We start from the raw sequence: 57201 nt of genomic DNA, 5'->3' as shown, positions 1-57201 counted from the left end.
TGTAGATTTATTAAGACAAGAGTTAGAAATTAGACTAGGTGAGTTTGAAGAGCAATGGCACTTTGCGAGTCTTGAACGTATTTTTATCGAAAATAGAATTTATCGTGACATTGAAGAAGAGGAAACTTGGGATGGTGTTATTGAGGCTATTGATAAAGGATTACAACCACATATAAAACATCTAAAACGTGCAATTACAGTAGATGATATTACGCGTTTAACAGAAATTAGAATCAAGCGTATATCTAAATTTGATATTGATAAGGCGCAACAAAAAATTGACGCATTAGAAGCACAAATAGCTGAGGTTAAACATCATTTAGCAAATTTAATAGACTATGCAATAGCGTATTTTACAAGACTTAAAAAAGAGTATGGCGAAGGTCGTGAGCGTAAAACAGAATTGCGTGCGTTTGAAGATGTAGATGCTACTAAAGTAGTGATCAGAAACACCAAATTATATGTAAACAGAGAAGAAGGTTTTATTGGTACATCACTAAAACGCGACGAGTATGTTTGCGATTGTAGTGATATTGATGACATTATTGCTTTTACTGCAGATGGTAAAATGATGGTTACTAAAGTGGATAGTAAAACCTTTATAGGTAAAAATATTATACACGTAGCAGTCTTTAAAAAGAAAGACAAGCGTACCATTTATAATTTAATTTATCGTGATGGCACAAAAGGTCCAGCATACGTTAAGCGTTTTGCAGTGACGTCTATTACACGAGATAAAGATTATGATTTAACCAACGGAAACAAAGGGTCTAAAACCTGGTATTTTTCTGCTAATCCAAATGGAGAAGCTGAGGTAGTTTCTATTAGTTTACGTCAGGTTGGTAGTATTAAAAAGTTAAAATGGGATTTAGATTTTGCAGATATTTTAATTAAAGGTCGTGCGTCTAAAGGTAACGTGGTGACTAAACATGCTATTAAATCTGTAGAGTTAAAAGAAAAAGGAATTTCGACTTTAAAACCAAGAAAAATATGGTTTGACGACACTGTACAGCGTTTAAATGTTGACGGTAGAGGTGAGTTAGTTGGCGAGTTTAGAGGAGAAGATAAACTGCTTATTATAAATCAAAAAGGTGTTGCCAAAACGGTAACTCCAGAAGTAACACTTCATTTTGATGACGATATGATTGTCATGGAAAAATGGTTACCTAAAAAACCTATTTCTGCTATTTATTATGATGGCGAAAAGGAACGCTATTATGTTAAACGTTTTTTAATTGAAAATGAAAACAAAGAAGAGTCCTTTATTACAGATCATCCTAATTCGCAATTAGAAATTGTATCTACAGACTGGAAACCTGTTGCCGAAATTGTTTTTGCTAAAGAAAGAGGTAAAGATAGAAAGGATAACGAAGAAGTTAATTTGGAAGAATTTATAGCAATTAAAGGGATTTCTGCTTTAGGAAACCAACTAACTAAAGACAAAGTAAATGCCATTAATTTATTAGAGCCTATTCCTTATGAAGCACCAGAAGAAACTCCAGCACAAGAAATAGAAGTGAAGGAGGAGGAGAATATTTCTGAAAAAACTGAAAAACAATCAGAGTCTAAAACTGATGAAAAATCTAGAAAAGATGATGATAATCAGGATTATGGCTTAGATGATAAGGGTCAGGTGACTTTGTTTTAATTGTTTCCCCAAACAATAATACAATTTTTGCTTGAGCTATATGGTTCTTCGTTAATTAGTTGAGAATTTGGAATGATCCCTAAAAGTTGTTCTTTTGTATAGGAATTAAAGGATATAGGATTAATATTATTAAAAATCATATAACCCCTTTTAGAGTTTAGAATGACTTTATTTAAGTATACGTCTTGAATGTGACCTGGGAGTTCTGAAAAAGCATAATTACTAATAATTAAGTCATAGCTTTCTGTTTTTAATTCATTCATTGTTTTATATCTTGTAGAAGTATTTAAAGCGTATTTATCAAGATAAGTTTGTGTTAACATTAAAACTTTTTTAAGATCTACTAGGGTGTATTCTTCAGTTTTACTAATGCTATTAATTATTCTACATTGACCTCCATAACCAACACCAATTTCACAAATTTTAAAATCATTTAAATCTTTAAATAGTCTTAGCAAATCTTCGTAAACATTAATGTAACGTAAAGTTGATGGAGAAATTAAGCCTATATTTTCATAATTAAATCTCCTTGGATTTCCCCAAATATCATTTTGTTTAAAAAGTTCAATGTTTTTTTCTTGAATTAACGACTTGTTATTTCTTGCTATCTTTTCGATATATAAGTGGCCATCCTGCTCTGTGGCATGTTCCAAAATCCTATTGTAGGCATATTCTCTTTTAAAATTATTAAATAATTTAGAATCTAAACTTGCTTTAGCGCAAAAGTCAGGGTAGATTTGATTATCAGAGATGCTTGTTGAAATTTTAATTTCACCATACTTGTATAATCGTATTTTCTTATACAATTTTATAAATGATTTTGGCGCAATTTTTTTTAAAGTTTTTATCATTAAATTATATTTCTGATTGATCAATTATTTCTATTTGTCTTTGGGCACAATTTAAATTATAATTTGGAATTAAGCTGTTTTTATTTGAGTTAAAAATTCTGTTATTATATTTTTTAGAACGTTAACAATATCATAAAATTTAAAATATTAAAAACTGCTTTTAGAGTGTTTACGTAGATACTCATAAACCAATAAATATTTTAAAATTATGAAAACATCAAATTTAGCAAAAAACACAATGTTATCCCTTTTCGTTTCCGCAGCACTAGTATCTTGTAGTGATGACGATAACGACGCAATAGTAATTAACGATGGTGAACCTACTTCAGTTAAGTTATATACTTCTAATAATGCAGATGGTAATATTACAATTTATGATGTTACAGATCAATCTGCTGTAACGTCAAAAACATTAATTACAACTAGTATTGCTGCAGATGGAGTATACTATGATGCAACAAACGATTTTTTATTACAAGCCTCTAGAACAGATTTAGGATTAGAAGGTTATAATAATACAAGCAGTTTGGTTTCTGGCGCTACTTTAACAGTTGATGTGGATGGAACCAATGACATGCAAAGTCCAAGAGAAGTTGCTGTTAATGGTAATTTTATTGTGGTTGCAGATAATGCAGATGTGGATGGAGACCCATTAACTCCAGACGGAAGATTATACGTTTACACAAAAGATGGTAACACCATTACATTGCGTAACACTATTACAACGTCGTTTAAATTATGGGGAATAACGTTTGATAACAATAACCTATATGCTGTAGTGGATGCTACAAATGAGTTAGCAGTGTTTACGGACTTTTTATCTAACACAACAGATATGTCTTTAACAGCTTCTAAACGTATTGTTGTAGAAGGAATTGTTAGAACACATGGTTTAACTTTTGATGCTAATTCTGATGTTATGATATTAACAGATATTGCAGATGCTGCAAATGGTCAAGATGATGGAGGTTTTCATTACATCGAAAATTTTACATCAAAGTTTAATGCTGTAGCTAATGGTGGAACTCTAGAAGTATCACAACAAGTTAGAGTATCAGGAGCTTCAACATTATTAGGTAATCCTGTAGATGTTGCTTATGATGCGTCAACACAAACTGTTTACATTGCAGAAGCAGGTAATGGAGGCGGAAGAATTTTAGCTTTCAATAATTTTGAAGCTGGAGGAAACATTACTCCTTTTATTAATAATAGTTTAGCAGCTGCATCAGCAGTATATTTGTCTAAATAATTTAAACTTATTAAATAAAAAAAAGACCATCATTAGATGGTCTTTTTTTTATTCCTTTTTTTATTTCTTTTTAGAAATTTTTTGATTTAAAAACTCTATAAATAACGAAAAGGCTATAGCAAAATACAGGTAACCTTTAGGTATAGCTCCAACCGTTTTGTCAAAAAATGTGGTGTGCGATAGGTGACCAGCTTCGGTAATTAACATAAAGCCTATTAAGATTAAAAAAGATAATCCTAAAATTTGAATACTTGGATTGGCATCTATAAAACGTCTTATTTTATTAGCAAATACAATCATTATAATAATAGATATCACTACAGCAATAATCATTAATATTAAATTATGATTGTGGTTAGTAGATAATCCATTGGTCATACCAACTGCTGTTAAAATACTATCTATTGAAAAAATAAAATCTATAATTAAAATCTGAACAATAGCTTGTTGCAAGGATTTAATTGGTTTGCTTTTTACTTCATCTTCATCATGTGATGGTGTTTCTACTTTCTCTCTAATTTCCGAAGTAGATTTATATATTAAAAATAATCCTCCAAAAAATAAAATTAATGCTTGCCAACTTAATTCCAAATGCATCCAATTAAAATCTATTTTGTAAAAAGGCTCGGACAATCCTACTAAAAAGGATACAAAAAACAACAAGATTATACGTTGTACCATTGCTAGTAGTAGTCCAATGTTTGTTACTTTGTTTCGTTGGTCTTCTGGAAGTTTATTTGCAGCAATAGAAATGAAAACAATATTATCAATCCCTAATATTATTTCTAAGAAAGTTAAAGTTAATAATGCAAAAATAGCATCACTAGAAAGTAGAAAGTCTAACATGTTTTATTTTTTAATATAAGCTATACCTTTTTGCTTATTGGTCTCTCCAACATAAGAATATTCAAAAGTATAAGAAGTATCTGTAGTGACTAAAACTTTAAGATGTACATCTTTACGTTCAGCCATATTTTTAGGATTTATCGTTTTGTAAATGACTTCACAATCATTAACCCATCTTACTAATGTACTATCAACTTTACCTTCATATGTTTCTATTTGTAAACTATCTGTTCTAGTAAAGGTAGATTTATAAATTACATCTCCAACTTTAACTTCGCTATAAAATTGACCTGTTTTAAAGTCTTTGCAGTTTCGTTCCACTTTGTAGCAGCTAAAAAAGCTAGTTAAAATGATAAGGTATATTAGTTTTAATTTCATCGCATAAGGTTTACAACAAAATTAATTAAAAGTTTGATTATAATATCAAAAATTCAACCTTTCTATAATTCGCGTATTTGAAAATTTTATGTACCTAACTACAAATTCGCAAAATTTGAAAATGGCGACAAAAACTTGAAAAGGTGAACAAATTTAAATTTTTAAGAATTTATGACGTTTGCGTTCATTTTTTTTAAAATTCACAAAACAGAAATTTTATTCAAAAGAAAATGAAAAATAAAATAGAGGAGTCTTAATTAAGAATTTTCAAAATTTGAAAAACTTCCATCAGAATAAAAAATTACGATGCGTTCAATAATTTTTCCGTTAGTAGATTTTTGATTTAAATTTTGTAGTAAATCAGAATTTTTAGTTTCTACTGGATTTTCATTTTTTGTATTAGAAAATAAATCTTGATCTTCATTTTTAGAAATTGGTGCAATTGGTGTTTGTCTGTTTTTAGTTTCACTTTTTGGAAATTCACCCTTTCCATTCATCAACCAATACAATTCTACTTCCTCAAAAGAGGAGAGAACTTTCAATACAAATTCTAAACTTGGTTTGTTTCGACCTGATAATATATGTGATATGCTAGAGCGTTGCACACCAATTTTTTCGGCAAAAGAAGAGGCGTTCTCACCGTAATAATCCATGACTTTTTGAAGTCTTTTAGAAAAATCTGCATTGTTTATCATAACGATACAAATGTAAACATTTAATCTGAATACTTGATGTTACAAATGTAAATATTATAACTATTAAAGGTTAATTAACATAGGTATCGTGTAAATAATATTAAACTAAAACTTTAAATATAACACTTTAACTCTCTGAAAAATAGTATTTTAAAATAGTTTTGTAAGAATTAGAACTAATTGGTTCTTAGCGTTATAGTATTTGCCTTTTAAATCACCATAAATGTTTACATAAGTAAATTACAAATGTAAATTTTATTGGTTACAATTGTAAATAACTATTTGGTTACATTTGTAAACTAATAAAATGACTATGGATAATCAATTATTAAATACCTTATATACTACCTATAAAGCGACTACTTTGTTTGGACGTTATATTCAGTTAAAAGACATTACTCCGCTTATAAATAATCTACCTGAATTTTGTAAAGTAGAAGTTATTGGCCAATCTGTTTTGGGCGAAAGTATTTCTTCCATAACAATTGGTAATGGACCAATTAAAGTGTTAATGTGGTCACAGATGCACGGAAATGAATCTACGACTACAAAAGCGGTATTTGATATGATAAACACTTTTAGTGATGCTAGTATGCAGTTTCTTTTAGATGCGTGTACACTAAAAATCATACCTATGTTAAATCCTGATGGCTCTGCAGCTTATACTAGGCTAAACGCTAATGCTATCGATTTAAATAGGGATGCACAGGATTTATCCCAACCTGAAAGCGTTGTTTTAAACACTTGTTTTAAACGCTTTAAACCCGATTATTGCTTTAATCTTCATGGACAACGTACTATGTTTAGTGTTGGTGATACTAATAAACCTGCTACTTTATCTTTTTTATCTCCATCGCAGGATAAAAATAGAAGTGTTACTACAACTAGGCAAAAAGCTATGCATGTCATAAGTGCTATTAATATGGGTTTACAAGGTGATTTACCTAACCAAATTGGGAGGTATGACGACGGTTTTAATATTAATTGTGTTGGTGATGCGTTTCAAAGCTTAAATGCGCCTACAATCCTGTTTGAAGCAGGACATTATAAAAATGATTACAATAGGGGAGTGGTACGAGGTTTTGTTTATAAAGCGCTTTTACTAGCTTTAAATTACATAGTCAGTGAGGATAAACAGCGCTTTGATGTGACACATTATAATGCTATCCCAGAAAACGGAAAGCGATTTTACGACATAATGATCCGTAATGCACAATTTAAAGATCAGATATTAGATATTGGTATTAATTATCAGGAGCGATTGCTTAATAATACAGTAAAGTTTATGCCTAAAGTTGTTGCTATTACAGATTTATCTAAATTTTATGGTCATAAAGAAATAGATGCTAACCACAATAAGGTTCTAAATCACGATAATAAGTTGATATCTGTAGATTACGAAAACGATTTCGTTGTTATTAATAATGTGAAATTATCATTAAATCTTTAAAAATTTACAATTTTAATGTATAAAATTCATTAAAAATGTTTTAATTTTGTCTATTATTTAATAAAAACATAAAATGGCAAAGTTTAAACTAGACGAAATTGATCATCAGATTCTTGATATGTTGATAGAAAACACAAGAGTTCCTTTTACAGATATAGCTAAAAAATTATTAATTTCAGCTGGTACAGTTCACGTTAGAGTGAAAAAGATGGAAGATGCAGGAATAATTAAAGGATCGTCATTAACGCTTGATTATCGTAAATTAGGGTATTCATTTATAGCTTACGTAGGTGTATTTTTACAAAACACTTCTAAAACGTCTTTTGTTTTGGAGCGTATAAACGAAATTCCTTTTGTGACTGTAGCGCATGTTACTACAGGCAAATTTAATATCTTTTGTAAAATTAGAGCTAGAAACACTGAGCATGCAAAGGATGTAATCTTTATGTTAGATGACATAGAAGGTGTTTACAGAACAGAAACAATGATATCTTTAGAAGAAAGCATTAACGATAAAAAACGTTTAATGCACAGTATTTTTAACGAATTATAATTCATTAAAAACACTTAATAAAATTTAAAACGCTTCAATATTGAGGCGTTTTTTGTTTATTTATACTAAATTTTAAAACTATGACCATATCAGATTTAAACGACACGGAATATATTCCTTATTTTAAAAGGTATATTGATAATGCTAAAGGACTTAAGTTGTTGCCAGGATTGCAATCTAGTTTTGACGAAGCTATTCTTTTTTTCAGTCTATTGATGAAGATAAATTAAGTTATAGATATGCAGAAGGTAAGTGGACTATCAAAGAGATTATTTGTCATTTAATTGACACTGAACGTATATTTTGTTACAGAGCATTGCGTTTTGCTAGACAAGATAAAACAGTGTTGTCGGGCTTTGATGAAAATGAATATGTGGAGTATTCTGGTGCAGATGATAGGACTATTAATAGCTTGTTAGAAGAGTATAAAAGTGTTAGACAAGCTAGTATAGCGTTGTATAATAGCTTTAGTCAAACAACGTTGTTATCCAAAGGTGTAGCTGGCTCAGGACATGTATCTGTTAGAGCATTAGGCTTTTTAATAATTGGTCATGAAAAACATCATATACGTATTATTAAAGAGCGTTATTTATAGCTTTATTCCTCTTCATCAGATAAAATCAAATCGCTGTCAAGTTGTTTTTGGTTAAAATCTACAACAACATGACCTTCGCTATTTGTTTCTAAGTTAATTTCAGAATCAAAATTTGTCATCGTGTAATGTAATTTACAGCTAACCTTGACTAAATAGATAGTGTCTTTAGTTTGGACTTCAACAGCTTCAATAGTCTCATTGTGGTGATTGTCAAAGGTGATAATATCTTTATCGCCATAACCATCCGGAAACTTTTGAGTAAGTAAATTTAATACCTCAGGTGTTAATTTTTTATAATCTACAATAACTTTTCGCATACCAATATATTTTAAATTAAACTGGTTAGAATAGTTCTGTAACATAGCAATTAACTAAAATTACAAATTATTTTGATGCAAACGTGTTATTCGTTATAAAATTTAAAAGAATTGATTATCAAGTCATTATCTACTATGCAATTGATTTTTGGTTGACCGATAGCTTCTAATAACACAAAATTGATATTACCTTTTTCGTTTTTCTTATCAAACTTCATCAAATCAATAATAGCCTCGAGATCTTCTGTTGGAATTTCTACTTTGCCATATATCTTTATTAAACTGTTTTTAATGTTGGTAACCTTTTCTTCAGGAAAGTCAATTAGTTTTGAAGATAAGTAAACTTCTAAAATCATACCTATTGCTATGGCTTCTCCATGCAGTAAAGCTTTTGTCTCATGGTTTAAATAAAACGACTCAATTGCATGACCTAGCGTATGTCCAAAATTTAAAGATTTTCTAAGGTTTTGCTCGGTTGGATCTTGTTCTACAATTGCTTTTTTAATCAAAACAGAGTCATAAATTAGCTGGTCCAAGTCTTCAAGTGTTAATTTAGATAAGGCTGTTAATTTGTTGTAGTACAATTCATTGTGTATTAATCCGTGTTTAAGCATTTCTGCTAAACCAGAACGCATTTCTCTGCTTGATAAAGTAGAAAGGTAGCTAGTGTCGATTAATACCATATTAGGTGTTTTAATGATGCCTATTTGATTTTTTATGTGATCTAAGTCTACGCCATTTTTACCTCCAATTGAGGCATCAACCATAGATAAAAGTGTGGTCGGAATATTTACAAATTGTATACCTCTTTGATAAGTACACGCCACAAAACCACCTAAATCCGTAACAACACCTCCTCCTAAATTAATCATTAAAGATTTTCGGTCTGCGCTTAACTCGGATAACGTTTGCCAAACACCCAAACAAGTTTCGATGTTTTTGTGTTTTTCGCCAGCTTCAATTTCAATTATTTCAATAGTCAAATCTGTTGTTAATTCTGATAACAACTTAGGTAAACAAAGGGTTGACGTATTGCTGTCTACTAAAATAAAAATATTTGAAAACGTATTTTCAGAGATATAAGTATTTAATGCAGAGTAGCTATTTTGATTAAATTGTATGCTGTAATCTTGGGTTTTAATAGGAGTCATAAATGCGTAAAAACGTTAATGGGTAAAATTAATAGTTTTTTTAAAAAATAAGACTAATGAGTAGTATATTTGTGCTGTCAAAATTAAAATTATTATGTTGGACAACACTATTTTTGAAAACACTGAAGTTGCATTTAAGCTTAAAAGCAATACTGAGTTAGATCGTGCTTACTTTTTGTTTAAAATGATATCTAATCAACCCTTAGTTAGAATAGGTACAGCAGCTACAAATTTTGCTTTAAAAGCACATTTACCTGTAGAAGGCTTGATTAGAGCGACTGTTTTTGATCATTTTTGTGGTGGAATAAATGAACAAGACTGTTTACCAGTTATTGATAAAATGTATACTGCAGGTGTTTGTTCGGTTTTAGATTATTCTGTTGAAGGTAAAGCTATCGAAAATCAATTTGATTCTGCTAAAGAAAAAATAATGAAGCTTGTCGAGTTTAGCGACAAGAAAGACGCTATGCCAATTGTAGTCTTTAAACCAACAGGTTTAGGACGTTTATTTTTGTTTCAGAAAAAAGGAGAAAGAAAAGCTTTTACTGATGCTGAGCAGCAAGAATGGGATAGAGTAGTAGCTAGATATCACGCCATTTGTAAAATAGCAAAAGAAAGAGATGTTGAAGTTTTGATTGATGGCGAAGAAAGTTGGATGCAAGACGCTGCAGATGATTTAGCGGTAGAAATGATGAAGGTTTATAACACAGATAAACCTATTGTTTATAATACTTTACAAACGTATAGACATGATCGTTTAGCCTTTTTAAAAGTATCACATGAGCGTGCTAAATCTGAAGGTTATACTTTAGGTTATAAGATTGTTAGAGGTGCTTACATGGAGAAAGAGCGTGAACGTGCTAATGATAAAGGTTATGAATCACCGATTTGTAAAGACAAAATCACGACCGACAGAAACTTTAATGATTGCTTATTGTATATTTTAAATAATTTAAATACAATCTCAATATTTATTGGTACTCACAACGAAGAAAGCTCTTTACTAGCCTTAAAACTAATGACAGAATTAGGAATAAGTAAAGATGATAATCGTGTTTGGTTTGGTCAATTATATGGTATGAGTGATCATATTAGCTTTAATCTGGCTGCTCATGGTTATAATGTTGCAAAATACTTGCCTTTTGGACCAGTTAAAGACGTGATGCCATACTTAATTAGACGTGCAGAAGAAAATACTTCTGTTGCTGGACAAACAGGACGAGAACTTACTTTGTTAAAAAAGGAGCGTAAAAGACGAAAATCTAATTAATCTAAAACTTTTATAGTTTGCAAGGTTGCAATGCTATCACAGTTTTCTATATAAAATTCGTAGTTTTTACTGTCTTTAGTTTCACCATAAATAAAATACATACCACAAGGTTCTTTTCTAGGTTCACTTTTAGAAAAATCTACATCTCCTTTTTTTAGGATGTAACTTATTGCAGAGGTGTCAATAGCTTTTGTGTCTAAAAGCGCTTGACTGTCTGCAGAGAAGTGTAGTGTTTTTGTGCGTATATTCTTTAAGACTCTTCCTTCTGGACCATAATTATACTCGCAAGAGACACCTCTTCCGTTTAAGAAAAAAGCTAATAAAACTAAACCAATAGAGAATCCACCTAAATAGTAACCAATTCTGTGTAATATTTTCATTCTAATAAATTGAATTGCAAATTTAGAATATTAATAGGTTTATATCACTATGATTTAAGTCAAACCATTCGCCAACTGCACGACTTGTTAAAATTCCGTGATAAAAATACAATCCATTTTTTAAACCTTTATCAAATCTAATAGCGTGTTCTAAACCTCCATTATCTGCAATTTCTAGTAAATAAGGCGTAAAAATATTACTAATAGATGCCGAAGCGGTTCTAGAGTAGCGTGCTGGAATGTTTGGTACACAGTAGTGTATTACGCCATTTTTTATATAGGTTGGATTATTATGTGTTGTAATTTCGCTAGTTTCAAAACATCCACCCATGTCAATGCTAACATCTATTATTACAGCGCCTTTTTTCATGCTTTCTACCATGGTTTCAGACACAATAATTGGTGCTCTGTCTTTTCCTCTTACAGCTCCAATGACTACGTCACAGCGTTTTAGGGCTTTGCTTAAATATTTAGGCTGAATTGTGGATGTGTACAGTGTGCGTCCAAGATTGGCTTGTAAACAACGTAATTTGGTGATAGAATTGTCAAAAACCTTAACATTAGCACCAAGTCCAACTGCGCTTCTGGCAGCAAACTCGCCAACAGTTCCAGCACCTAGAATAACCACTTCTACAGGAGGAACACCACTAATATTTCCAAACATTAAACCATTACCATTACTAGAATTACTCAATAACTCTGCAGCAATCAGTACGGAAGCAGTTCCAGCAATTTCGCTTAAAGCTCTAACCGCAGGATATGCACCATCCGCATCACGAATAAATTCAAAAGCTAAAGCAGTGATTCGTTTTGCAGCTAGTTTTTCAAAATATTTTTTAGATTGTGTCTTAATCTGTAAAGCAGAGATTAAAGTGGTTTGAGGATTCATTAACTCTAATTCGTCTAAAGTAGGTGGTTCTACTTTTAAAATCATTGGACAAGAATACACTTTTGCAGTATCTTTTGTGACTTCAGCTCCAGCTTCGCTATAATCTTTATCGCTAAAATTAGAGCCTTTACCAGCTTCAGACTCAATTAAAACACGATGACCATTACTTACAATTGCTGATACAGCGTCAGGAGTAAGGCAAACACGTTTTTCTTGAAATGCTGTTTCTTTAGGAATACCTATAAATAAACTGCTTTTATGTTTAAAAATCTCTAAAGTTTCCTCTTGAGGTAATAATTCTGCTTTTGAAAATGGAGACAGTGGTTTAGACATTATTAATGTGGTTTTAAAACTGAAACAAATTACAAATTATTGTAATTAAAGCATTAAAAATAAAGTCTTATTTTTTCCCAAAAGGTTGTAGGCTTTTTAAAAAGCTCTTCCTCTTGTTCTTCTAAGGTTTTATCAGCCTTAGCATTGCTAAATAAATTTTGAATAAAACTATTAATAATATAGTAGGTTTTAAGCATTTTGAAGTAGGGTAGTATGGGGTTTTTTAGGGTAGTATTAAAAATATTGTTTAATCTTTCCCCAAAACGTTTTTGGTTTAAATGTTAATTCGTCTTCTAGGTCTTGTATGGTTTTGTCAACCGTATTTAATCTATTAAATATTCTAGCTCTAACTAAATAGATTGATGGAATAATTATTGCCATAAATGGCAGCATATGAATTAAATTAAATTCATCAAAATAATATGTGTTATTTAAGGCAAAATGTATTAATTGATAACTATACATCATAATTGGTACTAGTAATGCATGATACCACCAGTGTCGACAGGTAAAGAACCAAATAAATAGCAGTAGTAATGGAATTAACTTACCTGTTATTGTCCAAACAACAATTTGAACATTTTCGTAAACTGCACTATTAAATTTGTAAAAAAAAGTGTCCCAAACTTGTTGGTCTGGAACACTTTCATAAATGTAAAACAGATAAGGAGTTAAAGCAATGAATGTTGCTATAATCGAACCTGAAATTATTATTTTTCTATTAACCTGCTGGTGGGATTTTGATTTTTCTTCCGTCGATTTCTGTTGTTTGTTGTCCATTTAAATCAATAAGATTTGTTGCTTGTGCAGTGAATAATACACCACCAAAAATAGCTAATGCTATTACGTACTTTTTTGTTTTCATTTTGTTAGGGATTTAATTAATTATACCTCTAAAGTATATAAAATCTCTAATCAAAAATCGCCCAAATGTTAAAATTATGTTAAAATCAAGCTTTTTTTAATTTCTTGTTGTGGTTTAAACCACACTTGGTCAAAAATACACTATTTATTGAAAGAAAAAAGAGATTTTTTTAATCATTATTGGTTAGCGTGAGCTCGCGAGTCGTATTTTCTGACAATACAATCTGAATCGTGGTAAACTGGTCTTGTAGCAAGGGTTTTAGTAGATTTGGCCATTCTACAAAAATGTAATGATCTGAGTATATATAAGTTTCTATACCAAAATTGTATAACTCTTCCTCATCCTCAACACGATAAAGGTCAAAATGAAAGATGTTATCATTTAAACCTTTATACTCATTAACTAATGAAAACGTTGGGCTGCTAACTAGGTCGTCGCTACCTAATAAGCTTACAAGTGTTTTTATTAATGTTGTTTTGCCAACACCCATGTCACCTTCAAACAATATTATTTTAGAGGTTGCTGCTTCTAAGACTTGTTTTGCAACTGTTTCTACTTGTTTTATATTATATTGTATAGTCACTTTAAACTTTTTTTGCAAAAATATATTATTTAGGACTTAATACTACAAAAGGTATAATCATTTCTTCTAGAGATACACCACCATGTTGGTAAGTGTTTCTGTAGTAACTTACATAATGATTGTAGTTATTTGGGTAAGCAAAAAATAAATCGCTTTTTGCAAATATAAATGAGCTATTCATATTAATAGAAGGCAAGTGGATTGTTTTTGGATCTTTAGCAGCTAGAACATCTTTGTTTTCGTAGCTTAAACTACGACCTGTTTTGTAGCGTAAGTTTAAACTTGTGTCTCTGTCTCCAATAACTTTTGATGGGTTTTTAACATTAATGGTTCCGTGATCTGTTGTAATTATAAGTTTAAATCCCATGTGTTGGGCTTGCTGGATCATTTCTAATAAAGGTGAGTTTTTAAACCAACTTTGTGTTAAACTTCTATAAGCTTTATCATTAGAGGCTAATTCTTTGACGACATCCATTTCTGTTTTAGAGTGCGAAAGCATATCTACAAAGTTATAAACCACAACTGTTAAATCGTTTTCTTTAAGACCTTTAAAGTTATCTGCTAGTTTTTTTCCAGACGCAAGATTGGTAATCTTATAATATTCATGTTTAAGGTTAGTAAGTCCTAAACGCTTCATTTGGGCATTTAAAAAGTCAGCTTCATGTAAGTTTTTACCACCTTCATCTGTATCGTTTTTCCAATATTCTGGATGTAGTTTTTCCATGTCACTTGGCATCAACCCAGAGAAAATAGCATTTCTGGCGTATTGAGTGGCTGTAGGTAAGATGCTATAAAAGGCTTCTTCTTTTTGCTTTTTGTAATGGTTGTTTACAAAAGGTTCAAACGCTTTCCATTGGTCGTATCTTAAATTATCAACGACTACTAATAAGGTTGGTTGCTCTTTGCTTAGTTCTGGCGCAATTTTTTCTCTAAATAAGGTGTGTGATAATACAGGAGCATCAGTATTAGGCTCAAACCATGAAGGGTAATTTTTATCAATAAATTTTCCAAACTGTGTGTTAGCTTCGTTTTTTTGTGACTCTAAAATTTCAAACATACTAGGGTCTTCAATGTCTTCTAACTGAATTTCCCAATAAATTAGCTTTTTGTAAAGGTCTACCCATTCTTCATAACTATTTACCATGGACATGTCCATCGCAATTTTTCTAAATTCTTGCTGATAATTAGAGGTTGTCTTTTCGGACACCAATCTAGAATGGTCTAAGTTTTTCTTTAAACTAAGTAGTATTTGGTTAGGGTTTACAGGTTTTATTAGGTAGTCAGCAATTTTATTACCAATAGCTTCTTCCATAATATATTCTTCCTCACTTTTAGTAATCATCACTACAGGAAGTGTGTCTTGTTTTTCTTTAATTTCGTTTAAAGTTTCTAAACCACTTAATCCAGGCATGTTTTCGTCTAAAAAGACAATATCAAATTTTTTCTCATCTAAAATTTCTAAAGCTTCTGTTCCGCTATTACAAGTGGTTACTTTATAGTTTTTTTGTTCTAAAAAGATGATATGAGGCTTTAATAAATCTATTTCGTCATCAACCCAAAGAATATTTATATTGTTCATGTATATTTGTGTATATTAATTAAATAAAGGATTAAGCTTGAAAGCAAGTAACAAACTTAAAATACTAAACGATCCAATTTACGGATTTATTACTATACCAAATTCTATAATATTTGATTTAATAGAGCATAAATACTTCCAACGACTGCGACGGATCTCTCAAATGGGTTTGTCCTATTTAGTATATCCAGGTGCGCACCATACACGTTTTCATCACGCTATTGGTTGTATGCATTTAATGCAAAAAGCAGTACAAGTGCTTCGTTTTAAAGGGGTTGAAATTTCTGAAGACGAAGAAAAAGCGCTTTATATAGCTATTTTATTACACGATATTGGTCATGGACCATTTAGTCATGCAATGGAACATAGTATTGTAAGTGGTGTTTCTCATGAGGAAATATCGTTGTTATTTATGGAAGCTTTAAATATAGAATTTAACGACGATTTAACACTTGCTATTCAGATTTTTAAAGGAGACTATCACAGGACCTTTATGTTGCAATTAATCTCTAGTCAAATTGATATGGATCGCGCAGATTACTTAAAACGTGATAGTTTTTATACTGGTGTGTCCGAAGGCAATATTAATAGTGAGCGTTTAATAACAATGCTTAATGTTAAAGATGATCAATTAGTTATTGAAGATAAAGGTATATATAGTGTAGAAAAATTTTTAGTAGCTAGACGCTTAATGTATTGGCAAGTCTATTTACATAAAACAAGCTTAGTCGCAGAGCAGTTATTAATACGAGTGCTAAAACGTGCTAAAGAATTGGTAGCAAAAGGTGTGTATCTAGAAGCAAGTAAACCGTTATCCTTTTTTTACAAAATGAAATTACTATTGATAAGTTTGATGCAGATTGTCTAGAAACATTTGCTAAATTAGATGATTATGATATTGTTGCAGCAATGAAAAATTGGCAATATCATGATGACTTTGTTTTAAAAAATCTTTGCGAGATGATTATAAATAGACATCTTTTAAAAGTGAAAATAAAGAAAAAACCAATTTCAAAAGACGTTTTAATAGCACATAAAGCTAATTTGCAATCAAAATATAATATTACTGATGCAGATGCAGACTATTTTGTGTTTACAGGACAGATTAGTAATCAAGCATATTCAAGAAAAAAACAAAATATAAATATCTTACATAAAAATGGTAAAGTTGAGGATATAGTTAAGGCTTCAGACCAACTTAGCTTAAAAGCGTTGTCAAAACCAGTGACTAAATATTATATATGCTATCCAAAAGACCAACTTTAGCACATTTTTTCTATTTTTGTTGACAATGAAATTTACCGCAGAACAAATAGCAGGTATTTTAGATGGTGTCGTAGAAGGCAATCCTCAAGTAGAGGTATCTAAATTATCTAAAATAGAAGAAGGTGTAGAAGGCGCTTTGACCTTTTTGGCAAATCCAAAATACACACATTATATATATACTACAAAAGCATCAATTGCTATTGTAGCAAAAGACTTTGTACCTGAACAAAACGTTAGTTGTACCTTAATTAAGGTGGATGACGCGTATAAGTCATTTTCAAAATTATTAGAGTATTACAATCAAGTAAAGCTAAATAAGTTTGGGATTGAACAGCCAACATCCATATCTGATACAGCTAAAGTTGGAAAGGATATTTACATTGGTGCATTTACAGTAGTAGGTGACAACGTAAAAATTGGAGATAATGTAAAGATTTTTCCTAATTGTTATATAGGAGACAATGTTACAATCGACGATAATACAGTGTTGTTTTCTGGAGCAAAAATTTATTCAGACTGTGTGATTGGTAAAAACTGCGTAATTAATTCTGGAGCTATAATTGGAGCAGATGGATTTGGTTTTGTACCTGATGATCAAGGCGAGTATAGTAAAGTACCACAAATTGGAAACGTTATACTTGAAGATTTTGTTGACATTGGAGCAGCTACAACCATTGACAGAGCTACTTTAGGGTCTACAATAATTAGACGAGGTGTAAAATTAGATAACCAAATCCAAATAGCACACAACGTAGAAATTGGAAAAAACACAGTAATAGCTGCTCAAACAGGTATTGCAGGTTCAACCAAAATTGGCGAAAATTGCCAAATAGGAGGTCAAGTAGGTTTTGCAGGACATTTGACTATTGGAAACAATGTTAAAATACAAGCACAATCAGGAATAGGTAGAAATATTAAAGACAATGAGGTTTTACAAGGTTCGCCAGCATTTAGCTACGTGGATTGGAATAAATCTTATGTGTATTTTAAAAATCTTCCAAAATTAGCTAAAACAATAAACGAATTAGAAAAAAAGGAAATGGGAATAATTAGTACTGACATAAAGCAAAAAACAATACTTAAGGAAGTATCCCTTAAAGGTGTTGGCTTACATACAGGAAAAGAGGTAACATTAACCTTTAAACCTGCACCAGTAAATGCTGGATTTTCTTTTAAAAGAATAGATTTAGAAGGAAACCCTGTTATAGAGGCAGATGCAAACTATGTAACTAACACACAGCGTGGGACTTGTTTAGAAAAAAACGGAGTTACCATTCAAACGTGCGAACATGTATTAGCAGCTTTAGTAGGTTTAGATATAGATAATGCTATTTTAGAACTAGATAACTCAGAACCACCAATTATGGATGGATCTTCTAAGTTTTTTGTAGAAGCATTAGAAAAAGCAGGTATTGAAGAACAAGATGCCTTTAGAGAAGTGTATGAGGTAAGCGATGTTATCTCTTACACAGATGAAGAGTCTGGTAGCGAAATTTTAGTAATGCCAGCAAAAGAGTATCAAATTACAACAATGGTTGATTTTGGGACTAAAGTATTAGGGACACAAAATGCAACATTAAATAATATGTCCGATTTTAAAAAGGATATATCAGATTCTAGAACGTTTAGTTTTTTACATGAATTAGAATCATTATTAGAGCATGGATTAATTAAAGGAGGTGATTTAAATAATGCTATCGTTTATGTAGATAAAGAATTGTCTGATTCTACAATGGAAAAATTAAAATCAGCCTTTAATAAAGATGCGATTGCTGTTAAACCAAATGGGATTTTAGATAACTTGACGTTACATTATCCTAATGAAGCAGCAAGACACAAACTACTAGATGTTATTGGTGACTTAGCTTTAATAGGAACACGCATTAGAGGTAAAGTAATTGCGAATAAACCAGGTCATTTTGTAAACACTCAGTTTGCAAAAAAAATGTCCAAATTAATAAAAAACGAAAGACGTAATAACGTACCAAATATTGATTTAAACCAAACTCCGGTTATGGATGTTAATCAAATTATGGACATGTTACCACATAGACAACCTTTTTTGTTACTAGATAAGGTTTTTGAATTATCAGACAATCATGTTATTGGTCTTAAAAATGTGACCATGAACGAGGAGTTTTTTAAAGGTCACTTTCCAGGAGCACCAGTAATGCCAGGCGTTTTAATAGTAGAAGCTATGGCGCAAACAGGTGGTATTTTAGTTTTAAGTACCGTTCCAGACCCAGAAAATTATTTAACTTTTTTCATGAAAATGGATAATGTTAAATTCAAACAAAAAGTAGTGCCAGGTGATACGTTAATATTTAAATGTTCATTAATAACACCAATAAGACGTGGTATTTGCCATATGCAAGGTTATGCTTATGCAAACGGTAAATTATGTGCAGAAGCAGAATTAATGGCACAAATAACAAAAGTAAAATAATACTAAAAAAATGAACCAACCCTTAGCATACGTTCATCCAGGAGCGAAAATCGCAAAAAATGTGGTTATTGAGCCATTTACTACTATAAGCAATAATGTAATTATTGGAGAAGGTACGTGGATTGGTAGTAACGTAACAATTATGGAAGGCGCACGAATCGGTAAAAATTGTAATATTTTTCCAGGTTCTGTAATTTCTGCGGTACCACAAGACTTAAAATATAATGATGAAGATACACTTACAATCATAGGTGATAATGTTACTATAAGAGAGTGTGTTACAATTAATAGAGGTACAACTGACAGAATGAAAACTGTTGTTGGAGATAACTGTTTAATAATGGCATATTGCCATATTGCTCATGATTGTATCGTAGGTAATAATTGCATATTTTCTAATAATTCAACTTTAGCTGGACATATAAATATAGGTGACTATGTTGTTTTAGCTGGTATGACAGCTGTACACCAATTCTGTTCAGTAGGTAGTCATGCTTTTGTAACAGGAGGATCTTTGGTGCGTAAGGATGTACCACCTTTTGTAAAAGCAGGTAGAGAGCCACTATCTTACGTAGGAATCAATTCTGTTGGTTTAAGACGTAGAGGTTATACCACTGAAAAAATTAGAGAAATTCAGGATATATTCAGAATTTTATACCAAAAAAATTACAACAACTCGCAAGCTGCTGCTATTATTGAAGCAGAAATGGAAGCAACGACAGAAAGAGATGAAATTCTTCAGTTTATAAAGAATTCTCATCGTGGAATCATGAAAGGGTATTTCAAATCAAATTAAAAATTAAAAATTAAAAAATAAAAATGGCAACTACTTCAGATATTAGAAACGGACTATGTATTAGATATAACAATGATATCTATAAAATCATTGAATTTTTACATGTTAAACCAGGTAAAGGACCAGCTTTTGTTAGAACAAAAATGAAAAGTGTAACTAACGGTAAAGTGTTAGATAATACGTTTTCTGCAGGTCATAAATTAGAAGATGTAAGAGTAGAAACACATAAGTTTCAGTATTTATATAATGATGGCGAATTTTATCATTTTATGAATGAAGCGGATTATTCTCAAATTAGATTATTAGAGTCTGCTTTAGATACACCAGATTTAATGAAAGAAGGTGAAGTGGTTACTATTCAAATCAATTCAGAAGACAACATGCCACTTTCTGTAGATATGCCAGCAACCGTAATTTTAGAAGTAACAGCTACTGAGCCAGGAGTTAAGGGTAACACTGCTACTAATGCAACAAAACCTGCAACGGTAGAAACTGGAGCAACTGTTAACGTTCCTTTATTTATTAATGAAGGCGATAAAATAAAAGTTGAAACAGACAAAGGGACTTACAAAGAACGTGTAAAGGAATAGTCTGGAGTTAAATGAAATTTCCAAAACCATATACATTACAAGACATTGCAAAAATTATAGACTGTACGTTTGTAGGAGATGCTAATTTTGAGGTGCTAGGCATGAACGAGATTCATGTGGTAACACCTGGAGATATTGTTTTTGTTGATCACCCAAAATACTATGACAAAGCCTTAAATAGTGCAGCTAGCATTGTTTTAATTAACAAAGAGGTGGATTGTCCTGAAGGTAAAACATTGTTAATTAGTGATGATCCTTTTAGAGATTTTAATAAACTTACGTCATATTTTAAACCATTTACTAGCTCAAATGTAGCGATATCAACATCAGCAAAAATTGGTGTAAATACAGTAATACAACCAAATTGTTTTATAGGTCATAATGTTACTATTGGAAATAATTGTGTAATCCATTCTAACGTTAGTATATACGACGACACGGTTATTGGAAACAATGTTACCATACATGCAGGAAGTATTTTAGGTGCTAGTGCTTTTTATTATAAAAATAGACCAGAAGGATTTGATCAATTAAAATCTGGAGGTAGAGTAGTAATACAAGATAATGTAGATATTGGTGCATTATGTACTATAGATAAAGGGGTTACAGGAGACACGACCATTGGAGAAGGCTCTAAATTAGATAATCAAATCCAAGTTGGCCATGATACCGTTATTGGTAAAAAATGTTTAATTGCCTCTCAAACAGGTATTGCAGGATGTTGTATTATTGAAGATGAAGTTACACTTTGGGGACAAGTAGGAACAACCAGCGGAATTACCATAGGTAAAAAAGCCAATGTTTTAGGTCAAACAGGTGTGACAAAATCCATAGAAGGCGGAAAATCCTATTTTGGGACGCCAATTGAAGAATCAAGAGTAAAATTAAAAGAGTTGGCATATATTAAGCGAATTCCTGAAATAATTAAACAATTAAAAAACAAATAGATGTCAGCCAGAGCAATTGTAAAAGCCTTTTATAGTTTAGATTTAGCAAAAGCAGATAATGCGATTGAAATGTTTGATAAAAACTGTCAATTGCATTGGAATAGCAGTCAAGGTTATACAGCCTTAGATTATAACGGTATTGACCAAAAGCTAAAGGAGGTTAGACAATCATTTGTGTCATTTACTTATAAATTAAGTCATTTATTAAAAGAAAATAATACCATTACAGCGAGATATACAGCCTATGCAGCCACAATTGAAAGGCCTGATAAGGTGGAGCCAATAGCTCATTTTATTTCAATTTGGGAAGTAAAGGATGGACTTTTATATAAAGGATACGAAATAAGTCAATTATTTGATGAAAATCCTTCTAGTTTATCATCATATTCGTAAAATAAAATTTAAAATACTTTTAGTAATCGCAATCAAAAACTTACTTTTGCATAGCAAAGAACAATTCAACATAAAATTTCTTAATCAATACAAAACATGAGCGTTTTAGTAAACAAAGATTCAAAAATAATAGTTCAAGGATTTACAGGTAGTGAAGGTACTTTTCACGCAGGTCAAATGATTGAATACGGAACAAATGTAGTAGGTGGTGTAACACCAGGTAAAGGTGGTCAAACACATTTAGACAGACCAGTTTTTAACACAGTGCAAGAAGCTGTAGATAAAGCAGGAGCAGACACTACAATCATTTTTGTACCACCAGCATTTGCAGCAGACGCAATAATGGAAGCTGCTAACGCAGGAATTAAAGTAATTATTTGTATTACAGAAGGTATTCCTGTAGCAGATATGATTAAAGCAGCAGCTTATATTAAAGACAAAGACTGTAGATTAATTGGACCTAACTGTCCAGGTGTTATCACTCCAGGAGAAGCTAAAGTTGGTATTATGCCAGGTTTTGTTTTCAAAAAAGGAAAAGTTGGTATCGTATCTAAATCTGGTACATTAACGTATGAAGCTGCGGATCAAGTTGTAAAACAAGGATTAGGAATCACTACTGCAATTGGTATTGGTGGAGACCCAATTATTGGAACAACTACAAAAGAAGCGGTTGAGTTATTAATTAACGATCCAGAAACTGAATGTGTTGTTATGATTGGTGAAATTGGTGGTCAATTAGAAGCAGATGCTGCTAATTGGTACAAAGCGTCAGGAAGCAAAAAACCTATCGTTGGTTTTATCGCAGGAGAAACTGCACCAGCAGGACGTACAATGGGACATGCAGGAGCAATTGTTGGTGGATCTGATGATACAGCTCAAGCTAAAAAAGCAATTATGAGAGAATGTGGTATTCACGTTGTAGATTCTCCAGCAGAAATTGGTAAAAAAGTAGCCGAAGTTATGGCTTAAATTACTTAACACTAATGTGTTAAAATAATCCAAATAAATAAACGTTTAAAGTTCGTTAGCTTAATTTAGCTAACGAACTTTTTTTATTAACATAATCAACCAAAAAATGAAACATTTAAAACTAATTTTGGCTTTAGCTGTTATTACTTTTGTTGCTAGCTGCAAAAAAAGTAATTCGGATACAACTGTAGCTAAAACAGAAACACAAAAGGATGCCAATGGATTTAGTTATCAAAGCGTAGCTAATGACCCAACAGGACTAAGATTGTATACCTTAGATAATGGTCTAAAAGTATATTTAAGCAAAAACACCGATGAGCCTAAAATTCAAACTTACATTGCTGTAAGAGCTGGTTCTAATTACGATCCTAAAGAATCTACTGGATTAGCACATTATTTAGAGCACATGGTCTTTAAGGGTACCGATCAGATTGGTACAGTTAATTGGGAAACAGAAAAAAAATATCTAGACACTATTTCTAATTTATACGAAAAACATAGAGCTGAAAAAGATCCTGATAATAAACTAGCCATTTATAAAGAGATTGATCGAGTGTCTTTAGAAGCATCAAATTATTCAGTAGCTAATGAGTATGATAAAATGTCAAGCTCTTTAGGTGCAACTGGTACTAATGCTTATACTTGGTTTGAGCAAACAGTATACACAAACAAAATTCCTGCTAACGAATTAGATAAATTTTTAGCTTTAGAAAGTGAACGTTTTGGACAAGTAGTCTTACGTTTATTTCATACAGAATTAGAAGCTGTTTTTGAAGAGTTTAATAGAGGTCAGGATAATGATGGTCGTAAACGTTATGCAGCTATGCTGGAAGGTTTATTCCCTAATCATCCTTATGGTCAGCAATCTACTATTGGTATTGCAGAGCATTTAAAAAATCCATCTATGATAGATATTAATAACTATTTTGACAAATACTATGTACCAAATAATATGGCAGTCGTTTTAGTAGGTGATTTAGATTTTGAATCAACCATACAAAAAGTGAACAATACCTTTGGTAAGTTTGAAAGAAAAGAAGTAGAGCATCCTGTATTACCTAAGGAAGAGCCATTAACTGCTATAGTAGAAAACGAGGTGTATGGACCAACTGCAGAAAGTATTTCTATAGCCTACAGAACAGGCGGAGTTAATACTGAAGAAGAAAAACTTGTAACCTTAGCAGATATGATTTTGGCTAATGGTAACGCTGGTTTGATGGATTTAAATTTAAATCAAAAGCAATTAGTGCAATATGCTGGATCTTCAACAACATTTTTAAACGATTATGGTTACCATTCTTTAAGTGGATCACCTAAAGATGGGCAGTCGTTAGAAGAGTTAAAAGGTTTAATGTTAGACCAAATTAACAAACTTAAAAAAGGTGAATTTGAAGATTGGATGATTGATGCAGTTATCAATGACCTTAAAAAATCTCAATTAAAACAATTTGAAAGTAGTACAGCTGTAGCAGATGCTTATGTTGACGCGTTTATCCATAACGAAAAATGGGAAGATAAAGTCCGTTTTTTAGATGACTTAAAAAAGATTACAAAACAACAATTGGTGGATTTTGCTAATTCATTTTATAAAGATAATTATGTTGTAACGTACAAACGTAAAGGTAATGACGACAAAATCGTAAAAGTACAAAACCCAGGAATTACACCTGTTAATCTTAACAGAGGTGCTAATTCTAAATATATCGAAGACTTTAATAAAATGGAGTCAGAAGCTTTAAAACCTGTCTATGTAGATTATGCTTCAGCTATTAAAACAACTAAAACTGATAGCGGAATTAAAGTATCATATATTGAAAATGAATCTAATGATTTATTTGACTTAAACATCATTTTTGATATGGGAAGTGATAATGACAAAAAATTAGATTTAGCAGTTGGTTATTTAGAGTATTTAGGTACAGATAAATATTCAAATGAAGACTTGAAAAAAGAGTTTTATAAATTAGGAATAGATTATTACGTTAATACAGGTAATGAGCAAACTTTTATTGGTTTAAATGGGTTAAAAGAAAATCTTCCAAAAGGTCTTGAGCTATTAGAAGAATTATTGGATAATGCTGTACCAAACCAAGAAGCATATAGTAAATACGTACAATCTATTGCTAAAGGAAGACAAAATAATAAAACTAATAAAGGTAGTATTTTAAGAAGTGGTTTAATGAATTATGCTAAATATGGCGAAAATTCTAGCTTACGAAACATCATTCCTGTAACAGAATTAAATAGTATTAATCCTCAAGAATTAGTAAATCTAACTAAAGATTTAAAAAACTACAAACAGCGTATGTTTTATTATGGTAAAGATGTAGATAATGCAATTTCAGCTATAAATAAATCTCATAAAGTAAATCAAGATCTTAAAGATTATCCTGAAGCAGTTGCTTTTACAGAAAAAGAAACTGGAGGAAATGTGTATTTTGTAGATTTTGACATGGTACAGTCCGAAATGATGTTTTTAGCAAAAGGAGAGCCTTTTAAAGCAGAAAACATGGCTGCATCTACATTATTTAATACTTATTTTGGAGGTGGTTTATCTTCAATAGTTTTTCAGGAAATTAGAGAATCTAAATCATTAGCATATTCTGCATGGTCTAATTATAGTACTGCTAGAGAAAAAGACGATTCTAATTACGTAATGGCATACATTGGTACTCAGGCAAACAAAATGCCACAAGCAGTGGAGGCTATGATGGGATTAATGAATGATATGCCAGAATCTGAAGCTCAGTTTAATGCAGCTAAAGAGTCTACTTTAAAGCAAATAGCAGCACAACGTATTAATAAATCTAATATTTTCTGGAGTTATGAAAGACTTCAAAAATTAGGAATCTCAGAGGATAACAGAGAGGCTATGTATAATGCAATTAAAGATATGACTTTAGCAGATTTACGCGAGTTTTTTAATAAAAACATAAAAGGAGAAGATTATAACGTTATGGTAATTGGAAACAAAAAAGATGTAGATTTAAAAGCTCTAAATAAATTAGGAAAAGTACAAGAGATGGATGTTGATTATTTATTTAATTACGAAAAACAAGAAGACGTTAAAATGTAATTAAAACAACATAAAGAGACTGCAAGAAGTCTATAGATTAAAACCTCATAATTGTATAAATTATGAGGTTTTTTTATACATAACAATTTGTAATTACTATATTTGAATTAGTAAACTAACAATATATTTTCGATTAAATCGAAAAGCAAAAAATAGATCATAAATGAAACTTTTAGAAGGGAAAACAGCAATTATTACAGGTGCTTCCAGAGGTATTGGTAAAGGTATTGCTCAAGTATTTGCTCAGCAAGGTGCAAATGTAGCATTTACTTACAGTTCGTCTGTAGAGGCTGCAAACGAGTTAGAAAAAGAATTAAATGCTTTTGGTGTAAAAGCAAAAGGATATAAAAGTAACGCAGCAAGTTTTGACGAAGCACAGCAATTAGCAGAGGATGTTTTAGCAGAATTTGGTAGCATTGATGTGTTAATAAATAATGCAGGAATTACTAAAGATAACTTGTTAATGAGAATGGGTGAACAAGATTTTGATCAAGTAATTGAAGTTAATCTTAAGTCTGTTTTTAATATGACAAAAGCAGTACAACGTACTATGTTAAAGCAACGTAAAGGATCTATAATTAACATGAGTTCTGTGGTTGGTGTTAAAGGTAACGCTGGACAAACTAACTACGCAGCATCAAAAGCTGGTATTATTGGTTTTTCTAAATCTGTAGCTTTAGAGTTAGGCTCAAGAAATATTAGAAGTAATGTGATTGCACCAGGTTTTATCGAAACTGAAATGACTGCAAAGTTAGATGAAGAAACCGTTAAAGGATGGCGTAATGCTATACCACTTAAGCGTGGTGGTACACCAGAAGATATTGCTAATGTATGTGTGTTTTTAGCATCAGATATGTCTGCCTATGTAACTGGACAAACTATAAATGTTGATGGTGGAATGTTAACCTAAAATAGGGTTAACCACAAACTGTCTTACAATAATTAAACCATGAAAAACATTGTTTTTGTATTGACGCTTTTTTTAGTGTCAACTTTAAATGCTTCAGCTCAAGAATGGATTGACTATAAATCCGAAGAGCATGCATTTATTGCTAAATATCCTGAGCAACCTGTACAAACACTTGAAGTGATAGATACGGAAGCAGGACCTTTAGATATAAACATGATTATGCATGTGGCAACTTCAGAAAATAGTACTAACGTTGTTTATTCTGTTATAAAATCAGCATATCCAAAATCTCAATTTGAAGATGTAGCGGATAATTATGAAGATGAAGTCCTTGATGCAGCGGTACAAGGTGCTGTGCAAAATGTTAATGGTACATTAATATTTGAAAATAAAGTAACTCACAATGGTTATCCAGGAAGGAGTTTTAAAATTGAAATTGAAAAGGCATTTATTTATATGAATGCTTATTTAGTAGATAATATAATGTATATATCTCAAGTAATATGCTTGACAGAAAATGATAATAATAAGGATATCAAACGTTTTATGGACGCTTTTGATATTATTAAAGTAAAAGAAGATTAAGTGTCTACAGATACTATATTATATATCATTTTAGCAGGAATAATCGCTGTATTATTAGCCTTATTTCAGTATTATTATAAAACAAAAAGCGCATCAAAGGATAATGCGCTTTTTGCTTTTTTACGTTTTATCACCTTATTTTCAGTCTTATTATTACTAATAAATCCAAAATTTGAGCAAGTAGAATATTACACTGAAAAACCAAACTTAATATTAGCGGTAGATAATTCAGCATCGTTAAAGCATTTAAATCAAGCAGATAAGGCTAAAACATTCACTAACTATGTTCTAAAAAACACTCAGGTTACTGATAAATTTAATGTAAAACTGTATGCTTTTGGAGAGGATATAAACGTTGCAGATAGTTTTACTTTTGCAGATCGTCAAACTAATGTTGATAAGGCTTTTAAATCCTTAACCCAAGTATATAAAAACACAGTGTCGCCAACTATAATGGTAACAGATGGTAATCAGACTATTGGTAATGATTATCAATTTTCTGCAAAAAAATATAATCAAGCTATTTACCCAATAATCCTTGGAGATACAGTAGTTTACTCAGATTTGCAGATTAGTAAGCTAAATGCTAATAAATACGCATATTTAAAAAATAATTTTCCTATTGAAGCTATAGTAGTCTATAATGGTAATCAACCAATAACTAGCAAGTTTATAGTCACAAAAGGAAATGCTACCGTTTTTTCCAAACCAATAACTTTAGATAAATCAAATAATAGTCAAGTTTTAAATTTTACTTTACCTGCAAATGATGTTGGAGTGCAAGATTACAAAGCACAAATAATTCCGTTAGATACTGAAAAAAATAAGACCAATAACTACAAAAATTTTGCTGTAGAAGTCATTGATCAAAAATCTAAAATTGCTATTGTAAGTACTATTTTACATCCTGATTTAGGAGCTATAAAAAAAAGCATTGAAAGTAATGAGCAACGTGAAGTTGTGTTTTTAAAACCTAATAAAATTTTAAATCAATTAAATGATTTTCAATTAGTTATAATGTATCAGCCAAATGCTTTATTTAAGTCTTTGTTTGATGAATTACAAAAGCAAAACAAAAATAAATGGGTTATTATTGGAGCAAAAACAGATTGGCAATTTTTAAATAAAGTGACTAGTAGTTATAATTTAGATTATACCTCGCAAACCGAAGATTATCAACCTTCTTTAAATAAAAATTATAACCCTTTTATCGTTGAAGATATAGATTTTGAAAATCTTCCTCCTTTAAAATCTACTTTTGGTGAGTCTATTTTTAATCAACCGTTTGAAGCAATATTATATAAAACAGTATCTGGTATAAAAACAGAACAACCGTTATTAGCCACTTTAGAAACTAATGGAACTAGGGAAGCAGTATTGTTTGGAGAAGATATTTGGAAATGGCGAGCACAAAGTTATATTAACGAAGACAGTTTTTTAAAATTTGATAATTTTGTTGGTAAATTAGTTCAATATTTGGCATCTAATAAGCGTCGCAATAGATTGAATATTGATTATAATTCATTTTACAACGGAAGTGATAATATTGTTATAAACGCTCAGTTTTTTAATAAAAATTACGAGTTTGATACTGATGCATCCTTGGTGATTTCATTAAAAAACACAAAAACCCAAGCTGTTTTAAATAGACCTTTGATTTTAAAAGGAAATAGTTATCAAGTTAACTTAAATGGATTAGAATCTGGAAACTACAACTTTACGGTAAATTCAGCTTCAGAGAATATTTCAGTTTCTGGTACTTTTAAAATTATTGAGTACAACGTAGAGCAACAATTTTTAAACGCAGATGTAACAAAGTTGCAACAATTAGCTACTAATAGTGGTGGTGAAGCATATTTTATAAATAGTTATGAGGCTTTAATCGATAGTTTATTGATGGATAATCGTTACCAACCCATTCAAAAAAGCAATAAAAGTGTTGTACCTTTGATTGATTGGTCATATTTACTATTTATTATCGCTTTAAGCTTAGCGTTAGAATGGTTTATCAGAAAATTTAAAGGATTAATTTAAAATAAAAAAATTATGGAAAAATTACCAAAAGGAGCATTTCCTTTTATAATAGCAGCAGTAATAGGATTAATTATTATGGCTAAATCGGTTAAAACAATTGATTCTGGTCATGCAGGAGTATTGTATCAACTTGGAGGTGGAGTAGATCCAGATAGCGAACCACTTGGTGAAGGTATAAATTTTGTAGCACCTTGGAACAGTGTTATCGATTACGAGGTTAGACAACAAGAGTTACCAGAAAAAATGTCTGTGTTATCTTCAAACGGTTTGGATATTAAATTAGATGCTTCTGTATTATATCAACCTGATTATAAAAACTTAAGTAAGTTACATAAAGAAAAAGGTAGAGAATATGTAAGCAGAGTATTGCAGCCTGCCATACGTAGTGCAGCTAGAAGCGTTGTAGGACGTTATACTCCAGAGCAATTATATTCTAGTAAACGTGATGCTATTCAGGATGAAATTTTTGAAGAAACTAAAAAAATCGTCGAGTCACAATACATACAATTAAATAACATTTTGATTAGAGATGTGACTTTACCTCCAACTATTAAAGATGCAATTGAGCGTAAACTTAAACAAGAACAAGAATCTTTAGAGTATGAGTTTAGATTAGTTACTGCAGCTAAAGAAGCTGAAAAAGTAATTATCGAAGCTCAAGGTAAAGCTGATGCAAACAAAATTTTAAGTGCGTCATTAACCGATAAAATATTACAAGACAAAGGGATAGAAGCTACTGTAAAGCTTTCAGAATCTAATAATAGCAAAGTAATTGTGATTGGATCAGGAGATAGCGGAATGCCTATTATTTTAGGTAACCAATAAATTGAGTATTAGAATTTTTATAAAAACTTAAAATTATTTTATAATAAATTTGGTTTTTAAAATTAAATTTAACAATCTTTGTACAGAACAAAAAAAGACATGAACTTTATTCAATTACATCATCATCATTTCCATACTAGCACTCAAGCCAGTTAGAAATGTATTGAATAAAATCAAAATATATTTAAAACCGTTTGAGTAAATCAAACGGTTTTTTGTTTTTATACACTTTCCTAAAGATTTACTCAAATTTTCAAAAAAATCTAAAAAATTTAAAAAGAAATAAAATGAGTAAATTAAAAATTGCAATTCAAAAATCAGGAAGATTAAACGAGGATTCGATGCAAATCCTTAAAGATGTTGGTATTTCTATAGATAATGGTAAAGACCAATTAAAAGCTTCAGCAAAAAATTTCCCTTTAGAGATTTTTTATTTACGTAATGGAGATATTCCACAATATTTAAAAGATGGCGTGGTAGATGTTGCTATTATTGGAGAAAATGTTTTAATCGAAAAAGGAAACGATATAACAATTGCTGAAAAACTAGGGTTTTCAAGTTGTAAAGTTTCTGTGGCAGTGCCAAAAGGTGTTAAATACAATTCTGTAAAAGATTTAGAAGGAAAACGCATTGCAACATCTTACCCAAATACAGTTAATCAATTTTTAGAGAAAAACGGAGTTAAAGCCAATTTACACATCATTAATGGGTCTGTAGAAATTGCTCCAAATATTGGGTTAGCCGATGCTATCGTAGATATTGTATCTAGCGGAAGTACATTATTTAAAAACGGTTTAAAAGAAGCAGAAGTTATTTTAAAGTCAGAAGCTGTATTAGCAGTATCTCCTCAAATTTCTGATGAAAATCAGGCAATTTTAAACAAACTGCAATTCAGATTACAATCTGTTTTAAAAGCTAGACAGTCGCGCTACGTACTTTTAAATGCACCAAATAATAAGGTTGACGATATTATAAATATTTTACCAGGAATGAAAAGTCCAACAGTTTTACCATTGGCACAAGAGGGTTGGAGCTCAATCCACTCTGTAATTAACAAAAATGATTTCTGGGAAATTATTGACGAACTAAAACTTAATGGAGCAGAAGGTATCCTAGTTTGTCCAATCGATAATATGGTATTATAATGAAAACTATAAACAACCCAGAAAAAGAAACGTGGTCAGACATTTTGCAACGTCCAACACAAACCGTTAATGATATAGAAGCTACGGTAACTCAAATTTTTGAAGATGTACAACGTAATGGTGACCAAGCGGTCGCTAAGTACACGCAATTATTTGATGGAGCAGAATTAAAAACAAATATCGTTAAAGTTGAAGAAATTGAAGCAGCAAGTGCTAAAGTTTCAAAGCCATTAAAAGAAGCTATTCAGCAAGCAAAAAGTAATATTGAAGCCTTCCACACCGCACAAAAGACAGAAAAAGTGAGTGTGCAAACCACAGAAGGTGTTAACTGTTGGCAAGAAAAAAGAGCGATTCAGAAAGTAGGGATTTATATTCCTGCTGGTACAGCGCCTTTATTTTCAACGGTTTTAATGCTAGCAGTGCCTGCGCAAATTGCAGGTTGTAAAGAGATAGTATTATGTTCTCCCCCAAATAAAGACGGTAAAATTGCTAACGAAATTTTATATGCAGCACAACTTTGTGGTGTTACTAAAATCATTAAAGTTGGCGGAATCCAAGCTATTGCTGGTTTAACATTTGGTACTGCAAGTATTCCTCAGGTTTATAAAATTTTTGGACCTGGAAATCAATTTGTAACTGTTGCTAAGCAATTATCAACTAAATTTGGTGTAGCTATTGATATGCCCGCAGGTCCAAGTGAGTTGTTAGTCGTTGCAGATGATACAGCAAATGCTAGTTATGTGGCTTCGGATTTATTAAGTCAAGCCGAGCATGGAGCAGATAGTCAAGTCATTTTGGTGTCTACCTCTCAAAAGTTAATTGACGCTGTCGCGGAAGAGATTCAGCTTCAGCTAAAAACACTTCCAAGACAAGCTATTGCACAACAAGCTATAGATAATTCTAAATCTATTTTAGTTGAAACTGATGCCATAGCATTAGATTTAATCAATCAATATGGACCAGAACATTTTATTGTTTGTACGGATAATAATGACTTTTATGTCGACGGAATCGAGAATGCAGGATCAGTATTTATTGGTAATTACACACCAGAAAGTGCAGGAGATTATGCATCAGGAACTAACCACACTTTACCAACTAATGGATTTAGTAAAGCCTATTCTGGTGTGAATTTAGATAGTTTTACAAAAGCGATTACCTTTCAAAATATAACAAAACAGGGATTACTAAATATTGGTAATACTATAGAGTTAATGGCTGAAGCCGAAGGATTGCAAGCGCATAAAAACGCGGTGACTATTCGATTAAAGGATTTAAAATAATGCCACGTCATACTGAACTAGTTTCAGTATCACGCAAGAATAACAATCATGAGACACTGAAATAAATTCAGTGTGACGTGATGGATTAAACAAGATTTAAGAAATAAGAATCATTAATCATGAAATATAAATCATAAATTATTAATCATAATTTATTAAAGATTAAACCTTATCGCCACGTCATACTGAACTGGTTTCAGTATCACAAAAGTAAAATAATGAGACACTGAAATAAATTCAGTGTGACGTGATGGTTGAAACAAGATTTAAGAAATAAGAGTTATTAATCATTAATCATGAAATATAAATTGTGAATGATTATTTAAAGATTAAACATTATCGCAACGTCATACTGAACTCGTTTCAGTATCACACAAAAATAATATAACAGATTATTACCAATACATTCAGTATAAAAAATGGACAAAAATTTCAACATAAACAACCTTGTTAGAGCTAACATTAAAGCTCTAAAAGCCTATTCTTCTGCAAGAGATGAGTTTAAAGGGGCTGCAGATGTTTTTCTTGATGCAAACGAGAATCCATTTGGAGATTTAAACAGATATCCAGATCCACAACAAATAGAAATAAAACAAAAGTTATCTGCTATTAAAAATGTAGAAACTGATCAAATTTTTATTGGTAATGGTAGTGATGAAGTTATAGATTTAGCATTTCGTATTTTTTGCGAACCTGGAAAAGATAAGGTCTTAACCTTTACGCCGACCTACGGAATGTATGATGTATCAGCCAATATTAATAATATTGAGGTTATTGAACAACCGTTGATTAACGATTTTCAGATTAATTTAAATCAGCTACAACCGTATTTAGATTTTGAAGATTTAAAAATCATTTTTATCTGTTCGCCTAATAACCCAACAGGAAACAGTTTAAATACTGAAGATATTGAATATATTTTGGATAATTTTAATGGTATCGTGATTGTGGACGAGGCTTATATTGATTTTAGTGCGCAAGCTTCTTTTATTAAAAACATTGATAAATACGATAATTTAATTGTTAGTCAAACCTTTAGTAAAGCTTGGGGTTTAGCAGGTGTTAGAGTAGGTGTTGCTTATGCAAGCCAAGCTATAATTGCACTTTATAACCGTGTAAAACCACCTTACAATGTTAGTACATTAAACCAAAAAGCGGTTTTAAGTAGTTTAAATAACTTAGAAGAAGTCACTAAAAATATTGATACTATTCTGGAAGAAAGAGCGAAGTTAAAAGACGCTTTAATTAAATTGGATATAGTAAAGAAAATATACCCTACAGATGCTAATTTTTTGTTAGTTGAAGTTGATGATGCTAATAAAACGTATCAATACTTAATCGAGGAAAAAGTAATTATTAGAAATAGAAATACACAAGTTAAAAACTGCGTTCGTATAACTGTTGGTACACCAGAAGAAAACAACAAATTAATTAAAGCATTAAAAAGAGTATAACGCGTTATTCTGGACGTGTTTCAGAATTGCATTACAAAAAATAGCAAATGAAAAAAGTATTATTTATAGACAGAGACGGAACATTGGTATTAGAACCACCCGTAGATTATCAACTAGATAGTTTAGAGAAGCTAGAGTTTTACCCAAAAGTGTTTCAATACATGGCTAAAATAGCTTCAGAATTGGATTACGAGTTGGTAATGGTTACTAATCAGGATGGCTTAGGAACAGATTCTTTTCCGGAAGACACCTTTTGGCCTGCACAAAATAAGGTAATAACTGCTTTTGAAAAGGAAGGCGTTGTGTTTACGGATGTGTATATAGATAAAACATTTCCGCATGAAAATGCGGAAACGCGTAAGCCTAGAACAGGTTTATTAACGCAGTATTTTGATAAAGAAAAGTACGATTTAGAAAATAGTTTTGTTTTAGGAGACCGCATCACTGATATGGAATTAGCTAAAAATCTAGGAGCAAAAGGTATCTTTTTGTCTGAAGATCCAGAATTAGGTGCTGATGAAATTGAAACGTCAAAACAATCTATTATGGATTGTATCGCATTGACAAGCACAGATTGGGAAGCTATCTACGAGTTTTTAAAGTTAGAAGATCGTGTTGAAGAAATTACTAGAAATACTAACGAAACTAAAATTTACATTAAAGTAAATTTAGACGGTTCTGGTAAAAATAATATTGATACTGGTTTATCCTTTTTTGACCATATGTTAGATCAAATTGGTCGTCATGGTGCAATGGATTTAACAATTAAAGTAGAAGGCGATTTAGAAGTTGACGAGCACCACACTATTGAAGATACAATGATTGCTTTAGGTGAGCTGTTTAATAAAGCGTTGGGTAATAAATTGGGTATAGAGCGTTATGGATTTTGTTTACCAATGGATGACTGTTTAGCACAGGTAGCAGTTGATTTTGGTGGTAGAAACTGGTTAGAGTGGGACGCTGATTTTAAGCGTGAAAAAATTGGAGACATGCCAACCGAAATGTTTTTCCACTTGTTTAAGTCGTTTACAGATGGTGCAAAATGTAATTTGAATATTAAAGCAGAAGGTACAAATGAGCACCACAAAATAGAAGGTATTTTTAAAGCATTTGCAAAAGCTATGAAAATGGCAGTGAAACGCGATTCTAACAAAATGTTTTTACCATCAACAAAAGGGATGTTATAATGAAACTAGTAATTATAGATTACGGAGCAGGCAATATAAAAAGCATACAATTTGCGTTTAAACGCTTAGGGTATGACGCTATATTATCTAATAATCCTGTAGAAATTAAAGCAGCAGATAAAGTGATTTTTCCAGGAGTTGGAGAGGCTAGCTCAGCAATGGGTATGCTAAAAGGAAGTGGTTTGGATGTATTGATTCCAACATTAAAACAACCTGTATTAGGAATTTGCTTAGGTATGCAATTAATGTGTAAATCGTCTGAAGAAGGCAATACTGAAGGTTTAGGTATTTTTGATGTGGCTGTCAAACGTTTTGACAACTCGGTAAAAGTGCCACAAATGGGATGGAATACTATTACAGATTTAAAATCTGACTTGTTTAAAGATGTAAAAAACCAAGAATTTATGTATTCCGTACATAGTTTTTATGCCGAAAATTGTAAAGAAAGTATCGCAACTACTACTTATAGTATAGATTTTGCTTCCGCTTTGCAACATAATAATTTTTATGGGGTACAATTTCACCCTGAAAAAAGTAGTACTGCAGGAGAACAAATATTAAAGAATTTTATTGAATTATAATTCTTCTTGGTGTCACCTTGAGCGTAGTCGAAAGGTTTTAATTTAAAATAAATAGTAACAAAATAAATAATTTCCACTTTTGTGGGCAAGAGATATGAGAATAATACCAGCAATTGACATTATAGAAGGGAAGTGTGTTCGTTTGACTAAAGGAGATTACAATACCACAAAAATTTATAACGAAAATCCATTAGAAGTCGCTAAACAATTTGAAGATGCAGGAATAGAATATTTGCACATGGTTGACTTAGAAGGTGCAAAAGCATCTCATGTAGTAAACTATAAAGTGTTAGAGCAGGTAGCTTCTAAAACCAATCTTAAAATCGATTTTGGAGGTGGTTTAAAGTCTGATAATGATATTATAACAGCATTTAACTCTGGAGCAAAACAAATTACAGGAGGAAGTATAGTTGTTAAAAATAGAGATGCTTTTGAAGGTTGGATACGTAAGTATGGTTCTCAGAAAATTATTCTTGGTGCAGATTGTAATAACCATAAAATTGCAATTAGTGGTTGGTTGGAAGAGAGTAGCTTGGAGGTGATTCCGTTTATAAAAGATTATCAAAAGCAAGGCATTCAATATGTAGTTTGTACAGATATTTCTAAAGATGGGATGTTAGAAGGTCCTTCTATAGAGTTGTATAAAAATATTATTGAACAATGTAGTAATGATAGTTCTGGTCAGTCCGTTAAGTTGATAGCTTCAGGAGGAGTAACTACTATTGAAGACTTAGAAAAGCTAGCAGAGATTGGATGTGAAGGTGTTATTATTGGAAAAGCACTGTACGAAAACAGAATTACTTTAAAAGAATTAGAACGCTTTATATAAGAGTGATTAGAATGCTATTGTAGCATTGAAAATTAGAATTTTGACGTCACACTGAGCGCAGTCGAAGTGTCTCTAAAATGAAATATAGTAGTATAATAATTAATAACAAACCTTGATTTCGAGGAACTAAATATGCTTACAAAACGAATCATACCATGTTTAGACATTAAAAACGGAAGAACCGTTAAAGGTGTCAATTTTGTAAACCTACGTGATGCAGGAGATCCTGTAGAATTAGCAAAGCAATATGCCTTAAAAGGGGCTGACGAATTAGTCTTTTTAGATATTTCGGCAACATTAGAAGGTCGTAAAACCATGATTGATATGGTTTTAAAAGTAGCAGAACATGTTAATATTCCGTTTACGGTTGGAGGTGGTATTTCTTCAATAGCAGATGTTGATGTGTTATTAAAATCTGGCGCTGATAAAGTGTCTATCAATTCTTCAGCAGTAAAAAGACCAGAATTAGTTAACGAATTGGCCAATAAATTTGGGAGCCAATGTGTTGTGGTCGCTATTGATGCAAAGCAAATTGATGGCGAATGGATTGTACATTTGGCTGGTGGAAGTATTCCAACCGAGTTAAATTTGTTTGATTGGGCTAAAGAAGTTGAAACTAGAGGTGCAGGAGAGATTCTGTTTACATCTATGAATAACGATGGAACAAAAGCTGGTTTTGCAAATGAAGCGTTAGCGAGATTATCAGAAACTTTAAATATTCCAATAATAGCTTCAGGAGGCGCAGGGACAGTACAACATTTTGTTGATACGTTTAAAAAGGGTAAGTCTGACGCTGCTTTAGCTGCAAGTGTGTTTCATTTTGGTGAAATTGCTATCCAAGATTTAAAAGAAGAATTAAGAGAAAATAATATAGAAGTTAGATTGTAACACACGTCATACTTAAAGCAAACAAAACATAACGTCACTTCGAGTGATTTGTGAAGCATGAGCAAATTGTATCGAGAAGCACAACAAAAAAGGTTCTCGATACAAAATTGCAAAAAAATCAATTTCACTCGAACTGACGACACGATAAAAAACATAATGTGTCACACTGAACTAGTTTCAGTATCACATAAAGCAAAGCATAAAAGAGTAGTTTGCGCCAATTAAAACAGAGCAAACAACATAACGTCACTTCGAGTGATTTGTGAAGCATGAGCAAATTGTATCGAGAAGCAAAAGAAAAAAGGTTCTCGATACAAAATTGCAAAAAAAAGCAATTTCACTCGAACTGACGACAGGATAATAAACATAATGTGTCATACTGAACTTGTTTCAGTATCACATAAAGTAAAACATAAAAGTGTAGTTTGCACCAAATAAAACAGAGCAAACAAAACATTACGTCACTTCGAGTGATTTGTGAAGCATGAGCAAATTGTATCGAGAAGCACAACAAAAAAGGTTCTCAATACAAAATTGCAAAAAAAGCAATTTCACTCGAATTGACGACACGATAAAAAACATAATGTGTCACACTGAACTTGTTTCAGTATCACATAAAGCAAAGCATAAAAGAGTAGTTTGCGCCAATTAAAACAGAGTAAACAACATAACGTCACTTCGAGTGATTTGTGAAGCATGAGCAAATTGTATCGAGAAGCACAACAAAAAAGCTTCTCGATACAAAATTGCAAAAAAAGCAATTTCACTCGAACTGACGACGCAATAATAAACATAATGTGTCATACTGAACTTGTTTCAGTATCACATAATGCAAAGCATAAAAGAGTAGTTTGCGCCAATTAAAACAGAGCAAACAACATAACGTCACTTCGAGTGATTTGTGAAGCATGAGCAAATTGTATCGAGAAGCAAAAGAAAAAAGGTTCTCGATACAAAATTGCAAAAAAAAGCAATTTCACTCGAACTGACGACAGGATAATAAACATAATGTGTCATACTGAACTTGTTTCAGTATCACATAAAGTAAAACATAAAAGAGTAGTTTGCAACAATTAAAACAGAGCAAACAACATAACGTCACTTCGAGTGATTTGTGAAGCATGAGCAAATTGTATCGAGAAGCACAACAAAAGGAGTTCTCGATACAAAATTGCAAAAAAAGACAATGTCACTCGAACTGACGAAACAATAATAAACATAATGTGTCACACTGAACTTGTTTCAGTATCACATAAAGCAAAGTATAAAAGAGTAGTTTACGCCAATTAAAACAGAGCAAACAACATAACGTCACTTCGAGTGATTTGTGAAGCATGAGCAAATTGTATCGAGAAGCACAGTAAAAAAGGTTCTCGATACAAAATTGCAAAAAAAGACAATGTCATTAGAATTGACGACACAATAATAAAACAACGTCATACTGAACTTGTTTCAGTATCACATAATTAATAAATGGTTGCTAAAAAGCACAATGTTTATAGCAATACCAATACATAACAAGATGACTATAGATTTCAACAAAAACAATGACGGTTTAGTACCAGCAGTAATCCAAGATGCCACAACAAAAAACGTGTTGATGTTGGGTTACATGAATGAAGAAGCATTTAATAAAACAAAAGAGACTAAATTGGTTACTTTTTTTAGTCGCACAAAAAACAGATTATGGACTAAAGGTGAAGAAAGCGGAAACGTTTTAAACCTTGTAGATATAAAATTAGATTGTGATAATGACACGTTATTAATACAAGTTAATCCAAAAGGGCCAACGTGTCACAAAGGGTCGGATACGTGTTGGAACGACACTAACTCTGAAAATTTCGGTTTTATTTCAAAATTAGAAAACACGATTGAAAGTAGAGTAGCAGCAGGAAATACAGAGAAATCTTATGTTGCCTCATTATTTGCTTCAGGTATAAATAAAGTAGCACAGAAAGTAGGAGAGGAAGCTGTAGAGGTTGTTATTGAAGCAATGGACAACAAAGACGATCTGTTTTTAAGTGAAAGTGCAGATTTACTGTTTCATTACTTAATGTTATTACAAGCAAAAGGGTTTAAGCTTAATGATGTTGTGGAGGTTTTAAAAGGTAGAGAGAAAAAATAAACATATAAAAACTGTCGCTAATTTTTTAGCGACAGTTTATCTAATGATAAAATAGAAAGTTTAATCGTGCATTAGAACCACGTAAAACAATTATATGTAATTAATTAGATGTGTTTTTTATTATTGCTAATGTTTGCTCTAACCAGTCTTTACCAAAGTCTAAAGCAATTTCTGGAGTGACACCTTTCCCTTCGTAAGCTAAATACTTATTAAATTCCATGTCTGTTGGTGTCATATTAAAATTACCAGAAGGTGTATTATAATTGTACCCATAATTCATTCCGTAAGCAATAATACCGCGTGTTGTCTGTCCTAAATGGTTTGCATTTTTAAGTGCTTTTAGTTTTAAAGTAAATTGCTCGCCATTACTTCCTGTAAAGCAATTGGTTAAAATATACACGTTTTTCTTTTTTAATAATTTTAAAAAGGGATCAGATAGTTTGCTGTTTCCGCCACCATTACTTCTTAAATCTACAACTACATTTGTTGCAGTTAGCTCTTTTTTCGCTTTAGCGTAAAAATCTTTAAATGCTTTTCGATTAGATTTACTAAACGAACTAAAGTTACCAAAGTACAAATATTGAGTATCTGGTGTTAATTGTTTAAACTCCCAGTTAGATTGGTCTTTTATTGGTAATTCTTCGTTATTAGTATTAGTAGCTTTTTTATATATCCAAAGTCTTCCATTTTCAAAAGAAATGCTTTTAACAAAACCAGGAGTTCTAGTACTTGGGTTATAGTAAAACAGATTATATTTTATTCCTGTAGTGTGCGTAGCATAGACTATAATTTGTCCAGCGTCCCATTGAATTAGGTTACTTTTTAAAACAACACCTACTAAGGTATCACTATCTTTTTGTTGGTAAATTCCAATTTTAAGTTCGTCACCATAATTATAAACACCTTCTAATTCTTGTTCGTTTTTTTTAGATAATTCAGCCTCCAAATCGTTTAGGTTATATTCTGTTTTTGGATGATTTTTAAAAGCATTACTAGCTTTAAAGTCATTTAGTTTTGAAGTATCGTTTAAATCTTCCTTATTAATTGGTGTTTTAATATAGGTTAATGAAGCATGCACATCATTAACTAAAACCATTTGTTGTAATAACATTTTATAGCAATCCTCTATTAAAATGGGCTGCTTCATTTGGTTGGATAAGTTTGTGTATGTAGTTTCAAATTCGGTTGCTTTCTCACCTTTAATTTGTGTTTTAAAAGAAGGCATTGCTTTTATTTTTTCAACAACAAAATCTAAATCGGTTTTACAGTCGCAAGTTTCGGTTTGAGAAAAAGTAAGCTGAATAGAAGCTAAAAAAAGTACTAAAATTAATGTGAAATTTTTCATTGTAACGGGTTTTTATTGATTAAACTTTCTGAAGCAAAGATATATTTCAAATCAAATAAAAATCAATTATAACAAGGGTTTGGGGTGAGATACCGTTATGCTGTGGCGAAATTTAAAGCACTTTTAATAGCTTCTAAATAAGTTTTGGATATTGGCACTTCTATGTTATACGATAGTACTAAAAAGTGTTTTCCTTTTTCGGTTTTCCAAGACTGAAAATGATAAGGATTTATAACGTAAGAGCGATGTGTGCGTTGTAATTCTGAAAAAGTAGTTGTGATAGTAGATAATTTATTCCTGATCAAACTTTTTTTAAGAATAGAACCAGAAATATAAAAAACCTCAATATAATTATCTGAAGATTGTACCGCAATTAAATCGTTTAAATGAAGCTTTAAACTTTCATAATTACCTTCTCCTTTAATCTCAATTTTTTTATCCTCTAGTATTTTTTCAAAATATTTTCCAAAAGCAAAACGACCAATAATTATAATTGGTAAAATAATAGCTAATGCAGGTAGTAAAAGTGACATAAGCATATAGCCTAAAGTATGTGGATTGGCTTGACCAGCGACCACAACATATAAATAATAAGACCTAGCTAAAATAAGAGAAACAACAGACAGGCTTAATAAAAACAGTATTTCGTGTTTTAGTAACCAATTATTTTGTGATTGCTTATAAATGTAATTTTGTAGCGGTAAAAATAGTAAATATGATAGCGTCGCAATCAGACTATAAAAAGGTAGGTACTTTAGTTTTTCTGTGGTATTAAGTTCGCTTATGTCTAAAGGCTCAGTAATAAATAAAAATAAAAAAATCCATAAAGCAAGACCAAACCCAATAATAACGTGGTGTTTTAAATAAGGATCGAAGGGGTATTTTAAATTCAAATTAAAAAAGAATTAAAAAGCATCAATTACATAATTGATGCTTTTGTGTGTATTGATTAGGTTTAAGATATCCATCCTTTTTTAGTTGCATGATTGGCTAGCCATACTAAAGCCATTCCAACAATCACTATCATTGGTGTCATTGCATTAGCCATTTTTAGTACAAATACTAAATAATACATTTGTGCTAGTGCTGCAATTAACGAAATTAATAAAACATGAAAAGCCCATTTTTTTCTTATCACCAATGCCAAGCTTCCAATTGCTCCAGCAAAAACAGCTATTGCAAAAGCACCAATATACCAAGAGGGTAAGTTTGCATACATCTCCTGTTCTGCTTTTGGTAGTTGTTCTAATACTTCGTCAGTCATCATAGATTGCCCTATGTAAGCAAATACGCCTAAAAGGTTCCATATTAAGGCAATAATACTAATTACTAAAAACCACATAGGTGGTTTTTGTGAGGTTACATTTGTCATAAAGTTAGTTTTAGTTAGTTATTAAGGTTTCAAGGTATAAAATTTTTGCGAAATGATTACAAAGCAGTATTTTCGGCATTCATAAATTATCATGCAAAAAAAGTATTTCTACGTCATTACAATTCAATATTTAGGGTATAGGTTTCATGGTTGGCAAAAGCAGCCTAACTTAAAGACCTTACATTTAATGATTGACAGAACTTTAAATTTCATTTTAGATAAAAAGAAATTTAAAACCTTAACTTCTGGTCGTACAGATGCTATGGTAAGTGCAGAGAGTGCTGCTTTCGAGTTGTTTTTAGAAGAACCTATTGATGATTTTGATGCATTTATGGCCTTGTTTAATTATAATCTACCACAAGATCTTCGTGCTTTGACAATTAAAGAGGTGGATAGTAAATTTAATATTATTCAACATTCAAAAATAAAAGAGTATTTATACGTTTTTGCTTTTGGAGGTAAGTTTCATCCTTTTTGTGCACCAATATTAACTACAATTTTGGATCCTTTAGATATTGAGTTAATGAAAAAGGCTGCGAGACTGTTTGAAGGAGAACATTTTTTAAAACACTATTGTTATAGACCAACAGATAATGGTATATATAATAGGACTATTTTAAAATGCGAAATTGTAGAAAACACCATCTATACTGCAAACTTTTTTCCAGAACAAAGTTATATACTGCGTGTAAAGGGAAAGGGGTTTATGCGCAATCAAATCCGTTTAATGATGGGAGCATTGATTGAAATTGGTCAAGGTAAACGCACATTAGCAGATATTGAAGCCAGTTTAAAACCAGATTTTGAAGGTCATAATCACTACATAGCTCCTGCTTCTGGATTAATTTTAAAGGATATCGAGTTCGAGTAAAAGTTGTCAAATTCTTCATAATTTCTACATTTTAACACTATTTTAATATAAAAACCTCTGTTTTATAGGTGTTTATTGAAATTCTATAACATTCTTAAAAAATCATATAACATGCCAACTGGATTAGTGTTGCATCTTTGTATCAAAGAAATTAACAACATTAAAAACAGAACACATGAATTATTTGAATATGCAAGATGAGAAAATACTACCTGTAGTTGTAGAGTTAAATACGTTACTAGCAGATTATAATATATACTACCAAAAATTAAGAAGTTTCCATTGGAATGTTTTAGGAAAAAACTTTTTTGATTTGCATGAAAAATTTGAGAACATGTATAACGAAGCGAAATTAAAGGTAGATGAAATAGCAGAACGCATTTTAACTTTAAGACACCATCCAGTAAGTAAATTTAGTGATTATTTAAAAATTTCGTCACTATCCGAAGCCTCAAGTATGATTACTGATCAAGAAATGATAGAGGAACTACTAAATGACCATAAGACCATGTTAGCGCAAATGTCTCAAGTACTTAGTAAAGCAGAAGAAGCAGGAGATGAGGGAACAATTGATTTAATTGGTGCATACATTAGAGAGCTTGAAAAATCAAGTTGGATGTTAAACGCTTGGTCTAAAAATACCTCAGAGCAACTAAAAAAAGTAGTAACTAACAGTTAATTAAAAGTTTAAAACCATTACCTCTTAATTAACTTAATAAAACCATATGAAATCTCAATTATCAGAAGCATACAACCTATTAATCGACAAGTTAGAATCTTGGTTTAATGCTATTGTATCCAATATACCAAATCTAATTTTAGCCATAGTTGTATTAATTGCAGCTTATTTTATAGCTAAATATGTAAATAAATATGTTACAAAATTAGTGTCTAGAAAAATTCAGCAAAACTCTATTACTAACATGATAGGTAGTCTATCATCAGTAGTTGTAGTATTAGCAGGACTATTTTTAGCCTTAGGTATTTTAAACTTAAGTAAAACCTTAACCTCTTTACTAGCAGGTGCTGGTGTTGCAGGTTTAGCAATTGGTTTAGCATTGCAAGGAACATTATCTAATACGTTTGCTGGTATTGTATTGTCTTTTAGAAAAAAATACAAATTGGACATTGGGTAGAAACCAATGGATTTTCAGGAGAGGTTATAGATATTAATTTGAAAGATTTTACCATAAAGGAAGCTGACAATAACATGGTGATAATCCCAAATAAGATGATCCTTGATAATCCCATGAAAAATTACACCTTAACCACTAAAATGAGAGTTTTCTTAGAATGTGGAGTAGGCTATGAGTCGGATTTAGATCATGTAGAACAATTAACTAAAGAAACCATTTGCAATACATTTGATCAAATAGAAAAACCAGAAGATGTGGAGTTTTACTACACAGAATATGGAGGAAGCTCAATTAATTACCTATGTAGATTTTGGATAGATGCAGAAAATGCTTTAGAAAAAATGAGATCAAAAAGTAAAGCTATTATTGAAATAAAGAAGGCTTACGACAAAGAAAATATAAACATACCATTTCCAATTAGAACACTTCAATTTGATAACAAACTATCATTTGATATGCCTAAGGAAACCGAGAATTCATTCTCAAACAATTAAAAGTAAAGCGCTTTTAGTTTAGTATTAATCATTAAAAACCAAAAATTATGTTACGTTGGACAATCACATTTATTATTATCGCAATTATCGCTGGAATCTTAGGATTTGGTGGAATAGCAGGAGCATCTGCAGGAATTGCTAAAGTATTATTCTTCATTTTTTTAGTGTTATTTGTATTGACACTATTAAAAAAAGCTTAAAACTAATAACAAACTAATAAAAACTAATCAGCTTTTAACTGATATTTTAAGCAAAAATAAGTAAGCTGATTAGTTTATTAAACCGTTAAAACCAAAAACAATGAAAAAACTTTTATATACATTTCTAATCCTATTTTCACTTTCAATAGCTGTAACAGGATGTAGAGAAGAAAACAAAACGACTGAAGAAAAAGTTGAAGAAACTATAGATGACATAGACGACAACCTAGAGGACGCCTCAGATGATGTTGATGATGCTATGGATGATGTAGAAGATGAAATTGAAGAAATAGAAGAATAAAATAACCACTAACAACCAAAACAATGAAAAAACTAGCACACACATTTATCTTGTTATTTTCAGTATCATTACTATTAACAGGATGCAGAGAAGAATCTACAGGAGAAAAAGTTGAAGACGCAGTAGAAAACGTTGCAGACGATGTAGAAGATGCAGTAGATTAAAACAAAAAAGAATAGCTAAGAAAAAGAAAAAATTAATTAATATATTTTAAATGTATTTGATTAATAGCAACAAAAGTCCTAATTAATTTTAGGACTTTTGTATTTTTAAACCATATCACAAATTTATGAGTATTAAACTAGCAATAGCGTTTCTTAAAAAATTAGAAAAAAATAATAATCGCGAATGGTTTGCAGATAACAAACCAGAGTATGACAAGGCGTTAAAAGCAACTAAATTGGTTTTTAATGACATATATTCAAAAATGCAAGTGCATGATGAACTTGATAAAATGAAGCTGTTTAGGATTTATAGAGACGTCCGTTTTTCTAAAAATAAATTACCTTACAAAAATAATTTTGGAGGCACGTTTCATCGTGTTAAACCAAGATTAAGAGGTGGATATTATGTGCAAATACAACCAGGAAATAATTTTATTGCTTGTGGTTTTTGGGATCCTAGCAAAGAGGATTTGTTAAGAATTAGAAAAGAATTTGAAATGGATGATAATGAGATTAAATCAATCATTAATGATTCAAAATTTAAATCTGTTTGGGGAACACTAAAAGGTGACGAACTAAAAACAGCTCCAAGAAATTTTGACAAAGATCATGAAGCTATTGATTTAATTAAGAAAAAGCAATACATATTTTCTATACAATTTACAGACGCAGAAGTCATCTCAGAAGACTTTGCTCAAAAGGTCAATGACTATTTTAAAACCATTAGACCCTTTTTTGATTATATGAGTGATGTATTAACTACAGACTTAAATGGTGTGTCTTTAATACAAGATTAAGCAACTTCTGTAACCGTATATTTAGTACCGTTAAATTCAAAAGTGTCACCTGCAGACTTTTGTTTTAATAATTGCCCAATAGGTGATTGTAATGAAATGGCATAATAATCTTGATTATCAATCTGGATTTTACCAGCACTAATGGATATAAAAAAGTGAAGACTGTCTGTCTTAACTAAGCTTCCTAAAGCTGCACTAGTGCTTAATAAATTGGCTTTTACTAATTTTAAATAATCTTGGGTTTTTCTAGCATCGTTTAGATAACCCATATTTTTTTCTAAATCATTTAAAAGTTTACCGTTTCCAGAATCATCATCATCAGAGCCTCCTTTATCATTACTCTCTATAGACTCTTTTATAAGGTCTATTTCGTTTTTATAATCTGTAATGCGTTTTTCTACCTGTTCGTTACAAATTTGCAGAAGTTGTTGTTTTATTGTCATTGGTTATATTAAACTGCTTTTAGTATTTCTGGTTTTTCAAATAGCTGAATATTACTTTGCAAACGCTGTTTTACAATGGACATCATTCGTTTATTTAAAGCGGACGAATTTAGAATATATTTTTCATATTCTTCTGTAGTAAATTGACCAATTATCATTCCTTTTATACTATTTCTAAATTTGATGTCTTTATGGACAGCATTTTCAATATAATTTAAACGTTTTTCAATGGTTAATTGATAAAATACATTTTTATGTTTAGCTATATAATTTCTAAAAACTTGAATAAACAGTTCGTTTTGTAATTTTATAATTGGTCTAAGGGTTATGTTCTGGAAACGCTCCTCATCACTCATATTTTGACTAATGATAATACTTTTAATTATGGGTCTGATAGCTAGTAATTGTGTGTCTCTGGTAGTCATAATATTTAAGTTTTATTAAAAATATCGATAATAAAGACTAATGATGGTATAGTTAAATATACTTTTTAACTGTGTTGTTAACAATCAAGATTTTTTATCTTTGATTAAAAGAAAAAAACATGAGATTTCACACTAGAAAATGGGTAAAACCCGAAGATTTAAATCCTAACGGAACATTATTTGGAGGACAATTATTAGCTTGGATTGATGAGGAAGCTGCACTTTATACAATAATACAGTTAGAAAACAATAAAGTGGTGACCAAATACATGAGCGAAATTAACTTTATGAGTAAGGCTGTTGAAGGTGATATAATTGAAATAGGTATGGAAGTTAAAAAATTTGGAAGTACCTCAATATCTTTAAATTGCGAAGTAAGAAATATGCGCACCAGAGAAACCATTATTACAGTAGATAATATTATTATGGTTAATCTAGACAAGGATGGTAATTCAAAACCACACGGAAAAACTAAAATTGAGTTTGTAAAGGATAGGTTGTCAAATTAGTATTTTAGTGCATCACACTATTGCAAACTTATTTTAAGTATTTTTTATCTACGTAAAAAGTGCCAAAAGGCAATATGGACGCCAATAATACAATACCAAAGACTTTATTTGACCATTTTTGTTCTGGCTTAATTAAAAAAGCTAGAGCAATGTATCCAACAAATAATAAACCATGTGGCATTCCTAATAATTGGACGTAATAATCGTCACCATCTGGAAGTCTTTTGTAAATAGCAGCAGCCATTAATAATAAGTAAGAAACACCTTCTAATAAAGCAACGATACGAAATGTTTGAAGCATAATATTTGTCTTTTTTACAAAGATAATTATTGTTTTTTTAATTACCATTTATATAGGATTAATCATTAATTTCGTTTAAAATTAATCGTATGGATAGTACTAGAAAATCAATATTAATTGTACTTGCTTTTTTCTCTATTTACTTTATTTGGGGTTCTACATATTTGTTAAATAAAATTATGGTGTCAGAGGTCGAACCATTTTTTTTAGCAGGAATAAGATTTTTTAGTGCTGGAATATTGATTTTTATAATTGCAAAATTTTTAAAAATATCACTTAAAGCTACCAAAAGACAATTATTAAATTCAGCTTTTGCTGGATTTTTATTTCTGGTATATGGTAATGGAGTCTTTGTTTGGGCCTTAAAGTATGTAGATAGTGGTTTTGCTGCATTAATAGCAGCTACACAACCATTATTTGTTATATTTTTAATGCGAATATTGCATGGTTCTAAAATTAAAACTAAATCTATTATTGGTGTCATTTTTGGCTTTATAGGTATGTATCTTTTAGTAAGTCAAGAAGCATTAGCACTTAATAAGGACAGTATTATTGGAATATTAATGATATTTACATGTGTATTAAGCTGGAGTTACGGTAGTATTTTTGTTTCTAAATCTAATTTGCCTAAAAACTTTTTTGTAGCAACAGGTTATCAAATGCTTTTTGCTAGTCTTTTATTATTTATATTAAGCTTAGCTTTTAATGAGGCTTGGTTAGCGCCAACAAAATGGAGTCTAAATGCCAAAGGGTCTATGTTATTATTAATTGTCTTTGGAGGCGTTGTCGCGTTTACAGCATTTAATTACTTGTTAAAAGAGGTCGCTACAGAAAAAGTTTCTACTTCTGCCTATGTAAATCCTGTAATAGCATTGTTTTTAGGTTGGTATGTACTAGACGAGCAAATTACGATGCAATCTATAGTTGCAGCATTAACTTTATTAACAGGAGTTTATTTTATTAACTCTAAGAAAAAACTAGTCATTTTTTCACGATTTAAAAAGCAATAATTAAGGCTGTTACATAAAAAAAGCTAATTAGCCTAAAGACTTAATATACAATTATTTAAAAATTTACTATCTTTGTAGCTCATTTAAGCAAGTAAACCTTTCCTTAATCTTTATTTTAAGTACTTTAGAATCGTTAAGCAGAACATAGCTTTTAATTACTTTCTGACAAATGAATTCATTTAAAACACACATTTAATAACGCTAATGGCTAAATCGCAACAAACATTTAATAAAAGTGAAAAAGAAAAAAACGCTTAAAGAAAAGAGAAGATAAGCGCAAGAAGATGGAGGCACGTAAGCTTGACAAAGAAGCTAATGGTGGTTCTGATGGTATACAGTTTGCATATGTAGACTATAATGGTAATTTGGTAGATACTCCACCAGATCCAGAATTAAAGGAAAAGATTGATGCAGAAGAAATCGTTTTAGGTGTTCCTAAAAAGGTTGAAGGAGAGGAAGAAGATCCAGTAAGAAACGGTAAAGTATCATTTTTTGATACATCTAAAGGTTTTGGTTTTATTATCGATACAGAAAACAACGAAAAATATTTTTGCCACGTTAGTGGATTGATTGATCAAATTGCAGAAAATGATAAAGTGTCTTTCGAGCTTGAAAGAGGAATGAAAGGGATGAACGCAGTTAAGGTTAAAAAAATATAATCGACCATAATTTAAATTATAAACCCATTAAGAGCAATCTTAATGGGTTTTTTTTATTTAAAAAATTACAACATAAATTTTAGATGCTTATCAAATAATTTTTGCTAAACATTTTATTATATATATCCAGACTAAACATATAAAGTTGTGAAGGTTTTTTGGATACGCCAACTTGCTTTTCATCTAAAGCAATAATGTATTTTTTGTTAATTAGCTTGCGTCTAAAGTTGCGATTGTCTATTTCAATGCCTAAGATAGATTGATATAGATCTTGTACTTCATTAATTGTAAATTTATCAGGAAGTAATTTAAATATGATTGGCTCTGATAAGCATTTAACTTTTAAATCTTCATAAGCTTCCAATATTATTTTTTCGTGATCAAAACCTATTTCAGGCAAGGTGTTAACAGGAAACCATTTTGGGTTGAAGGCGTTGTTTTCTAAATTAACATCTTCTGTTTTAAGTAAAAAGTAATAAGCTATTGTTATTGTTCTTAAATTAAAAGCTTCATTTTCAATCCAAATTAGGTCTTTTGGATTTGTTAATCGATCTGGATCTCCAAAAGCTTTAAACTGCTTTTTGTATTGATTTGTTAATCCTGTTAATTCTTTTAAAACTCTAGTGGCTGTATCGTCCAAAGTTTCGTCATTATATACATGATATCCCGTCAATACAAAATCATCAACCAAAATTTCTTCAGTTAATTTAGATTTTAAAAATCGGTTTATTAATAAAACATTCAACGACTTGGTGTTGGTGTCATAACCAAATACCACACAATCTACCGATAGGTTTAATATTTTTTCTGTACTCATAGATTTATTTTATTTATTAAAATAGGCACGTTAACGTCTTTGTTACGTTAAATAATATATGTGTATCCAATACAATATACTTAAGTTTTTGGTAATATAGCATATATAAAAGTTAATATAACATATTTTTTTACGAATTATTAGGTTTTTATAAATTATTTATGATACATTTGAAAAACAAACGTAATTATGACGTTTAAAAATATACTGAATTTTAAAACATAATAAAATGACAATTAGCCAATTAACCAAACATACTATAAAGTCTGAAAAGCTTGGTAATAAAAATCTACTACTATTATTATTGTTTGGTTTTTTTATGCTTAGTGTTGTTCCAGATGTTTTTTCTCAAAATCAAGAGGTGTTAGAGGAAGACAACCAAAATAATGTAGAAGATACAGAGCAGGATTATGAGCCATTTAGTATAGGTGCGCATGTAAAGAATATGCACACATGGCATGGTTTTGTGGTGCATCCAGGAGCATTATTTACTGCTAACTTAGAATACAATTCAAAAAACAAGAAGTTTACTTTTGGTTTTTGGGGAGGAGCAAGTTTTTCTTCAGTAGATGTAAAAAACATTAACACTAACGAAAATGAAAGTGCTTACTATAAAGAGTTTTCAATTTATACCAAATACCGTTTTTCAGATAAGTTTTTTATTGAAGCAGTATCACATAATAATTATACAGGTGTAGAAGAAAGAGGAGATAAGCTTCACTATTGGAGTTATGATAAAACACAAGGTTATAATTTTGTGGATTTAAATTTTGGTTACAATATTACGCCTAATACCTTATTGTATTTAGCAACAATTATTAATGGAGGTTCTGGTGATTATCAAGTGCAATCCAATGGTGACCTAGAAAACTCGTGGACACATTATTTTGAAATTAATAGTAAAGTGTGGCAAAACAAATCTTCAAGCTTGTCTTTATTTGCTGGAGGTGCATGGTCTTTTATTACAGATAAAACATTTTATACAAAAGGATCTGGTAATATCATTAATGTTGGTGCTACCTTTAGTAAAAAGCTTAAAATCAGTAATTATAATATACCAGTGGATGTTACTGCAATGTGGAATCCAGAGCAAGAAAAGACCGTTTTACAATTAGATATAACATTGTTTTAAATTAAAGCTAAATCAGTAATAATTAATGTATAACGATAAAGTGTTAACTTACATAAAAAGACAAAAATCTTTAAGTAATATTTAAAATCATGAGAATAAAAAACTTAAAATTCGGACTAAAATTTATAAGTATGCCAATGTTGGTTCTCTTATTTAATCTATCGCTATACAGCTGTGTAGAGCATTTAGACGCAAGTCAAAATAAAACAAGTGGTACAGAGGTAGAAGGAGCGCTTTTTAATAGCGCTATAGATCTTACAGGTAAAAAAATAGGCTACTGCACACCATCATTAAATGCGCCTTACTACCAAGCTCTGCTACAAAGTATTAAATCTACTACAGAAAAAAATGGTATGATTTTTTTATCAGCAGACGGTCAAGATGATATCACCAAGCAAATTGCTGCGGTTGAGGATTTAATAACTAAAGGTGTTGATGCCCTTTTATTAAATCCAAAAGATCCAGATGCTTTGGTTGGGATTACAAAAGTAGCTAAAGCTGCAGGAATTCCGGTTTTTATAATTGATAGTTCTATAAACCCTTCCGCAGATTTTGTAACAACCATTCAATCTAATAATCTGGAAAATGGTGCATTAGCAGGAGAGTGGTTAGCTAAAAAAATGGGTAACACACCAATGAATATTGCTTTGTTAAGTGGTAACGCAGGAAACCCTGTTGGACGCACACGCAAACAAGGTTTGTTACAAGGTATAACAGAGGAGCAATTACGTACGCAAGGAAAAATTAATTTAAATGTAAAAACCCAAGCGTATACAGAGTGGTCTTATGCAGGTGGTTTAAAAGCTATGGAGGATATTTTGGTAGCTCATCCAGATATTAATGTGGTGATCACTGAGTCTGATGTGTGTGTGTTAGGTGCTATTAAAGCTATTGAACAGGCTGGTAAAACAGATGATATATTAATAGTTGCTGGTGCTGATGGACAAAAAGAAGCTATTAAGTACATTATGGAAACTGATTTTTATGGTTGTACTGCAATGAATAGTCCAGTGCAAATTGGTAAAAATGCTGTTAAATATGCAATAGAATATATAAACGGAAAACGTGATTTTGATAAAAAATCTTATACAGCACCTTTATTAATTACAAAAGAAAACGCTGCTAAATATTACAATCCTGATGCTTTATTTTAATAGCTAATATCCATTGATATGAAAAACTTAAAAAATGAATATCGTCTTGAAATGTCAGGAATATCCAAAAGTTTTGGTGTTGTTTCCGTATTAAAAGATGTGACTTTAAAAGTTAAACCAGGAGAAATTCATGCTTTATTAGGCGAAAACGGAGCAGGAAAATCAACACTTATAAAAATATTAAGTGGTGTACATCATAAAGACTCTGGTACTGTTCGCTTAAATGGCACAGAAATTAATCCTAAAAACACACATGAAGGTCAGGTTTTAGGCATAAGTGTGGTGTATCAAGAGTTGTCTTTAGTTAATGATCTGTCTGTTGCCGAAAACATCTATTTACACAAATTAGGAGCAAGTAAGTTTTGGATGAATTGGGATAAGATTACTAAAGATGCTCAAGCTTTAATAGACTCTTTAGGCTTTACAATTGACGCTTCAGCAAAAGTTAGAAATTTAAGTATAGTCCAAAAACAAGTAGTCGAAATTGCAAAAGCATTATCTGAAGACACTAAAGTATTGGTTTTAGATGAGCCAACAACTGTTTTTGATCCTACAGATACAAAAAAACTGTTTGACAACCTTTTTAGATTAAGAGATCAAGGAATCTCAATAATATACATTTCTCATCATTTAGACGAGATTATTAAAATAGCAGATTCTGTTACAGTACTTAGAGATGGTGTTGATACAGGAAGTATGGCTATTAAGGAGACAGATACAGATGGTATTATCCGATTAATGATTGGTCGCGAATTGAAAGATTTGTTTCCCATTAGAGATGCTAAAATAGGAACAGAACCTATTTTTGAGGTTAAAAATCTAACTGCAAAGGACACCATGGTTCATGATGTTTCTTTTTCAGTACGTCCAGGTGAAGTACTTGGTATTGCAGGATTAGGAGGTAGTGGAAGAACAGAAACCGCTAAACTTATTTTTGGAGCAGACAAAAAAAATCTGGAACTTTAATTTTAAACGGTAAAGAGATTAAAACAAAATCTCCGGTAGATGCTGCAGCGCATCAAATTGGTTTTGTGTCGGAAGACAGAAAAGAAGAAGGGGTTTTTCTACCATTGTCCATAAGAAGAAATATTAGTGTGACTAATTTTAATTCTATTTCAGGAAAATTAGGATTTATTAATGTGGACAGCGAGTATAAAAAGGTATTAAGTTTAATTGATAAATTAAACATTAAAACCACAAGCTCAGAGATTGATGTTAAAAACTTAAGTGGTGGAAATCAGCAAAAAGTAGCTCTAGCTAAGTGGTTAAGTATAGATAGTAAAGTTATTTTTATTGATGAACCTACTAGAGGTGTAGATGTTGGTGCTAAAATTGAAATCTACAATCTTATAAACGAAGTCGCTAAAAAAGGAGTTGGTGTAGTTGTAATATCGTCTGATATGCCAGAAATTATGGGTATTTCTGACCGTATTTTAGTCATGCATGAAGGGACTATTTATGGCGAGTTACAAAAAGAACAATTTTCCGAAGAAAACATATTGCGTTACTCGATAGGTAAAGCATTAAAACAATCTAATTAAATATTAAAAATTTCATGTTATGGCTTTAACATTAAAACAACAACTTAGCAGTCCAAGTGGTATTCTTAAGTTTTTAGTAAAGTATAATACAATATTCATTTTTATTTTACTGGTAATTTTTTCAGCATTGATATCCGATGTGTTTTTTACTTCAGTAAACTTGTCTAACTTATTAAAACAAGTCTCTGGTATTGGTATTATTAGTATAGGAATGTTAATAGTAATATTAACAGGAGGTATTGATTTATCAGTTGGCTCCATGGTCGCATTGCTTGCAGTTACATTTGCTATTTTAATTAATGTAGTCATACTACCATTAGCTATTGTTTTTACCATTGCTATAGGTTTTGGTTTAGGTAGTATTTCGGGTTATCTAGTAGCTTATCAAAAAATGGCTCCTTTTGTTGCAACTTTAGCATTAATGACTATTGCAAGAGGATTAGGTTTTATTTACTCTAAAGGGTCTCCAGTTACTTTTAAAACTGCAGGAGGTGTATTTATGTCAAATTTTGCAAACAACTCTACATTAGGTGTTCCAAATATTGCTATAGTCTTTTTTTAATCGTAATCGCTACTATGGTTATGTTGCGTTATAATGTATTTGGTCGTTTAATTATTGCTATTGGTAGTAATGAAGAAGCCTCACGCTTATCCGGAATTAAAGTTAACAAGTATAAGTTTTTGGTATATGCTATTTCTGGTGCTTTAGCTGCTACTGCTGCAATAATAGTGGCATCCAGAACTAATTTAGGATCACCAAATATGGGAATGTCTTGGGAGTTAGATGCTATAGCAGCTGTTGTGATTGGTGGAGCTAGTTTAAATGGTGGTAAAGGGACTGCTATTAATACGTTAATGGGTGTGCTTATTTTAGGATTAATAGGAAACATTTTAAACTTACTAAATGTACCTTCTTATCCTCAGCAAGTTGTTAAAGGAGCCATAATCATTTTTGCAGTATTACTTCAAAGATTTGAGAGTAAATAATAAAATTATTAAGATGAAAAATTACAAATTAAACGCTGAAAATCTTTCAAATATATCTGAAAGAATTACAGTACCACAATACGACAGAACGACCATAAAGACAGGAATAGTACACGTTGGTATTGGTGGTTTTCATAGATCACATGAAGCTTTTTATACAGACCAATTATTACAGAATCCAAACAACAAGGATTGGGGAATATGTGGTATTGCATTATTAGATTTTGATAGCAGAATTTATAATACTCTAAAAGATCAAAATGGATTGTATACTTTAGTGGTTAAAGAGTTAGATGGTACTCATACTAATCGTATTATTGGCTCTATAGTGGAGTATTTATATGCGCCAGAAAATCCATTAGCGGTTATCGAAAAAATGGCAAGCCCTGAAGTAAAAATTATATCATTAACTATAACAGAAGGTGGTTATAATTACAACGAAGCGACTAAAACATTCGATTTTACAAACCCGTTAATTATTCACGATTTAGAATATCCTAACACACCAAAAACCATTTTTGGATATATCACGCAAGCATTAAAGTTAAGGCAATCACTAGGTTTAAAAGGTGTAACTATTCAGTCATGCGATAACATTCAAGGTAATGGTCACATGACAAAAATGATGTTACTAAGTTATGTTAGAAAAGCTCAGCCAGATTTAATCGATTGGATTGAGTCAAACGTATCGTTTCCAAACGCTATGGTAGATAGGATAACACCAGCAACGACACCAGAGGATATATTAAATTTAATTAAAACTACAGGAATTCATGATGCTTGGCCAGTAGTTTGCGAGCCTTTTAAACAATGGGTTATAGAAGATAATTTTATTGAAGGAAGACCTGCTTGGGAAAATGTTGGAGCACAGTTTGTAAAAGACGTGGTGCCATATGAAAAAATGAAACTAAGCTTATTAAATGCTGGTCATTCAGTAATAGGAATTTTTGGTGCATTAATGGGTTATAATACCATTGATGAAGCGGTTAACAATCCAAATATAAGAACTTTTCTAATGCATTATATGGATGAAGAAGTGACACCAACTTTAGGCGATTTAGAAGGTGTTGATTTGGATGCCTATAAACAATCGTTGTTAGAGCGCTTCGGAAATATCAATATTAAAGATCAAATTGATCGTATTTGTTCAGAAAGTTCGGCTAAGTTTCCCATATTTATATTACCGACAGTAAACGCACAATTACAAGATAAAGGTGATATTACTAGTGCTGCAATTGTAGTAGCTGCTTGGGCTATATATAGTTTAGGTAAAGATGAGAAAGGAAATGGTTTAATAATAAAAGATGCTATGCAACCGGTATTACATGCAAAAGCACTGGAAAGCACTGCTAATCCAGAAGCATTTTTAGAAATAGAAGCAATTTTTGGTTCATTAAAAGACTCAAAGCCATTTGTTGAAGCTTACACAACAGCATATAATGATATTTTAAAGCATGGTGTGGAGCAATGTGTATTTGATTTAAACGCTAATATTTAAACTAATATAAATGAAAAATATAGTTTGTTTTGGAGAAGTGTTATGGGATGTTTTTCCTTCACATAAAAAAATTGGAGGAGCACC

Annotated in this window: 64 protein-coding genes and 3 pseudogenes (2 of these 67 running past the window's edge); 47 read left to right on the top strand and 20 right to left on the bottom strand. The window is 31.1% G+C overall.

The genetic code is table 11. The features are described 5' to 3' along the window. Positions 1-1648, top strand: the 3' portion of a protein-coding gene (locus AC0L3M_RS04650; protein WP_473432005.1) for a DNA gyrase/topoisomerase IV subunit A. The gene continues 1037 nt to the left of window position 1, outside the view; the window shows 1648 of its 2685 coding nt (coding positions 1038-2685); its start codon lies beyond the left edge, outside the window; it ends in the stop codon at positions 1646-1648. Here the strand turns inward: AC0L3M_RS04650 and AC0L3M_RS04645 are convergent. Continuing rightward, positions 1645-2499 carry a putative sugar O-methyltransferase gene (locus AC0L3M_RS04645; protein WP_473432004.1) on the bottom strand — a complete coding sequence of 285 codons (855 nt, stop codon included), beginning with the start codon at positions 2497-2499 and terminating at the stop codon, positions 1645-1647. The two genes, AC0L3M_RS04650 and AC0L3M_RS04645, sit on opposite strands and share 4 nt — an antisense overlap. Before the next feature lie 208 nt (positions 2500-2707). Here AC0L3M_RS04645 and AC0L3M_RS04640 point away from each other — a divergent pair, with 208 nt between their 5' ends. After that, complete coding sequence (locus AC0L3M_RS04640) at positions 2708-3748, top strand: NHL repeat-containing protein (RefSeq protein ID WP_473432003.1); 1041 nt, start codon at positions 2708-2710, stop codon at positions 3746-3748. A 60-nt stretch (positions 3749-3808) separates the two neighbouring features. Here AC0L3M_RS04640 and AC0L3M_RS04635 read toward each other — a convergent pair whose 3' ends face one another. From AC0L3M_RS04635 to AC0L3M_RS04625, 3 genes are all read right to left on the bottom strand, one after another. Next, positions 3809-4594, bottom strand: coding sequence for a TerC family protein (locus tag AC0L3M_RS04635; protein WP_292945120.1), 786 nt, complete (start codon positions 4592-4594; stop codon positions 3809-3811). 3 nt (positions 4595-4597) lie between these two features. Then, positions 4598-4972, bottom strand: coding sequence for a DNA topoisomerase IV (locus tag AC0L3M_RS04630; protein ID WP_099569405.1), 375 nt, complete (start codon positions 4970-4972; stop codon positions 4598-4600). 257 nt (positions 4973-5229) lie between these two features. After that, on the bottom strand, positions 5230-5667 hold the full coding sequence (locus AC0L3M_RS04625) for a helix-turn-helix domain-containing protein (RefSeq protein ID WP_473432002.1): 438 nt from the start codon (positions 5665-5667) through the stop codon (positions 5230-5232). 313 nt (positions 5668-5980) lie between these two features. Here AC0L3M_RS04625 and AC0L3M_RS04620 point away from each other — a divergent pair, with 313 nt between their 5' ends. From AC0L3M_RS04620 to AC0L3M_RS04605, 4 genes are all read left to right on the top strand, one after another. Continuing rightward, entirely contained in the window at positions 5981-7117 is a 1137-nt protein-coding gene (locus tag AC0L3M_RS04620) for a M14 family zinc carboxypeptidase (RefSeq protein ID WP_473432001.1), read from the top strand. A 73-nt stretch (positions 7118-7190) separates the two neighbouring features. After that, entirely contained in the window at positions 7191-7670 is a 480-nt protein-coding gene (locus tag AC0L3M_RS04615) for an Lrp/AsnC family transcriptional regulator (protein WP_028282071.1), read from the top strand. An 80-nt stretch (positions 7671-7750) separates the two neighbouring features. Then, the gene (locus AC0L3M_RS04610; protein ID WP_473432000.1) at positions 7751-7900 is read left to right on the top strand and encodes a hypothetical protein; all 150 of its coding nucleotides are present in this window, start codon (positions 7751-7753) and stop codon (positions 7898-7900) included. Then, on the top strand, positions 7882-8265 hold the full coding sequence (locus tag AC0L3M_RS04605) for a DinB family protein (RefSeq protein WP_473432473.1): 384 nt from the start codon (positions 7882-7884) through the stop codon (positions 8263-8265). The genes AC0L3M_RS04610 and AC0L3M_RS04605 overlap by 19 nt, the downstream gene beginning before the upstream one ends. Before the next feature lie 2 nt (positions 8266-8267). Here AC0L3M_RS04605 and AC0L3M_RS04600 read toward each other — a convergent pair whose 3' ends face one another. Together AC0L3M_RS04600 and aroB are read right to left on the bottom strand one after the other, a co-directional pair. Next, positions 8268-8582 carry a hypothetical protein gene (locus tag AC0L3M_RS04600; RefSeq protein ID WP_473431999.1) on the bottom strand — a complete coding sequence of 105 codons (315 nt, stop codon included), beginning with the start codon at positions 8580-8582 and terminating at the stop codon, positions 8268-8270. Positions 8583-8668: 86 nt separating this feature from the next. Then, positions 8669-9733, bottom strand: coding sequence for a 3-dehydroquinate synthase (aroB, locus tag AC0L3M_RS04595; protein ID WP_473431998.1), 1065 nt, complete (start codon positions 9731-9733; stop codon positions 8669-8671). Between the two features lie 94 nt (positions 9734-9827). Here aroB and AC0L3M_RS04590 point away from each other — a divergent pair, with 94 nt between their 5' ends. Then, positions 9828-11003, top strand: a complete 1176-nt coding sequence (locus AC0L3M_RS04590; RefSeq protein ID WP_292945146.1) for a proline dehydrogenase family protein — start codon at positions 9828-9830, stop codon at positions 11001-11003. On the opposite strand, the gene AC0L3M_RS04585 is transcribed toward AC0L3M_RS04590, so the two are convergent. The 7 genes from AC0L3M_RS04585 to porX form a co-directional block, all read right to left on the bottom strand. Continuing rightward, positions 11000-11383: a DUF4258 domain-containing protein gene (locus tag AC0L3M_RS04585; protein WP_145001772.1), complete on the bottom strand. Its 384-nt coding sequence runs from the start codon at positions 11381-11383 to the stop codon at positions 11000-11002. The genes AC0L3M_RS04590 and AC0L3M_RS04585 overlap by 4 nt on opposite strands. A 22-nt stretch (positions 11384-11405) precedes the next feature. Then, positions 11406-12605, bottom strand: coding sequence for an alanine dehydrogenase (locus AC0L3M_RS04580; RefSeq protein WP_473431997.1), 1200 nt, complete (start codon positions 12603-12605; stop codon positions 11406-11408). Between the two features lie 53 nt (positions 12606-12658). Next, positions 12659-12802, bottom strand: coding sequence for a hypothetical protein (locus AC0L3M_RS04575; protein ID WP_473431996.1), 144 nt, complete (start codon positions 12800-12802; stop codon positions 12659-12661). A gap of 37 nt (positions 12803-12839) precedes the next feature. Continuing rightward, entirely contained in the window at positions 12840-13385 is a 546-nt protein-coding gene (locus tag AC0L3M_RS04570; protein ID WP_473431995.1) for a hypothetical protein, read from the bottom strand. After that, a complete protein-coding gene (locus tag AC0L3M_RS04565; protein ID WP_186439182.1) occupies positions 13327-13470 on the bottom strand; it encodes a hypothetical protein in 144 nt (47 codons plus the stop codon). The genes AC0L3M_RS04570 and AC0L3M_RS04565 overlap by 59 nt, the downstream gene beginning before the upstream one ends. 169 nt (positions 13471-13639) lie before the next feature. Continuing rightward, a complete protein-coding gene (gene tsaE, locus AC0L3M_RS04560; protein ID WP_292945163.1) occupies positions 13640-14053 on the bottom strand; it encodes a tRNA (adenosine(37)-N6)-threonylcarbamoyltransferase complex ATPase subunit type 1 TsaE in 414 nt (137 codons plus the stop codon). A 25-nt stretch (positions 14054-14078) separates the two neighbouring features. Continuing rightward, a complete protein-coding gene (gene porX / locus AC0L3M_RS04555; RefSeq protein WP_292945166.1) occupies positions 14079-15632 on the bottom strand; it encodes a T9SS response regulator signal transducer PorX in 1554 nt (517 codons plus the stop codon). Positions 15633-15669: 37 nt separating this feature from the next. On the opposite strand from porX, the pseudogene AC0L3M_RS04550 reads away from it, so the two are divergent. From AC0L3M_RS04550 to hisIE, 21 genes and pseudogenes are all read left to right on the top strand, one after another. Further along, a pseudogene (locus tag AC0L3M_RS04550) lies at positions 15670-16898 on the top strand (HD domain-containing protein). A gap of 25 nt (positions 16899-16923) precedes the next feature. Next, a pseudogene (lpxD, locus tag AC0L3M_RS04545) lies at positions 16924-17874 on the top strand (UDP-3-O-(3-hydroxymyristoyl)glucosamine N-acyltransferase); the annotation flags it as partial. Positions 17875-17937: 63 nt separating this feature from the next. After that, a complete protein-coding gene (locus AC0L3M_RS04540) occupies positions 17938-19344 on the top strand; it encodes a bifunctional UDP-3-O-[3-hydroxymyristoyl] N-acetylglucosamine deacetylase/3-hydroxyacyl-ACP dehydratase (protein ID WP_339807829.1) in 1407 nt (468 codons plus the stop codon). Positions 19345-19354: 10 nt separating this feature from the next. After that, entirely contained in the window at positions 19355-20140 is a 786-nt protein-coding gene (lpxA, locus tag AC0L3M_RS04535; protein WP_028282084.1) for an acyl-ACP--UDP-N-acetylglucosamine O-acyltransferase, read from the top strand. A 23-nt stretch (positions 20141-20163) separates the two neighbouring features. Next, complete coding sequence (gene efp / locus AC0L3M_RS04530) at positions 20164-20730, top strand: elongation factor P (protein WP_145001764.1); 567 nt, start codon at positions 20164-20166, stop codon at positions 20728-20730. Positions 20731-20741: 11 nt separating this feature from the next. Next, positions 20742-21677, top strand: coding sequence for a UDP-3-O-(3-hydroxymyristoyl)glucosamine N-acyltransferase (locus tag AC0L3M_RS04525; protein WP_473431994.1), 936 nt, complete (start codon positions 20742-20744; stop codon positions 21675-21677). Next, on the top strand, positions 21678-22070 hold the full coding sequence (locus AC0L3M_RS04520; RefSeq protein WP_145001762.1) for a nuclear transport factor 2 family protein: 393 nt from the start codon (positions 21678-21680) through the stop codon (positions 22068-22070). 96 nt (positions 22071-22166) lie between these two features. Then, complete coding sequence (gene sucD / locus AC0L3M_RS04515) at positions 22167-23039, top strand: succinate--CoA ligase subunit alpha (RefSeq protein ID WP_292945185.1); 873 nt, start codon at positions 22167-22169, stop codon at positions 23037-23039. A gap of 106 nt (positions 23040-23145) precedes the next feature. Continuing rightward, complete coding sequence (locus AC0L3M_RS04510; RefSeq protein WP_473431993.1) at positions 23146-26115, top strand: M16 family metallopeptidase; 2970 nt, start codon at positions 23146-23148, stop codon at positions 26113-26115. Positions 26116-26278: 163 nt separating this feature from the next. After that, positions 26279-27025, top strand: a complete 747-nt coding sequence (gene fabG, locus AC0L3M_RS04505) for a 3-oxoacyl-[acyl-carrier-protein] reductase (RefSeq protein WP_145001759.1) — start codon at positions 26279-26281, stop codon at positions 27023-27025. 39 nt (positions 27026-27064) lie between these two features. Continuing rightward, complete coding sequence (locus AC0L3M_RS04500) at positions 27065-27610, top strand: hypothetical protein (protein ID WP_473431992.1); 546 nt, start codon at positions 27065-27067, stop codon at positions 27608-27610. Beyond that, positions 27611-29644, top strand: a complete 2034-nt coding sequence (locus tag AC0L3M_RS04495) for a vWA domain-containing protein (protein WP_473431991.1) — start codon at positions 27611-27613, stop codon at positions 29642-29644. 12 nt (positions 29645-29656) lie between these two features. Further along, on the top strand, positions 29657-30469 hold the full coding sequence (locus AC0L3M_RS04490; protein ID WP_145001756.1) for a prohibitin family protein: 813 nt from the start codon (positions 29657-29659) through the stop codon (positions 30467-30469). 287 nt (positions 30470-30756) lie between these two features. Next, positions 30757-31614, top strand: a complete 858-nt coding sequence (gene hisG, locus AC0L3M_RS04485; RefSeq protein ID WP_473431990.1) for an ATP phosphoribosyltransferase — start codon at positions 30757-30759, stop codon at positions 31612-31614. After that, complete coding sequence (hisD, locus tag AC0L3M_RS04480) at positions 31614-32897, top strand: histidinol dehydrogenase (protein ID WP_473431989.1); 1284 nt, start codon at positions 31614-31616, stop codon at positions 32895-32897. The genes hisG and hisD overlap by 1 nt, the downstream gene beginning before the upstream one ends. 419 nt (positions 32898-33316) lie before the next feature. Then, positions 33317-34351 carry a histidinol-phosphate transaminase gene (gene hisC / locus AC0L3M_RS04475; RefSeq protein WP_473431988.1) on the top strand — a complete coding sequence of 345 codons (1035 nt, stop codon included), beginning with the start codon at positions 33317-33319 and terminating at the stop codon, positions 34349-34351. A gap of 47 nt (positions 34352-34398) precedes the next feature. After that, a complete protein-coding gene (gene hisB / locus AC0L3M_RS04470) occupies positions 34399-35538 on the top strand; it encodes a bifunctional histidinol-phosphatase/imidazoleglycerol-phosphate dehydratase HisB (protein WP_473431987.1) in 1140 nt (379 codons plus the stop codon). Then, entirely contained in the window at positions 35538-36119 is a 582-nt protein-coding gene (hisH, locus tag AC0L3M_RS04465; RefSeq protein ID WP_473431986.1) for an imidazole glycerol phosphate synthase subunit HisH, read from the top strand. Before hisB ends, hisH begins: the two co-directional genes overlap by 1 nt. 94 nt (positions 36120-36213) lie before the next feature. After that, complete coding sequence (gene hisA, locus AC0L3M_RS04460) at positions 36214-36948, top strand: 1-(5-phosphoribosyl)-5-[(5-phosphoribosylamino)methylideneamino]imidazole-4-carboxamide isomerase (protein WP_473431985.1); 735 nt, start codon at positions 36214-36216, stop codon at positions 36946-36948. A gap of 132 nt (positions 36949-37080) precedes the next feature. After that, positions 37081-37836 carry an imidazole glycerol phosphate synthase subunit HisF gene (gene hisF / locus AC0L3M_RS04455; RefSeq protein WP_473431984.1) on the top strand — a complete coding sequence of 252 codons (756 nt, stop codon included), beginning with the start codon at positions 37081-37083 and terminating at the stop codon, positions 37834-37836. Positions 37837-39358: 1522 nt separating this feature from the next. After that, positions 39359-39961, top strand: a complete 603-nt coding sequence (gene hisIE / locus AC0L3M_RS04450) for a bifunctional phosphoribosyl-AMP cyclohydrolase/phosphoribosyl-ATP diphosphatase HisIE (RefSeq protein ID WP_473431983.1) — start codon at positions 39359-39361, stop codon at positions 39959-39961. A gap of 100 nt (positions 39962-40061) precedes the next feature. Here the strand turns inward: hisIE and AC0L3M_RS04445 are convergent, their stop codons facing one another. The 3 genes from AC0L3M_RS04445 to AC0L3M_RS04435 all read right to left on the bottom strand — a co-directional run bounded on the left by AC0L3M_RS04445 (position 40062) and on the right by AC0L3M_RS04435 (position 42678). After that, positions 40062-41306 carry a S41 family peptidase gene (locus tag AC0L3M_RS04445; RefSeq protein WP_473431982.1) on the bottom strand — a complete coding sequence of 415 codons (1245 nt, stop codon included), beginning with the start codon at positions 41304-41306 and terminating at the stop codon, positions 40062-40064. A gap of 95 nt (positions 41307-41401) precedes the next feature. Further along, complete coding sequence (locus tag AC0L3M_RS04440) at positions 41402-42199, bottom strand: LytTR family transcriptional regulator DNA-binding domain-containing protein (RefSeq protein WP_473431981.1); 798 nt, start codon at positions 42197-42199, stop codon at positions 41402-41404. A gap of 62 nt (positions 42200-42261) precedes the next feature. Next, on the bottom strand, positions 42262-42678 hold the full coding sequence (locus AC0L3M_RS04435; RefSeq protein ID WP_292945228.1) for a hypothetical protein: 417 nt from the start codon (positions 42676-42678) through the stop codon (positions 42262-42264). Between the two features lie 91 nt (positions 42679-42769). On the opposite strand from AC0L3M_RS04435, the gene AC0L3M_RS04430 reads away from it, so the two are divergent. The 8 genes from AC0L3M_RS04430 to AC0L3M_RS04395 all read left to right on the top strand — a co-directional run bounded on the left by AC0L3M_RS04430 (position 42770) and on the right by AC0L3M_RS04395 (position 46641). Beyond that, positions 42770-43549, top strand: coding sequence for a tRNA pseudouridine synthase A (locus AC0L3M_RS04430; RefSeq protein ID WP_414692214.1), 780 nt, complete (start codon positions 42770-42772; stop codon positions 43547-43549). A gap of 175 nt (positions 43550-43724) precedes the next feature. Next, positions 43725-44228 (top strand): Dps family protein, encoded by a 504-nt coding sequence (locus AC0L3M_RS04425; protein ID WP_342861304.1) that lies wholly within the window; start codon positions 43725-43727, stop codon positions 44226-44228. Positions 44229-44274: 46 nt separating this feature from the next. Beyond that, complete coding sequence (locus AC0L3M_RS04420) at positions 44275-44685, top strand: mechanosensitive ion channel family protein (protein ID WP_473431980.1); 411 nt, start codon at positions 44275-44277, stop codon at positions 44683-44685. Next, a complete protein-coding gene (locus AC0L3M_RS04415) occupies positions 44664-45179 on the top strand; it encodes a mechanosensitive ion channel family protein (RefSeq protein ID WP_473432472.1) in 516 nt (171 codons plus the stop codon). Before AC0L3M_RS04420 ends, AC0L3M_RS04415 begins: the two co-directional genes overlap by 22 nt. Positions 45180-45226: 47 nt before the next feature. Next, entirely contained in the window at positions 45227-45379 is a 153-nt protein-coding gene (locus AC0L3M_RS04410) for a DUF1328 family protein (RefSeq protein ID WP_028282108.1), read from the top strand. A 100-nt stretch (positions 45380-45479) separates the two neighbouring features. Next, a complete protein-coding gene (locus tag AC0L3M_RS04405; RefSeq protein ID WP_341586623.1) occupies positions 45480-45680 on the top strand; it encodes a hypothetical protein in 201 nt (66 codons plus the stop codon). A 23-nt stretch (positions 45681-45703) separates the two neighbouring features. Beyond that, entirely contained in the window at positions 45704-45844 is a 141-nt protein-coding gene (locus AC0L3M_RS04400) for a hypothetical protein (protein WP_191098705.1), read from the top strand. 125 nt (positions 45845-45969) lie between these two features. Beyond that, complete coding sequence (locus AC0L3M_RS04395) at positions 45970-46641, top strand: DUF2461 domain-containing protein (protein ID WP_473431979.1); 672 nt, start codon at positions 45970-45972, stop codon at positions 46639-46641. On the opposite strand, the gene AC0L3M_RS04390 is transcribed toward AC0L3M_RS04395, so the two are convergent. After that, positions 46638-47084, bottom strand: coding sequence for a hypothetical protein (locus AC0L3M_RS04390; protein ID WP_145001739.1), 447 nt, complete (start codon positions 47082-47084; stop codon positions 46638-46640). The two genes, AC0L3M_RS04395 and AC0L3M_RS04390, sit on opposite strands and share 4 nt — an antisense overlap. Positions 47085-47092: 8 nt before the next feature. Then, a complete protein-coding gene (locus AC0L3M_RS04385; protein ID WP_292945252.1) occupies positions 47093-47509 on the bottom strand; it encodes a glyoxalase in 417 nt (138 codons plus the stop codon). A 119-nt stretch (positions 47510-47628) separates the two neighbouring features. On the opposite strand from AC0L3M_RS04385, the gene AC0L3M_RS04380 reads away from it, so the two are divergent. Next, positions 47629-48018 (top strand): acyl-CoA thioesterase, encoded by a 390-nt coding sequence (locus AC0L3M_RS04380; RefSeq protein WP_292945255.1) that lies wholly within the window; start codon positions 47629-47631, stop codon positions 48016-48018. Positions 48019-48046: 28 nt separating this feature from the next. Here the strand turns inward: AC0L3M_RS04380 and AC0L3M_RS04375 are convergent, their stop codons facing one another. Then, entirely contained in the window at positions 48047-48319 is a 273-nt protein-coding gene (locus tag AC0L3M_RS04375) for a DUF3817 domain-containing protein (protein WP_145001736.1), read from the bottom strand. A gap of 89 nt (positions 48320-48408) precedes the next feature. On the opposite strand from AC0L3M_RS04375, the gene AC0L3M_RS04370 reads away from it, so the two are divergent. Both AC0L3M_RS04370 and AC0L3M_RS04365 read left to right on the top strand, forming a co-directional pair. Next, on the top strand, positions 48409-49329 hold the full coding sequence (locus tag AC0L3M_RS04370) for an EamA family transporter (RefSeq protein ID WP_473431978.1): 921 nt from the start codon (positions 48409-48411) through the stop codon (positions 49327-49329). A 204-nt stretch (positions 49330-49533) separates the two neighbouring features. Then, a pseudogene (locus AC0L3M_RS04365) lies at positions 49534-49988 on the top strand (cold-shock protein). Between the two features lie 79 nt (positions 49989-50067). Here the strand turns inward: AC0L3M_RS04365 and AC0L3M_RS04360 are convergent. Next, a complete protein-coding gene (locus AC0L3M_RS04360) occupies positions 50068-50805 on the bottom strand; it encodes an NUDIX hydrolase (RefSeq protein WP_473431977.1) in 738 nt (245 codons plus the stop codon). Between the two features lie 229 nt (positions 50806-51034). On the opposite strand from AC0L3M_RS04360, the gene AC0L3M_RS04355 reads away from it, so the two are divergent. The 8 genes from AC0L3M_RS04355 to AC0L3M_RS04320 all read left to right on the top strand — a co-directional run. After that, positions 51035-51937, top strand: coding sequence for a hypothetical protein (locus AC0L3M_RS04355; protein ID WP_473431976.1), 903 nt, complete (start codon positions 51035-51037; stop codon positions 51935-51937). Between the two features lie 89 nt (positions 51938-52026). Further along, positions 52027-53091, top strand: a complete 1065-nt coding sequence (locus tag AC0L3M_RS04350) for a substrate-binding domain-containing protein (protein ID WP_473431975.1) — start codon at positions 52027-52029, stop codon at positions 53089-53091. An 18-nt stretch (positions 53092-53109) separates the two neighbouring features. Then, positions 53110-54057 carry a sugar ABC transporter ATP-binding protein gene (locus AC0L3M_RS04345; protein WP_473431974.1) on the top strand — a complete coding sequence of 316 codons (948 nt, stop codon included), beginning with the start codon at positions 53110-53112 and terminating at the stop codon, positions 54055-54057. After that, a complete protein-coding gene (locus AC0L3M_RS04340) occupies positions 54057-54632 on the top strand; it encodes an ATP-binding cassette domain-containing protein (RefSeq protein WP_473432471.1) in 576 nt (191 codons plus the stop codon). The genes AC0L3M_RS04345 and AC0L3M_RS04340 overlap by 1 nt, the downstream gene beginning before the upstream one ends. Positions 54633-54651: 19 nt before the next feature. Beyond that, entirely contained in the window at positions 54652-55194 is a 543-nt protein-coding gene (locus AC0L3M_RS04335) for an ABC transporter permease (protein WP_473431973.1), read from the top strand. 20 nt (positions 55195-55214) lie between these two features. Further along, positions 55215-55619, top strand: a complete 405-nt coding sequence (locus AC0L3M_RS04330; RefSeq protein WP_473431972.1) for an ABC transporter permease — start codon at positions 55215-55217, stop codon at positions 55617-55619. A 13-nt stretch (positions 55620-55632) separates the two neighbouring features. Further along, a complete protein-coding gene (locus tag AC0L3M_RS04325) occupies positions 55633-57117 on the top strand; it encodes a mannitol dehydrogenase family protein (RefSeq protein WP_473431971.1) in 1485 nt (494 codons plus the stop codon). Between the two features lie 10 nt (positions 57118-57127). After that, positions 57128-57201: the start of a carbohydrate kinase family protein gene (locus tag AC0L3M_RS04320; protein WP_473431970.1), read on the top strand. It continues 808 nt past the right edge of the window; only the first 74 of its 882 coding nucleotides appear in the window; the start codon lies at positions 57128-57130; its stop codon lies off the right edge, out of view.

It is taken from the genome of Olleya sp. KJ81-1 (genome assembly GCF_055808135.1).
Note: the sequence above shows the minus strand (reverse complement) of the source record. Positions and strands in the feature narration are given on the sequence as shown.

Bases quoted from the DNA above. Each gene is read 5' to 3' on its own strand.
- AC0L3M_RS04645 (WP_473432004.1), bottom strand. From the start codon at position 2,499: ATGATAAAAACTTTAAAAAAAATTGCGCCAAAATCATTTATAAAATTG.
- AC0L3M_RS04640 (WP_473432003.1), top strand. From the start codon at position 2,708: ATGAAAACATCAAATTTAGCAAAAAACACAATGTTATCCCTTTTCGTT.
- AC0L3M_RS04635 (WP_292945120.1), bottom strand. From the start codon at position 4,594: ATGTTAGACTTTCTACTTTCTAGTGATGCTATTTTTGCATTATTAACT.
- AC0L3M_RS04630 (WP_099569405.1), bottom strand. From the start codon at position 4,972: ATGAAATTAAAACTAATATACCTTATCATTTTAACTAGCTTTTTTAGC.
- AC0L3M_RS04625 (WP_473432002.1), bottom strand. From the start codon at position 5,667: ATGATAAACAATGCAGATTTTTCTAAAAGACTTCAAAAAGTCATGGAT.
- AC0L3M_RS04620 (WP_473432001.1), top strand. From the start codon at position 5,981: ATGGATAATCAATTATTAAATACCTTATATACTACCTATAAAGCGACT.
- AC0L3M_RS04615 (WP_028282071.1), top strand. From the start codon at position 7,191: ATGGCAAAGTTTAAACTAGACGAAATTGATCATCAGATTCTTGATATG.
- AC0L3M_RS04610 (WP_473432000.1), top strand. From the start codon at position 7,751: ATGACCATATCAGATTTAAACGACACGGAATATATTCCTTATTTTAAA.
- AC0L3M_RS04600 (WP_473431999.1), bottom strand. From the start codon at position 8,582: ATGCGAAAAGTTATTGTAGATTATAAAAAATTAACACCTGAGGTATTA.
- aroB (WP_473431998.1), bottom strand. From the start codon at position 9,733: ATGACTCCTATTAAAACCCAAGATTACAGCATACAATTTAATCAAAAT.
- AC0L3M_RS04590 (WP_292945146.1), top strand. From the start codon at position 9,828: ATGTTGGACAACACTATTTTTGAAAACACTGAAGTTGCATTTAAGCTT.
- AC0L3M_RS04585 (WP_145001772.1), bottom strand. From the start codon at position 11,383: ATGAAAATATTACACAGAATTGGTTACTATTTAGGTGGATTCTCTATT.
- AC0L3M_RS04580 (WP_473431997.1), bottom strand. From the start codon at position 12,605: ATGTCTAAACCACTGTCTCCATTTTCAAAAGCAGAATTATTACCTCAA.
- AC0L3M_RS04575 (WP_473431996.1), bottom strand. From the start codon at position 12,802: ATGCTTAAAACCTACTATATTATTAATAGTTTTATTCAAAATTTATTT.
- AC0L3M_RS04570 (WP_473431995.1), bottom strand. From the start codon at position 13,385: ATGGACAACAAACAACAGAAATCGACGGAAGAAAAATCAAAATCCCAC.
- AC0L3M_RS04565 (WP_186439182.1), bottom strand. From the start codon at position 13,470: ATGAAAACAAAAAAGTACGTAATAGCATTAGCTATTTTTGGTGGTGTA.
- porX (WP_292945166.1), bottom strand. From the start codon at position 15,632: ATGAACAATATAAATATTCTTTGGGTTGATGACGAAATAGATTTATTA.
- AC0L3M_RS04540 (WP_339807829.1), top strand. From the start codon at position 17,938: ATGGGAATAATTAGTACTGACATAAAGCAAAAAACAATACTTAAGGAA.
- lpxA (WP_028282084.1), top strand. From the start codon at position 19,355: ATGAACCAACCCTTAGCATACGTTCATCCAGGAGCGAAAATCGCAAAA.
- efp (WP_145001764.1), top strand. From the start codon at position 20,164: ATGGCAACTACTTCAGATATTAGAAACGGACTATGTATTAGATATAAC.
- AC0L3M_RS04525 (WP_473431994.1), top strand. From the start codon at position 20,742: ATGAAATTTCCAAAACCATATACATTACAAGACATTGCAAAAATTATA.
- AC0L3M_RS04520 (WP_145001762.1), top strand. From the start codon at position 21,678: ATGTCAGCCAGAGCAATTGTAAAAGCCTTTTATAGTTTAGATTTAGCA.
- sucD (WP_292945185.1), top strand. From the start codon at position 22,167: ATGAGCGTTTTAGTAAACAAAGATTCAAAAATAATAGTTCAAGGATTT.
- AC0L3M_RS04510 (WP_473431993.1), top strand. From the start codon at position 23,146: ATGAAACATTTAAAACTAATTTTGGCTTTAGCTGTTATTACTTTTGTT.
- fabG (WP_145001759.1), top strand. From the start codon at position 26,279: ATGAAACTTTTAGAAGGGAAAACAGCAATTATTACAGGTGCTTCCAGA.
- AC0L3M_RS04500 (WP_473431992.1), top strand. From the start codon at position 27,065: ATGAAAAACATTGTTTTTGTATTGACGCTTTTTTTAGTGTCAACTTTA.
- AC0L3M_RS04490 (WP_145001756.1), top strand. From the start codon at position 29,657: ATGGAAAAATTACCAAAAGGAGCATTTCCTTTTATAATAGCAGCAGTA.
- hisG (WP_473431990.1), top strand. From the start codon at position 30,757: ATGAGTAAATTAAAAATTGCAATTCAAAAATCAGGAAGATTAAACGAG.
- hisD (WP_473431989.1), top strand. From the start codon at position 31,614: ATGAAAACTATAAACAACCCAGAAAAAGAAACGTGGTCAGACATTTTG.
- hisC (WP_473431988.1), top strand. From the start codon at position 33,317: ATGGACAAAAATTTCAACATAAACAACCTTGTTAGAGCTAACATTAAA.
- hisB (WP_473431987.1), top strand. From the start codon at position 34,399: ATGAAAAAAGTATTATTTATAGACAGAGACGGAACATTGGTATTAGAA.
- hisH (WP_473431986.1), top strand. From the start codon at position 35,538: ATGAAACTAGTAATTATAGATTACGGAGCAGGCAATATAAAAAGCATA.
- hisA (WP_473431985.1), top strand. From the start codon at position 36,214: ATGAGAATAATACCAGCAATTGACATTATAGAAGGGAAGTGTGTTCGT.
- hisF (WP_473431984.1), top strand. From the start codon at position 37,081: ATGCTTACAAAACGAATCATACCATGTTTAGACATTAAAAACGGAAGA.
- hisIE (WP_473431983.1), top strand. From the start codon at position 39,359: ATGACTATAGATTTCAACAAAAACAATGACGGTTTAGTACCAGCAGTA.
- AC0L3M_RS04445 (WP_473431982.1), bottom strand. From the start codon at position 41,306: ATGAAAAATTTCACATTAATTTTAGTACTTTTTTTAGCTTCTATTCAG.
- AC0L3M_RS04435 (WP_292945228.1), bottom strand. From the start codon at position 42,678: ATGACAAATGTAACCTCACAAAAACCACCTATGTGGTTTTTAGTAATT.
- AC0L3M_RS04430 (WP_414692214.1), top strand. From the start codon at position 42,770: ATGCAAAAAAAGTATTTCTACGTCATTACAATTCAATATTTAGGGTAT.
- AC0L3M_RS04425 (WP_342861304.1), top strand. From the start codon at position 43,725: ATGAATTATTTGAATATGCAAGATGAGAAAATACTACCTGTAGTTGTA.
- AC0L3M_RS04420 (WP_473431980.1), top strand. From the start codon at position 44,275: ATGAAATCTCAATTATCAGAAGCATACAACCTATTAATCGACAAGTTA.
- AC0L3M_RS04410 (WP_028282108.1), top strand. From the start codon at position 45,227: ATGTTACGTTGGACAATCACATTTATTATTATCGCAATTATCGCTGGA.
- AC0L3M_RS04405 (WP_341586623.1), top strand. From the start codon at position 45,480: ATGAAAAAACTTTTATATACATTTCTAATCCTATTTTCACTTTCAATA.
- AC0L3M_RS04400 (WP_191098705.1), top strand. From the start codon at position 45,704: ATGAAAAAACTAGCACACACATTTATCTTGTTATTTTCAGTATCATTA.
- AC0L3M_RS04395 (WP_473431979.1), top strand. From the start codon at position 45,970: ATGAGTATTAAACTAGCAATAGCGTTTCTTAAAAAATTAGAAAAAAAT.
- AC0L3M_RS04390 (WP_145001739.1), bottom strand. From the start codon at position 47,084: ATGACAATAAAACAACAACTTCTGCAAATTTGTAACGAACAGGTAGAA.
- AC0L3M_RS04385 (WP_292945252.1), bottom strand. From the start codon at position 47,509: ATGACTACCAGAGACACACAATTACTAGCTATCAGACCCATAATTAAA.
- AC0L3M_RS04380 (WP_292945255.1), top strand. From the start codon at position 47,629: ATGAGATTTCACACTAGAAAATGGGTAAAACCCGAAGATTTAAATCCT.
- AC0L3M_RS04375 (WP_145001736.1), bottom strand. From the start codon at position 48,319: ATGCTTCAAACATTTCGTATCGTTGCTTTATTAGAAGGTGTTTCTTAC.
- AC0L3M_RS04370 (WP_473431978.1), top strand. From the start codon at position 48,409: ATGGATAGTACTAGAAAATCAATATTAATTGTACTTGCTTTTTTCTCT.
- AC0L3M_RS04360 (WP_473431977.1), bottom strand. From the start codon at position 50,805: ATGAGTACAGAAAAAATATTAAACCTATCGGTAGATTGTGTGGTATTT.
- AC0L3M_RS04355 (WP_473431976.1), top strand. From the start codon at position 51,035: ATGACAATTAGCCAATTAACCAAACATACTATAAAGTCTGAAAAGCTT.
- AC0L3M_RS04350 (WP_473431975.1), top strand. From the start codon at position 52,027: ATGAGAATAAAAAACTTAAAATTCGGACTAAAATTTATAAGTATGCCA.
- AC0L3M_RS04345 (WP_473431974.1), top strand. From the start codon at position 53,110: ATGAAAAACTTAAAAAATGAATATCGTCTTGAAATGTCAGGAATATCC.
- AC0L3M_RS04335 (WP_473431973.1), top strand. From the start codon at position 54,652: ATGGCTTTAACATTAAAACAACAACTTAGCAGTCCAAGTGGTATTCTT.
- AC0L3M_RS04330 (WP_473431972.1), top strand. From the start codon at position 55,215: ATGTTGCGTTATAATGTATTTGGTCGTTTAATTATTGCTATTGGTAGT.
- AC0L3M_RS04325 (WP_473431971.1), top strand. From the start codon at position 55,633: ATGAAAAATTACAAATTAAACGCTGAAAATCTTTCAAATATATCTGAA.